Source organism: Moorena sp. (assembly GCF_982860115.1).
The window spans coordinates 1-46,508 of record NZ_CEYLVT010000033.1; the positions used below are offsets into that span (position 1 = coordinate 1).

Sequence of the window (46,508 nt, forward strand, 5' to 3'; positions counted from 1 at the left end):
GCAATAGGCAATAGGCAATAGGCAATAGGCAATAGGCAATAGGCAATAGGCAAGATTGAAAAAATCCTGTTTATCTCATGCTTATGAAAAACGCTTTAATTTAAAATTAAATAACTATCAAGTTTATATATGTTTTAAAATCTAATCATATCTGTTTTATAATGTTACCGATTCCCGATTCCCGATTCCCGATTCCCGATTCCCGATTCCCGATTATCTTTTGCTATTAATCCTTGGTTTATAACTCAACTACAAACCCTATCTAACTGTTACTATTAAGTACAGTTTTATACTCAACCAAGTTACTACGCTGTCCTAGCAATCGATTTAGGTGAAATTGAATCTGACCTTGGACTTGAGGAAACTTGCCGATCATGCAAGAGAGACTATAAAGTAAAGCATCTGTTGAGCTCAAACCTGTCTGGGACTTATGACGATAGATCCGGTAACTCATCAGAGGATAACCAAGCAACAGCAATAAGCTCAAGCCATGGGTGAGCCATGCGATCGCAAATACTAACAGAGGTAAGAGTAACCCCCAGAACCAAATGCTCCGGCTTTCTTTCACCCAATGGCGTTCTGGAGTGTGACCGTGTAACGAGGCTCCCTCAGCGTAAGCATGACCTGCTCTTAAGAACCGCTTCCAGCACTGACTAAAACGAGTCATTTGGGCATCATGCCAAGTCATTTCAGCATCTAGGCGAAAAATCTTCCAACCCCTCTGGCGCAGCCGCAAGCAAAGTTCCGGTTCTTCACCAGCAATTAGGGTAGGATTAAACCCTCCGACTTGTTCAAAAGCTTCTGTGCGCATCATTGCATCACCACCACAAGCGGAAGCTTCACCCACTGGTGTATCCCACTCCATGTCGCACAATCGGTTATATATAGATTTTTCAGGGAAGCGCTCTCGTCGGCGACCACAGACTACAGCGACATTAGGGTTGGCTTCCAGTTCCCCTTGAGCATAGTCGAGCCATCCCCCTACTACCTCACAATCCCCATCCACGAATTGGACAAACTTAAGATTTGGCTCTAAATGTTTGAGATAGATATATCCGGCATTCCTAGCACGAGCTGCAGTAAAGGGTTTAGATAGGTCGAGTCCAATCACCTCTACCCCCAAAGAATGAGCGATTTCCACACTGTTATCTGTGGAGCCAGAATCGACATAAACCACACGAGCGACGTTCTTAATCACAGACAGTAGACACTGACGTAGGCGTTCACCTTCATTGCGTCCAATCACAACTAATCCAATTTGCTTCACACCTTGGGGTTTGTATTCTACAGCTGAGAGAGTTTTCATCGTTTAACTGCCTTGAAAATTTAGCTCTTTTCTTGGACGAGGCAAAGAATTGAAACGTAGAAATAGCACTGAAACGCTGTTTCCCTAACGCTATTGTTGTTGGTGAAAGATTTTAGCCAGATTAAACTGTAGCAGATTCACCCTTGTACAGCTTTCTAGGGAAGTTTACAGGATCAGGAATTTTGATCGATAAAGTCTATGAGAGCATCATACTTGGGTGAACTCTTTTGGTATACATGTTCTAAAGCCCCCCAGCTTCCCCATTTAGTAGGCTTCTTGATATCAGAAAAGTGCATAAATAAGCCACCGCCCTGATTCTTCCATTCATTCAGGAGTTGTGTATAAATTTTATACATTTCTGGATGTCTATTAAGCTCAATGAAAAACTCAGTTAGTTTTTGATTATCGGACTTGACAAGATGTTGACCACCTTCGTAAACCACTAACTGTAGTTTTCTCTTAGCTGCTACTTTTTGATGATAGTTAAAAATTTGATCAATATCACTTAAACTCTCATAGTCTTCTTCTGTGGGAAGTAAACCCCCGGATTTGATCTGCTTAAACGCTTTTGACACTCCGCCATCGGGTTCATTCAACCAAGATTCTATGGTGCTTTCGTTTTCGTCCGCGTTTAAGCTGCCATTAAAATATCCCGCGATCGCAAAAGCATCAATACTATGTTGATAACAAGGAGTATTACCCTCTGCTACCCACAAAGGACAATCCAAAGCAGCATTTTCCAAACCAAGCCATACGGTATGGGTAGCCATAACAGACACAACGTTATTGCTGTCACTACCAAATACCTTTTTCCAAATATCAGACATTTGAGCAGTACGCATGCCATACCATTGCATGTATGCATCTCCTTTATCCTTGCCCCACCTAGCTTGACCTTGAGCTAAGGCATAGTTAGCTTGTTGGAATTGCCAATTCCACACTTCATTAGACAGTTCCACATAAACCCTTAGATTTGGATCTAAGGTATCTTTAACTATTTGGGCAAAATTAGTTATATACTCATCTGTAGCTTGATGGGGCATATTAAACCATGGATCAGCACCAATTCGATTGGCCAGTTTAACCATGATTTCTACAGGTACACCTTTACCGTAAGCGTAGGAGGCATCATCTACTTTTGGTCTATTTGCCCATTCCCTTTGCTTAGAATGATTGGTTTCCATCCAGTCCATAAAACGGATGGCTTGAAATTTTTTAATTTTATTGATGAATTCAGGATTAAATAGTTCAGACTCGTAAGTATCTTCATACTTAGCTTGAACAACACGAATGTTGCGAATATAATTCCCTGTTTGATTAGGATCCGTAGAGGTAATTATTAAATAGATATTAGCCCCGGATGGCGTTACATTAATGACATCTCTTCCTGGCCTTGATGCTACGTCATCTTTGGTAGCATCAAACTTGTATTCTATAGTGCCTTCTCCATCGTATAAAACCACATACTTTCCAGCTGGATAATTTTTCATCCCTGTAAAAAGTAGTGTAGCCACACGAGTATATTCAGGAGGAGCTTCTGGAGCAGGTAAAGACTTAACCCAGCCGTGTTCGTCTAAATCCAGTTTATCGTATTCGTCAGTATCCCACGAACCACTACAGCCTGTTTCTCCAGAAACACATTGAGTAATCCATGGTCTCGACGATTTGAAGGCATCTAAGAAAGGAAGTTCAGTGGACCAATCAGCAATTCCATTAAGGTTAGTTCCTAAGTTACTAGTTTTAGCCGGATGGCTGTGAAGCGCGATTTTACTTAACGAATTAGTAATTTTATGATAAATAAAATCAGAATAGCTTGGATGAAATGCAATGACTAAACTGAGACCAAAACTAAAAAAAAATACTATCAATTTTGGTGTGTTTTTAGAAACTATACTGTACACAGTTTTATCAACATGTCAGGGCTAGCAAAACTGACGTGATAATTAGATAGTTATTGGTAAGCTGACTGCACCTCAAGTAGCGTGCGTGGCACAGGCTAGAAGTCTGTGTTCTAGCGCATTAGCTGACGGCTTACATCCCTGGTAATTATCAACACTAATATATACGGGAAAACGTCCAGTCATCCGGATTGTTTCTAAAAAATTTTTTCTCAAAAGTTTATCATATATAACTTTAAGTAAATCTTGTTGATAAATTTATATAACCATCAGGATTTTGGTGAATCCATAGGTAAAGATAAAAGTAGGGGTATACCGGTAAACCTTAGCTGTTGTATAAGATAGACCAAATCGAATTTAATGCCACTCTAGGACTTGCCAAGATTCACAAATGCCCCTGGTTAAGTTGCAGGTTGTATCTCCAGTATTAACATTTAGTTTCAGAGAAATGAAAAAGCCTGTTATTGCCATTGGACTAGATGCAGCTGAGCCGTCTGTGATTGAGAAATGGATGTCTCAGGGACATCTCCAGACTATGCGTCGTCTGCGGGACCAGGGAACCTATGGACGCCTGAAAAACTTTGAAGCGTTTAGTGCAGAAACGCCTTGGACAACATTTTTGACTGGCTGCTCACCTGAAAAAACTGGGTTCTGGTCTTTCTTGGGATTTCGAGAAGGTACCTATGACTTCTACACCAAGGCAGCTTATGACTATAATGAGTATTCTCCATTTTATGCCCTAGGTGAAGATTATCGAGTGGCAGTCTTTGACATGCCTCAAGCTCGGCTCTGTGACAAGGTAAATGGTCTGCAGGTTTTAGCTTGGGGAGCCCATTCTCCTCAAGTAGATAGCGGGTCTTTACCGACTTCACTGTTCCAAGAACTGGTTGACAAACATGGAGAACATCCAGGGCTCCATAACGACTATTCAGTGTGTCTCGATTTAAAGGCAACACTTCGACTTCAGAAAATTCTCGAGACAGGGATTGCCCGTCGCGCTACTATTTGTCAAGATCTCTTGCAACGAGAGTCTTGGGACTTGTTTTTAACAGTGTTTGGCGAAGCCCATTCAATGGGTCATAATTTCTGGCAGTTGAGTCAACCGGAGCATCCTCTCTATGAGGATTTGAGTCCCCGTGTTTCAGGTGATCCCATGCTCGAAGGCTTTCAAGCCATTGATCGGGCAATCGGCAAGATTTTAGCCAAAGCACCAAAGGATGCTCATGTCGTCATTTTCTCCGCTCATGGCATGGGTCCTAACACCATGGATGTGCCCAGCACCACCTTCCTGGCTGAGTTTTTATATCGCCATAGTTTTCCAGGCAAATTTGCCCTGGCGAATGGGGGTGAGTTGGGAACACCCCTGGAACCAATCATGAGCAAAATGAAATGGAACTATTGGGAGCGACATCTGTGGGGTACTAAGTATGACCCTAATCCAATTAGAAGGTTTTTGAGACGAGAAACTCCCACCAAGCTTTTCGAACTAATCGAGCCATGGTTAGATTCTTCTAAAGAAACAGATCTGATCTCCCCATTCAGGCTCACTAAGGAAACCGATGTAGTACCTTACCAACCCGCTTCTTGGTATATGCCGCTCTGGCCCAAGATGAAAGCGTTCGCCCTACCAAGCTTTGCAGAAGGATATATCCGTATCAATCTTCAGGGACGAGAACCACAAGGATTGGTACCCCCATCGGAGTATGATGCCTTGTGTGATGAACTGATCCAAAAGCTTTACGCTCTTAAAGATGCCCGAAAAGGTGTACCGATGATCAAGGACATCATCAAGACACGGAAGTCGGCCAGTGATCGAAATCCTAAGCTGTCTGATCCCGACTTAGTAGTTGTCTGGCAAGATGAGTATGCCACAGATGTGGTTGAAAGTCCTGATGTCGGACGTATTGGTCCTGTACCCCATTATCGTGCTGGCAGCCATCGCTCTGAGGGATTTATCATCGCTAATGGTCCAGGTATTGCGTCCGGTGTTAATTTCGGAAGAGGTCATGCTCTTGATCTTGCCCCCACAATTTTGCAATTGATGGGTGCACCAATTCCTGAATACTTTGACGGTAAGCCATTACCATTGCTAGCAAAAGAGCTTATCAATAGTTAATATGCCTACCGGCTTAGAGCATGGTCACAAAGGTTGGCCTCATAGTTAAGTCAAATAAATTAGGCATAAGAGAAAGAGGGGATGAGTATATTTTTCCCCTCTTTCCCCTCTTCACTTTCTTCCAAATCTCACAACTGCGACACGGATTGCTATATATAATCCGATTGACCAGGGGTTGATCTCAATTCAACATGCTGATCATCACACCATGTATAGCTTCTGCCCATTTATCCCAATTGAGATACTGATCGTATTGTTCTCGAGAAGACTTGACTAACTGTTCATAGACTGTCCGATCACCAAATTTATTTGCTATCACACTAGCATACTGATCACTTGAGGCAGATAACGGTAACATATAACCATTTTTACCCTCTTTAATAATTGTCGAGATTCCTCCGACATCAGTTGTGATTACAGGGAGACCAAATGCATTAGCCTCACAAATCACAATTGGTGAACAATCAGCACGAGTGGGAAATATAAAAAAATGGGATTGCAGAAATAATTGATTAAGTTCCTCTCGTTCCTCAGGAATATTTTTATTCAAAAAAGGAATGACCTTTAGCCGCTCATGCTTAATTTCCTCCGGTGGTATACAACCAACCATAACTAGCTCAGCGTCAATTCCCATGCTGAGCAGAGATTTCAAAGTGTTAAAGGCAATATTTCCACCTTTTCTCTGCCAATCTTTACCAATAAACAATAAACGGCAACGGGAAGCCTTAGATTTATAAAATAGTTGATCTATTGAGGGGATATTATCTAAATTAGCTCCAAAGGGAATTACTTTAATTTTTTCTGGCTCTGCCTGATAGTCATTAATGGCAGATTTGGCAGCCCATTCTGAAGAATAAACTACTTTATTTGATTTTGATAGTGCAGAAATTTCATGTTTTTCAGCTAGATAAAACTCTTCTAAATTTTCGTAACTTTTATAGTACTCATTGTTGATCAATTTCGGAGTAGCATCGGAGAAAAAAAGAATAGGAATCTTAGTTTCAATAAAACTTACTTCTCCTGAAGCAACCGGGCAAAATAGTAGATCACATGGAGTTTCGGTTAACTGTTTTTGAACTGTAACTATGAATCGTTTGAGCTGTTTATTTTGACCGTGATACTTGAAACCTAAAAGTGAATCCATTAATTGGATAGGCTTTCTTAGCTTATTCCAATAGGATTTTTTATTCGATATTTCTTTGGGATTGCCGAGATTAATCAACTCAATGTCTCTTGATGCCAGAGACTTATGCATATAATAAAGGATGCCAGAAAAAGTATTTTTATCTAAATAGTTCTGAAAAGAGAAAAACCCAACTCTCAACTGCTGCTTCATCGATTTCACAAAGGTTGAATCTTGCCATCAAATGTACCGCTTCAATTATAGCTCACGGTTAGGTAATGATTTGAGGTTGAACCATCACTATTATTAAAATAATTTATAATTTATTGATTTACCAGGATTTGGCTGGTTAATGTCATGGTTTTTAGATATAAAAACTAAACCATTTGGCCTAGTTAGCTTTAGGGTAATACGGCATTAGGATTTTCTTTAAAGGTTTTAGGGGTTTCACCATACGCCTCAACTTATTATCAACATAGATCATATAACAGTCAAGAGGCTCGGCTCCAAAACTTTTCTTAAATGCTATAACTCCTGCCAATCCACCACTAGGATTAAAATCAAACCAAGAATATCCTTGTTCACAAGAATCTTTTACAATTTCATGCATAACTAAGTTAACTGGTCTTAGATTCAAGTATTTTTCTAAGGATGAGCCATGCCAATACACCACATGTTTTTTGGCGTAGAAGCATAGTGCTCCGCTGATAATTTGGTCTTGAGAGTGGGCTAGCCAAAGCTTAACGTTAGGTGAATTACGTTGAAAAATTGTTTTAAAAAGTTCCCAACTATAGCTACCAAGACTATTATCTCCCCATCGTCGTAATGAATCTTGATAAACTTGATAATATTCCCACCATTGATCTAGGGTAGATGCTGTAGTTACTGAAACTCCTTCCTTGATGGCTTTTCGGACTTTTCGAGCCATAGAATTACCGCCCTTTTTCCAAGTTTTGGAAATTGTCTCAAAACCCACGTCTAAGTTAATGGCGTGAGTTGTATCTTCCTCTTGTTCACTGACACAACTTAGGGCTACAGCTTTACTAGCTAGTTCATTGTAAGGATTTACTCGCCAACTTAATTTACCCCAAAAATTTGTATCTAGAAATTTAACGATTAAAATGGCATGGTCAATGGTAAGTTCGTCTGCAGAAATCCATCCTCCAAAGGTTCCGTCTGGTGAGGATGAGTATTTCTTGATAAATTTCTGATTTCCAAGTTTATAGGAAAGGGGAATTAAAGCTTTTTTTTGATCTGAGAATACGATTATTATAGGATTTGGGCGAATTTCTCCTTGAGTATAGGTATTCCAGATTTCCGCCCATTCTCTTGAATGAAAATAAGTTGAATAATTGCATTGTTGCCAAATTTCATCCCATTCTTCAGAATTAGCGAGATAGGTTTTAGTAATTGATAGGCTCATTGACTACTCCTATAATTAATTTTTGTGACCCTAAGTATTAGAAATTTCCTAGTGAATTGCTTAGTTAATATTGACCAAAGGTAAGACAAAGTAAGCGTTCGCGTAGCGTGACCTACGGTCAATCGCTTACCTGGAAACATCAAAAAAGGTAAAAATGCGAACGCTTGAGTATTGGATTTATGGATTTAGATAGCTGCCTTGATATTCGCCTATCTATTTATTTCAGGACTTAGGCAGGAAATATACTTGTAGGGTCTCACTCTGGACCCTACTATTTATAGTGTTTGTTACCGAGTTTTACCTCAGTTATGTATGTCTTAGAGTTCTGCTAGAGTTCAGAAAAATTTCTTGATTGATGCCACAACCCTTGCTTGGTCAGCCTCCGTCATATCGTTGTAAAAGGGCAGACGAAGTAAGCGATCGCTTACATCCTCAGTCACCAAGCAGTCTCCTTCTTTGCCCCCAAACTCTCGTCCCATATCAGACAAGTGCAATGGCAGATAGTGAAAAACGCTGTAGATGCCTTGAGCTTTCAAGTGAGCAATCAAGGCTTGGCGCTTCTCTAGGGACGGTAAGAGTATGTAGAACATATGGTATGCCTGGTCACAGTACTCTGGCACAATTGGCAAGCGGATACCGTACTCCGGTGCCCAATCCTTGAGATTTTCGTAGTAGTACTCCCAAATTTGCTGTCGCTTGCTCTGAATCTGTTGGCGACTTTTTAGTTGAGCATACAAGAACGCTGCGAGTATGCCTGAGGGGAGATAACTTGAACCAATATCTACCCAGGTGTATTTATCAATTTGACCGCGATAGAAGCGAGTGCGATTAGTTCCTTTCTCGCGGATAATCTCAGCACGTTCGATATACTGCGGGTCGTTGATCAGCAGTGCGCCACCTTCTCCACAAGTAAAGTTCTTAGTCTCGTGAAAACTCTGGGTAGCTAGACAACCAAATGTACCTAGATACTTGCCTTTGTACTTAGCAAATAGCCCATGAGCATTGTCCTCAACAACTGGTATACCGTAACGCCCAGCAATCTCCAAAATAGTATCCATCTCGCACGCGACACCGGCGTAATGTACAGGAACAATAGCTTTGGTGCGGGGGGTAATTAGTGATTCTAATTTCTCTTCGTTTAAATTGAGGGTATCCGGGCGGATGTCGATAAAAACAGGTTGAGCACCTCGTAAGACGAAGGCATTAATAGTAGAGACAAAGGTGAAGGAGGGAACAATGACTTCATCCCCTGGTTGGATATTTAATAGTACTGCCGCCATTTCCAGAGCATGGGTGCAGGAAGTGGTTAGCAGAACCTTCGGAACTGACAATATTTCTTCGAGTAGAGCATGACATTGTTTAGTAATAGCACCATCACCGGAAAGATCCATGTTCTTGATGGTCTGTTGGATATACTCAAATTCCGTTCCAACAGTAACAGGGCGGTTAAACGGTATTTTTGACAAAGTAACTTCCATTGTTAGTTAGTAATTATTATTTTCTACTTGGTATTAATCGAAAAAAATTTTACAATGCACCTGAAATCCTATAGATTAGGACTTCTTGATTTTGGTTATTAGTGATATTAATCATAATAATTATGGATTTTAATTAGGGAGATTTTGAGTTGTAGCGCCCTGAACTTAACCGATGATCAATTAACCACTGTTCATTTTCTGGTGAGTCATGTAGCCATCGCTGAATTAGGTCAGCAAATTTTACTGGAAGCTGCAAATTCTTCCAGGTTTCGTAAGAGGCTATCGACAGATTCTGGTAAAGATCTGAATCTGAAAGCAGCTTTTGAATAGATTCTGCTAAAGCAACAGAGTTGCCAGCTTCGAAAATTTTCGCACTGATGCCATCTTTTAGTTTATTGATAAACATTGGGTGATCTGAAGCAATGATTGGAGTTCGAGCGCAAAGGGCATGAGTAATTGCCAGTGGGAAACCCTCTGGAAATTCGTGGCGACTAGGAACTAATACCAGATCAGATTCTCTCATCAGAGGAACTACGGTCTTATTTGGTACTATTCCGAGAAACTCTACACAATCTTCGATGTGTAGCTGCTTAGCTTTATTGACAAAGAAACCTGTTTTATCGTTACCAGCTATCTTCAATTTGATTGGAAACTTATTAGCTTTTAATTTAGCGATAGCTTCTAATATATCGCCAACCCCTTTAGCTTCAATCATTGACCCAATGTAAAACAGTTGCCAAGACTTGGCCTGTGCTAGTATAGTTTTTGGCGACAAGGATTCTGGGGTTTCAGTAACAATAAAGTTCCAAGGAATTATCTTGTCAGATTGGACTCCTATCTCCTGGAGTACTCGGGAAGAATCAATCCCATAACTACCAATCCATTGGATTCGATCATTATTTAATAATTGGCTTAGTAAATAATTACGAAACTTGTTACGCACCTTTCTGGTGGGAATAGATTCAGCAAATAGGGCTAGAGTTGGAACATTATTGTTAATTGCCCAACGAAAAACGTCCCGAATGGGTGTGCGAACAACTAAATGAGTGGGATGGTAATCTTCAATCAATTGGATTAACTTTTTAACGTTAATCTTTCCATCAAACCCTGCACCAATAGCACGAACTCCTTTTTCCAGTAGCTGATTGTAGGGTTTTTCGGTCATACAACAGAGAGTTGCAACTTCCCCAATTTGTTTGCCAATTTCAGCTACCGCATCTACAGAATATTTCTGAGCATAGTATGTTTCAGGTCCACCGTTAGCTAAGCGTTCAAAGGCTTCACGGTAATCTCCAGCATACTGAATAATCAATAAACGCATGAAATTAATTATGTTGTCTTAACTCAGTTTTTATTGAAAATAGTTGATATTATTTTTTTCAAAAGCACCGATTAATTATGGAATAAGTAGCTTATAAAACATCTATATTTTTTTAATCAATAAAAAAATATAGATGTTTACTATTATCAAGGATTAATTTTAATTAAAAAGATATAATAAATGCCACTAATCGAGCCCCGAAAAAATAAACTTTTAACTAAAAATTATTAAGATTATTTAAAGCTAAAATAATCGATTAATTACCTAGAAAAAGATAATTGAAAAATCTAGATAGCCTCAGGTATAATTATCAATACAATATTAATTAAATCTATCCGGATTATTGATCCTATTTTGAAAAAGAAATAAAGTCACACTGACTCTGATGGTCTAGACAGTAAATTTTGTTAAAGGTAGTTATAGCGTTTCTATCTGGATTTTAAACACTTTCTTGCAGGAATTTGCTTGCATAGAAGAGGCAAAAATAAATATAGGAAAGAGCTACGAAGTTTTATTTGAAAATAAAAAAAGACGTGATAGCTTTACATTTAATTTGCAAAACCTATATTGATTAGTGGTTAGTTTATTTTTTTTTAATAACTATTAAATCCTAAAGTAATAACCACCCTCCAAGGAGGTAATTCATCCGATGTTACTAGACGTGAGCAGCACAGAATACTGCCTATATTTGGTAAGTAAAGGCAGCTTTGGTGAAAAAAAAATAATGCACCATAGACGATGGACAATTACCAGCTTCCCTGAAGCGTAAGGAGCATGCCATTGACCTTAAAGAGGTTTGAGAGTTTTAGCCAAAAGTGCAATGGCATCTTTAACGTCTCCCTGAGCTGATTCTGTGGCGCAAATTAGCATCACCACGACATTTTTACCCAGCTGACGCGCCAAGATCACTCCACTGACTGGCTGAGTCTGACCACCTAGGGTTAAGCTACCTCTCCAAGGAAGAGACACCCCTCCTGGTACTGGCTGAAAATTACCGGTTTGAAATCCTTCACCCCGCCTAAACTGTTCAATAGCAATCTGTGCTAGGGAAGCGTCGTTTAATGGACGATCTGTCGCTCTTTGTTCTACAAGCACCGTGTAGGCTAAGTTACCATCGGGTGCTTCAATTAAGGGGAAACCACCCATGGTACTAACCTTATATCCTTCCAGTATACCCACCTGAAAGCGCTTTGTGAGATCTTTATAAGGTTCTTGATTAAGTCTTAAAGTATGGCCTGAGGTATCAGCAGTAGTGGGCGCTGCTAGGGCAGACAATTGAGCTTGAGCTGGTAATGATTGTATTGGTATAGTCAATTGCTCAGGTCTAGACCAAGAGGTACGCCCCCCAATTATCAGTAATAGGGTAGTTAGCAGAGTTAGACCAATCAGCCAAAGTTGGTTACGTTTCATGGAATTATGCAGGAGTAATTATGAAATATCAATTACAATTTTTCCCATTTCAGAATGCGCGAATTTAGACTTTAGACTTTAGACTTTAGACTTTAGACTTCACATTTGCTCACTATTTTCCCAAAATCGCTGGGTTGCCGAAATCAAACACACCAGCAATACAGCCAGTCATGTATGTAGCTAAAGTTGCTGCCCAGAGAGCTTTCCAGCCAATGGCGCTAATGTCAGCACGACGTTCGGGAACTAGACTAGCTAAACCACCAACAAAAATGCCAAAGGATGCAATATGAGCAAAGCCACAGAGGACATAGCTGATAATCAAAATAGCGCGATCGCTAATTAATCCCTGGGCTGATAGCTGGGCTAACTTAAGATAGGAAGGAATCTCGGTTTGTAATAACCGTTGACCAATGAGCACAGAGGCTTGCCACAGTTCTTGCCAATCTAGGGAAACACCAGTGAGAAAGGTCAAGGGCAAAAATAGTACCCCAAAGATATTATCTAAGGTAATCACACTAAAGATGTTACCGATTAGCTGTATAAGGGGATTGTCACTAGCAGCAAAATTAGCCAAATAAGCAAAAAAAGTATTGACGAGTGCCACTAAGCCTAGGATAGCAATGACTACAGCGGCAATTCCCACAGCCATCCTCACTCCATCCCATGCTCCCACAATTAAACTATCGATGAGGCTAGGTTTTTTCTGATTCGGGTCTTCTTCCTCTGTTGGTACCTTCCCTAAGGTTTTGGGCACATCGGTTTCTGGCACAATCAGTTTCGCCATCACGAAGCAGGCGGGAATAGTTAGCACAGAAGCGGACATCAAGTGACCAGTAATGGTGGGGAAAGTCGGTCGCAAGAAACTGGTATAGAGAGCCAATACTGTTGAAGCAATCGAACCAAAGCAGCAAGTAAGGATAGCACACAGTTCGCTGCGGGTCATATCGGCTAAGAATGGCTTGACTGCGATCGCTGATTCAATCCCTACAAAAATATTCGCTGCTCCTGATAGGGATTCAGCACCACTAATACTCATAGTTGCCCGGAATAGTCTGGCAAAGACCTGAACCACTGGCTGGATCACACCCAGTCGATACAACAGAGCAATCAAGGCGGAAAAGAAAACCACCTGGGGTAGGGAGCGGAAGGCAAAAATAAAGCCGAAATTCAGATTATCTGGAGTGAGGCGATCCCCTGGGACAGAAACGTAAGGAGTTCCCACTGCTCGGTAAATCCAGCGGGACGCTGGACCAGGACCAACCATCAATTCTGGATCAGGAACAAAGGCAGAATTACCACCACCGAGCATAAACCTAGCTCCTGCTTCTGAAGCATCCAAGATAGCATTGAGAGCGTCATTCAAGCCGAGGATGAATTGGCGGGTGGGGGCAAACAGGAATATTAGCAGTCCCATGACCAGTTGTAAACCAATGCCGAAAATGATCACTTTCCAAGGAATTAGGCGGCGATGCTCTGAACTGAGCCAAGCAATGAAACATAGGGCAAAAATACCACAGAAGGAAATAACATTGAGATATAACGGATGAGACATGGGCCCTTGTGTTTTCAATTAGGCAATATCCTCAGCCATGAACTAGCACGACCAGATCCTATGCCAGAGGTACTGCCTCAAGCTAACTAAAACAATATCCGATTCAGGGGAATTTCTCGATGGTACAATCCCTAAAATAGTTTCAGGGAAATAAAGAATCCCAAATTAACGTAACTATTGCCAACTATTACCCCCCGAGACCCCCAGAGGATTGCTATATATATGGATGCTTTTGCCCCCTTACCGCCTGAGTGGACCAAATCAGCCACCCATGCCTTGGAATTCTGCTGTCCTAGCTGTCGAGCATCTGTTCTAGAAGCTGAGAAGGTTTGGATTAATCGCTCCTCACCAGTGATGTGTGAAGACCACCGCCGGAAGTGGCAAGAGTTTTATCAATGTAAGTGTGGCTATGTATGGTGGGCTTGGAGTAGCGATCGCCCACCCTCAGAATTGAGCAATCGAGAGAATCCTCCTATCGTTTAACCCCCGAGTCCTTACCGTTCTTTGGGTCTTCGTGGTTAACTAAAACCAGTCTCAATTTTATTTGTTCTACTAAATTGTTCAGCAAATTAACACCCCTAGGGTTAGATGACCAGCAGATCACCAGGTAAACAGGCAGCTCCAAAAATGCGAACACAAGAGAACGACTGGAGACTTTTCCTACGCCTAGTCCCCTACGCCCGTCGCAGCAAAGGCCCGCTATTTATTGCAATTACTTTATTGATACCCCTGTCCGTAGCAAGTGCCATTCAACCCTTAATTGTCGGTCAGGTAATCTCTTTAATTCGTCAAGAAGAGCGAACTTGGTCTTTCCTATTAGAGCGCTCTCTCTCACAGAGCATCAATATTCTGATCACTATACTACTATTAACCATAGTAATCCGGTTAGTGTTCGTTGGGATTCAGGGATTCGTGGTGGTGAAGATAGGTCAGAAAATCACTGCTGCTATCCGGGAAGACCTATTTGAGCACGTCACCTCCCTAGCGGTGCGATTTTTTGACCGCACACCAGTGGGGAAATTGATTACCAGGCTCACTAGCGATGTGGAAGCCCTAGGCGATGTCTTTTCCACCGGTGCCATTGGCATCGTGGGTGATTTACTATCCATGATAGTCATTGCTGTTACCATGTTTTTGGTGCAATGGCAACTGGCATCGATCTTAGTGCTAATGCTCCTGCCAGTGACTGCTCTAATTATTTACTTCCAGAAAGAATATCGCAACGCTAACTACAAATCTAGGGAAGAACTATCCTCCCTAAACGCTATGCTGCAAGAAAACATCTCTGGCATTAATATTGTGCAACTGTTTCGCCGTGAACAATACAATGCTGAGATGTTTCGCACGGTTAACCAAAAATACGTCACTGAAGTAGACAAAACCATCTTTCACGATTCAGCGATTTCAGCAACCCTAGAGTGGATTTCCCTGGTAGCGATCGCAGCAGTGTTGTGGAGCGGTGGTCATTTTCTCCTCCAAGATCACCTTAGTTTTGGTGATTTGTCGGCCTTTATCCTCTATGCTCAGCGGCTATTTGACCCCTTGCGTCGGTTTTCAGAAAAATTCACTATGCTCCAAGCTGGTTTCACTGCCATTGAGCGCATCAGTGACATTATGAATGAAACTATTGAAATTCGTGACCCCGAAGGGTTACAGGTCAGACGGTTGCAGGTGGCAGGTTCTCCAGAGCTTGAGGGAGGTCAACAAGACCGGAAACAATCTGGGGATTTAGCGATAAAGCCTCCAAGCAGCTTGAATGGTGATCTAGCCCATCACTCTTCTAACTTATCCTTGAGCAATGGTTATACTGAACAACTCTCTAACCTTAAAGCTTTGACCAAAGGTCACGCTACGCGAACAACCCTAAACGGAGAGATTTGCTTTGAACACGTTTGGTTTGCTTACAAGGAAGATGAATATGTTCTCAAAGACTTGCACTTTACCATTCATCCAGGGGAAAAAGTTGCTTTAGTTGGTCCGACCGGTGCAGGTAAAAGTTCCATTATTCGGTTGCTGTGCCGCCTCTATGAACCAAGCCAAGGCAGAATTCTCGTAGATGGGATTGATATTCGGGATTTACCCCAAGCAGAACTACGACGCCACATCGGGGTCATCCTTCAGGAGGGATTTCTTTTTACTGGTGATGTTAAGAGTAATATTTCCTTAGGAGAAACCTACTCCATTGAGGCAATTAAAACCTCAGCGGAGGTGACGAACGTGGCTAGCTTTATCGAAAAACTGCCCCAAAGCTACGATACCCAGCTCAGAGAGCGAGGCACTAATCTGTCTGCTGGCCAAAAACAATTGTTAGCCTTTGCTCGTGCTGCAATTCGTAACCCCCAAATCTTGGTGCTGGATGAGGCAACAGCTAGTTTAGATGTGGCTACCGAGGCTCTGATTCAAGAAGCGTTGGAACGGCTATTAGAACAGCGGACTGCAATTATTATTGCCCACCGACTCTCCACTATCCGTAATGTAGACCGGATTCTGGTACTAAAGCGAGGAGAGTTAGTAGAGTCGGGAAGCCATGAGGAATTGTTAGAGCAAAACGGATTATACGCTAGTTTATATAAATTGCAGATGCTAGGAGATTGATGGCTAATCTAGCATTTTCCTTTAATGTGAAACTACCATTGATGGTAATAGGGAACAGGGAATAGGGAATAGGGAACAGGTAACAGTAGGAAAGAGCGATGCAGCGCTATAAGACCACGCTCAATCATTCCCTGTTGCCTTGTCCGAAGTTCCCTACTCCAGCTCAAGTAGCGCTATAGATTAAGATGCGTTCGCGTAGCGTGACCGTTCGCGTAGCGTGGCCTTTTGGCCAAGGTCAATCGCTAACTCAGGAAGAGTGACAGGTTCTGCAATCTGTCGTCCCACTGCTGCTGCCACCGGCTTTAAGCTATGAACTAAATCCACCATTGCTTCGATAGAAAGCGCCTGTCTAGCATCAGAAACAGATTTTTCTGGTTCCGGGTGACATTCAATAATCAGTCCATCGGCACCAGCGGCCACTGCAGCTTTTGCCAGAGGTGCCACTAATTCCCGCTTACCCACAGCATGGGAAGGGTCTACAATCACTGGCAAGTGAGTCAACTGCTTGAGTGCTACTACTGCTCCTAAATCTAAGATATTGCGGGTATAGTTATCGAAACTGCGAATACCTCGTTCACACAACACCACCTGAGAGTTTCCGTGACTGAGGATATATTCCGCTGCCATGACGAATTCCTCAACAGTAGCAGCTAATCCCCGCTTTAGCAGTATCGGCAAGTCTTGCTTACCCAAGGCTTTGAGTAGGTCAAAGTTTTGCATATTGCGACTACCTACCTGAAGCAGATCAGCGTGGGTAGCAATAGATTCAATTTGCCCAATCGACATCACCTCGGTCACTACTGGGATTTGATGACGCCTGCGGATATCAGACAAAATTTCTAGTCCTGCTAGTCCTAGCCCTTGGAAAGAGTACGGGGAGGTGCGCGGTTTGAAGGCACCTCCCCGCAACGCTTGTACCGGGGCAGCTTTGAGTTGTGTAGCCACTGTTTCCATCTGGGCGTGACTTTCGACGGTACATGGACCACCAATAATCACCAGTTCTGAGCCACCGAAGACAACTTGTTCTGAGAGTCTAACGATGGTTTGGTGATTGGGGTTAGTAGCTAGTGCTAATTTAGCGTTCAACATGGTTATGGACTCCTTAGTTAGAGATTTAGTTAGAGATTTAGTTACAGATATGGACATAAAAAAAACCCGGTTCCTTGAGGGTTCCGGGTTGCTGTGAAAGGTTGGCACGACCTAACTACCCGGAACGATTTCTGGGCCAAAAAAAGTAAAAGCCGTAAATGTTGTAAAGGTAGATGGTCATGTCTTGCTCCTGTCGCTGCTTTGCCTAAAAAAACAAAGGACCGCAGATTATATTTCTGCGGTCCACCGGGGGGTTCCATATGGAACTATCCTCACCTCCGGTGAACCTCTCTAAACCAAAAATAAAAGTAATAGCTGGGGCTGAACATGTCTCTTTGCGGCTAAGCCATGAAAAATTTAGCAATTTCTTTTTACTGGTACTACCCTAGCAAGGGTAATAGCCTGATGTCAATAGTAAATGGGAAATCAGAAAAAGTCTGAGCTACTACCTCTGGCTTCGATGCAGCCTAATCCCATCTATGGTCGTCTAGTCTTTCACGATTTTTGCCCAAGACATGATTTAAGATCACAGTATAAGTGCTCATTGCTCAGTTTAACGAGGCAAAGCCGTTGAATGCTAGTTTGATTGAAGTCAAAGTTCATTCCTCGTTACGAGATTTTCTGCGATCGCAGGGTCAACCCAATTGGCCTCACCAATTGACTATGGCGAGGCTAGTGGCACGAGCCTTGCGGTTAGGGCGTTCTGCTTTGATTCAGACCGGTTTAGAACCCTTGCAGGAAACCTCTCTACAGTCTTCCTATCGCCTGAGTTACCTGGCACCAGCCCTGGTTTGGTCTGGACCTGTGATCGTAGTGGCACCCTTATGGATACAAGAATGGTTGCTGCAAAAGGAAATTCCCCTTTTACAACAGTGGTTTGGTAGCGATAAGGTAATTCATACCAGTGATAGGTTTCCCGATCAACCGTTCCAAGGACTGTTGATTACCTCACCAGAATCGTGGCTAACAGACCGCTTGAAGCACAAGGGCTGGTTTCCTAATCACATCCCTACTGTGATTGATGGTGTGGATGACCTAGAATCTTGGACCAGCAACCAGCTTAAAGGCTGCATCCAGCCCCAAGACTGGGATGCACTGATGCAAGCCCATCCACAACAGTCTGATTTGATTCGGGATGTGCGGGTCAGGCTAACCAAAGCCTTATTTCAGCGCCCTGCTAACCCCTATGAGTGCTACTTGATTGAAGCAGATCAGCAAGATGGCTTGGAACAACTATTTGCTCGACTGAGTTCCCTCAGCAGTGAACCAGAATCTCTCTATTTGCTGAAACCCTGGGAAAAGTTTTGCCACTTCTGGCAGCAGTCAGGTCAGCTAATGTGGGCAACCGTTGCGCGATCGCAAGGTCAGTTTTCCTTATATAGCGCACCAGTAGAAGTGGCTACAGCCTTAAATCCCATTTGGTCGAGACAGCCAGTAGTGCTAATCGGTGGAGCCTTAGATTTAGATAAAAGTGCCTCTGTGTACCGTCAGCAGCTCGGATTAGGGGAGTTAACCTGTTTGAAGTTTTCCCCTCACCGACAGATTCAACTGTATTTGCCCGATCGTCTACCCATGCCCAATACAGAGCGATTTCAAAACGCTCTGACTCAAGAAATTCGCACCCTACTAAACCTAAGTCCTGACATCACCAGACCAGTAGTTATTTTAGTCGGAGATGTCCCCCTCAAAGCCCAGTTAGGGGCAGTCTTAGCAGCAGAATTTGGTTCCCGGGTGCAGGTAGAAACCACCAGTCTCAGTCACAGAGGTATTTTGATTTGTGGCTGGGAATTTTGGCATACCTATCAAGCTCAAATCCCCCCTCCCCAACTGTTGATGATTGCTACCTTACCAATTCCCTCTTTGGAAAATCCATTAGTTGCTGGTCGAGTCGCTTACTACAAGCAGCAACGTCAGGATTGGTTTCGTTTATATTTATTACCAACAGCATTAAGAGAATTACAACGAGCAGTGGCACCAGTAAGAGCTACTCAAGGCTGTGTTGCCATCTTAGATAATCGTGTAAACCGCCGCAGTTATGGACGTCATGTGCTATCAGCCTTGAGTCCTTTTGCTCGAATTAATTATTTAGATGCTAGTTGGTTGAATTCAGATGCCCCAGAAGGACAAGATAGTTGGCTTTAGAAAGTCAGTAGGTTGCTCAAATTAAAGTCAATCACATTAAAGGCAAAATGTTGAGGAGCGCAAGTCCTAATTACAATCCAAGTTTTCATTAACTGTTATCACCCCTACCTAATTATCAAATTGCCGTATAGATAGCACATATTCTCCTTGATTTGCACTATAATTTGTTGAAACATCAAACACTAAACCATCTGTCTCGGCCTTGATATCAATTACATTCGGGAGATTTCCTTCTTTATTAAAGCTTAGTAGCTGATAAAGTCTATCTCCTACGTTGACAAAACTCCCTAACTCAACTCTCGATTGAATCATTCCTCCAGCCGGAGCATAGTATCTATCGATGTTATCTTTAGACGCTAATTTCATTTGGTAGGAGTCTGGATCAGTTATCGGTAAATCCGGTAATTTTAACATTCCTTTTTTCGACAAATAGTTTTTGATACCGTATACTCCTCTTTTAACCGACTCTGGATTCATTTTCATCCCAGAACCCAATTCTAGGGTCCATGATTCAATATCAAACTGAAGCGTTCTGCCTAATTTAGCCAAGGCTTTCTCTAACCCTTGCCAAGGCTTAATAAATGCCTCATCGAAAGCATCCCCATCATACTCATCCTCATGCATCACAATTCCATAATCGAGAAGAAAGTCTTTGGCGCTTTCTTCCCGAGAGTAGAAGCCATACAAAAAATCAAGTCCTTGATTAGTAGAACTATGGATATCAATCACATAGTTAGCATCTACACATAAAGATTGCAGTTGATAGCGGTAAATGTGACGAAACGGTAATCCCCTCGGAGAGTAGCAGTCTTCTAAGTGTTGTTTCAAGCTAGACTGGATCCGTGCTAAATAGTTATTTCTGATTTTATCAGCGTCAAAATTAAGTTGAGATTGGGCGAAATCCTCTAAATCATCACACTCTTTTTCATAGTCCCAAAAAATCCGATTCCAGTCTTGACCATCGTAAGGATTAAATCCTCCTGTGGCAAAGAAATGACTACGCTGATTAGTGCTAGCTGGATTACAAACAGGAACCAGCCAGATTTCCCCAATCAGCTGAGTGTCATCCAGAGTGCTCAAAAAGTCAATCAACTGGTGAATCACCGCATTACCAACAATTTCACAACCATGGAGATTGCCTTGTAAATATGCCTTCTTTCCCGGTTGGGAGCCAACGAATTTATAGACTTGGAGGGAAATGCGATCGCCTGAGGTTAGTTGCTGAATTGGAATAGTAGAAATAGTTGGATTCATATAGCAGTTTTAAATTGGGTTAGGTAAAACGTCCTAGTTTTTATGGAGTAGGAAGTAGGGCTAATAAAATTGACTGTACCTCATAAGTATGATCAATAAGTATGATCAACGGTATAGTTAAGCTTAATCCCTATGGTGTTAATGGGGTTAAAGATTTTGTACCATACCCCGGTATCAATCTAGTCAATCGGTAGGTGTTACCATTGAGGCAAAAGTTAGGAGGAGGCACGATGAGCGTTACAATTCCCAACGATATCTTCCAATCCACAGGCATGACAGAAGCCGAGCTAGAGCTGGAGATAGCCGTGATGCTGTATCAAAAGGAAAAACTTACCCTCGGCAATGCTAGTCGTCTTGCTGGCATGAATCAAATTAATTTTCAACAACTCCTTGCCAGTCGCAATATTTGTCTGCATTATGATGTACAGGATTTTCGAGAAGACCTGCAGACTCTCGAACAATTAAAGAGCCTGTGAAAATTGTCAGCAATACCGATGTTAAGCCCATTATTGATGATCTGATCGCGATCGCTGGTTTCCGAATCAGCCCTCGCCTCTACACGGATATTCTACAAGTGGCGGGAGAGTAACTGGCAACCCGAAACAGACCTCTGTCAGCTTCCATATTTGGCTAGCCAATCCGATGTCCACATAAACGGAATTCCAGCTGCAACGGCTGCCTCAGCATCTTCGTTGCGGTCGCCAACCATCAAAGCTGAAGAGCCGTTTGTTTTAAACTGCAAAATCATTCCCGGCTTTGGTTTTCGGTATTCTCCAGCGTATGCTTTACTGGTTACTTCAGAAAAGTAGTGTCGCTCGCAATAATAACAGGTTGTCCCATAGTCAGGACAAAAAATAATTCCTTTGAGCTGGGGAAGCAATTTAAGAGTTTTCTGTTGTTCTTTAATACAATTCTTCAGGGTTTTATGTCGGGCTGCAACTCCAGCCTGATTGGTCACCCCAAGAATGATATAACCCTTATTTTTGAAACATTGCAGAGCTTTATCAGCTCCTTCAATAACTTTTTGCTGGTCAGGGTAGTCAATAAATCTACCTTGACCACTTGGCTGGCGAATGGTCCAGTCGCAATCTACAAATAGCTCAAGTTTTGAATTCATGAAGTTTGCTGGGTGGTACACCAATGACGGAATAGAGTTATTAGCCGATGATGGAAATGTAACTTATCAAGATCATAAGACGCTAGATCGTCAGCAGCAATGGATTCATCCTTGCTAACTCCATCCATGAGCTGTTTAGTTTCATCAAGGTCAATCCACTCCCAGGCAAAGTAATCAATTGGTTCTAACTTGGTGTTAATTGCGTCTTATCCAAATCTTTTTTATCAAAGCTTAATCTAGTTACTGGTTTAGTTGCTGAATTTAGATCTATTATAATCGCTTTTAAAATAAAATTCAGCGATCCAATTCAACTAGTTCATTGAACTCCTGAGTACTTACGTCCATGCTTACGAAATTTGGCTTGGATGTTTTACTTGATAGTACTCGCTGATTAAGATGCTCGCTTATTGTCTAACTAATTGGCTAAAACCACTTATTTTTTAAGTTAATTAATTTGTTAATTAATAACTATATAATAGAGATAATATTAAGCACATAGTGTGAGAATAGAGTGTGAATATTTTTATGATTGGTTATTACGGCTATGGTAAGACACTGTTTATAAAAAAAAATATAAAAAAACTTAAATTAATTGCTAATGTAGGATTAATTTACTATTATCAAATTATGCATAAATGAAGCGAAAACCTTATCCCTCCGACTTAAGTGATACTGAATGGGAAATAATTGAACCTTTATTGCCTAAACCATTACCAAGAGGACCAAAAGCCAACGTAGATTTAAGAGAAGTAGTCAATGGTATTTTATACTTGTTACGAGAAGGATGTCGCTGGCGAGCTATACCTCACGATTTACCCCCTTGGCAGACAGTTTCGAGTTATTTTCGTAAATGGCAGCGATGCAGCGCCGCCAAAGGGGGTTTCCACGGGGCTTACAAGGTGCGGACGCAGGTTCCGCACACAGAACCCAAACCACTCGCTATTGCATCAAGACAAAGAAAGGGAATTTGGTCGCAAATCAATGAAACTTTAAGAAAGAAAGTCAGAATAGCGGCAGGAAGAAACCCAGAATCTACTGCAGGTTCAGGCGCGACCCAAGGCCGGGTTCCCCGGCCATTGGAAAGCGCGCCTTAATTGATTCTCAATCGGTAAAAACTACCGATAAAAGGGGGAAACCTATGGTATGAAGTGAATAAAAAGGTGAAAGGCCGCAAGAGACATATATTAGTTGATACCCAAGGACTACTGATAGAAATTTTTGTGTCAGAAGCGAATATGTCTGTGCATGTTAGGTGGAGTAGTCTTAGTTCATGATGCAGTAGATAAAATCCCTAATTTAAAAGCGATGCAGCGCCGCCAAAGGGGGTTTCCACGGGGCTGGAGAGCGATGCAGCGCCGCCAAAGGGGGTTTCCCCCATGAGCGAATGCATCAAGACAGGTGCGGACGCAGGTTCCGCACACAGAACCCAAACCACTCGCTATTGCATCAAGACATTGATTTGGGTAGATTCAGGATATAGTGGACCTCGTTTTTCCAACTCCATCAAACAACTTTTACAAGCTTTAGTTGAAGTAATCAAACGTAAAAAAAAAGAATTTGAAGTTTTACCGAGGCGTTGGGTAGTAGAAATAACATTTGCTTGGAAAGTCTATGAATAGACGATTAGTTATTGATTATGAACTTAACCCATAGATGTGTGAGGCCATGATTTATGCAGCAATGGTTCGTTTGATGCTGCGACGTTTAGAGCAAACCTTTTATCTTTAATATTTGTTTTATAAACAGTCTCTCAATACCACTGCCAGCATCAATAGTAAACTCAATATCCTGCAAATCATGTCTAATGAGCGGTAGTAGGCTAGTTGATTGTACACGCAAGGTTTGACTAAATCTTCTAGTTGTTGAGCTATGACAATGTTCATCTATATTGGGCTGGTTTCGCGGTCTGGTGTGGTCTCTAATACTTTTTTGGCGGGGGAGCCATTCTCTTTTTACCTTTGTAACCACCGATACTTCAGTTAGTCTACGGTTCGCGAGCCGCATATGCTGGTGCTCGAAGCGTACGCACAGTTTGGGGTTAGCGTAGCCACAGTTTGGGGTTAGCGTACGCACAGTTTGGGGTTAGCGTACGCACTGAATAATTTACCTAGTAAAGGATACAGCAATTTCTGGAAAGTACTTGACAAATTACTCTTTTGCTTAACTTGTCACCAATGCCCATTACCCATTACCCATTACCCATTACCCATTACCCATTACCCATTACCCAGATTTAGTACAAATGTTCGGCAAAAGTGACATGCTCCCGATATGAGGTTTGATATGAGGTTTATGAGGTTTGATATGAGGTTTATGAGGTTTATGAGGTTTGATATGAGGTTTGATATGAGGTTTGATATGAGGTTTATGAGGTTTGATATGAGGTTTATGAGGTTTTATATGAGGTTTATGAGGTTTGATATGAGGTTTATGAGGTTTTATATGAGGTTTTATATGAGGTTTATAAGTTTACAAACACTTGTGATTAGAGTTAATCTTTATATTAAAGGAAGTAAACTTTCCTTTATTGAATACAATTACGAGTTGTAAAACAAAAAGACCATTGTAGGAGATAACCTAAGATATTTATGGGGAAGACATCTTGTCAATAAAACTGGCTTAGTTCTTAATAAACTAGACTTAGTATGCTTATTGATAATGCACTTTGTAAATATAGTATTTGCATAGTAAAAAAACACTATATTTACAAAATAAAAAGATGTTAAAAATAAAAAAAAATGCGTTTTACCTACTAAAATTATATTTTTTTAATTGGCAACCCGTAACTTAGGTTACATAACAGATAAGCATCTCGATTCTAATCTTGTAATGTTACAAAACGAGGTTTCATTATGCGTAAACCCCCTAGTTATGACAGTGTCAAAACTGCACCGATGTGCGATTGCGATTCCGATCCAATTAACTGCCTCAAAGTCATGTTTGTTGACATGGTGCAAATGGGACGGATTGAACAGGGCCAATGTCCCGCCCGTCGCCCCGTTTTTCTGCGCTTGCATGGTGTTGCCCACGGACGCTTAGAGGTTGTTTCCGAGCTACCCGCACACTTGCAGGTTGGTCTATTTAGCGAACCCGGAAAATGCTATCCAGTTTGGGTTCGTTATGCCAGCGATATAGCCGATGGATATCTAGACTATAAAACTACAGTGGGAATTGGGATTAAAGTTTTTGACGTTGAGGGAGAAAAAATCCTCCATCCTGACGAATATGCTCCTACCATGGACTTGCTTTTGCAAAACATAGATGTCTTTTTTGTAGATAATGCTAAAGACATGTGTGAGTTTACAAAAGCCTCTTTTACAAGTGGTGATGCTTACACTCAATGGTTGGAACAGCACTGCACAACAGCAAGAATTCTTGAAGAAATGGCCAAGGAAGTGCCTTCTGTCCTCGAAACTGATCTGTGGAGCGCGATGCCTTTTCATTTTGGAGAGAGTAATTTTTGCAAGTACAAATTAGTACCAGAGATTATTCCACCAGGGCCCGATCCAGATTACCAATACCTCAATTATTTGCATACTGACTTAGTGCAACGACTTCAAAAAGGTGAAGCACGCCTGAAGTTTTGCGTTCAGCTGCAAACTAATGAGGAAGAGATGCCCACTGATCGCGCAACTGTTCCCTGGGACGAGGCTAAGTCCCCACCCATTCACGTTGCTACACTGATTCTTCCCCAGCAAGATATCACCGCCCGAGGACAAGCAGAATATGGTGAAACACTATCCTTTCACCCGTGGCGTACCCTGGAAGCACATAAACCTGTTGGTTCTATTGCAGAGGCTCGGAAGGTTGTCTACCAAGCTTCAGCAGAGCTTCGACGCAATGTCAATGGCGAACCGATTGGAGAACCACAAGTAGTGCGCCCTGACACAGTTTGGCCGCCAGCGTCACAAGGGTGTCAACATAATCAGTGAAACAAACAATACTAAAACTAAAGGAGTAACTAAGTATGGTAACAGATCAAACAATCGTTCGCGCTGCCATTCATCCAGGAATTGGAATTGCCCGTGTGGGAAACAGTACTGCTGAAGGTGAAGAAGGCTATTATATTGGACCGGAAGTTACCGATCCCGATCTAAACGGTGTAAATAACCGTGATGACAGCGGAGCTATTAAACGTCAAGCTGCTCGATTCCGAATTTATGGTTACAATGCTGCGGGTGAAGTTGTTAAAGAACTCAACAGTAGCAATACAGATGAGATCCAGTGGACTGTACATCTGGCGAATCGCAAAGCCCAATGGTATAAATTTGTCGTTGCCCTCGATATTGAGGAAGCAAAAGATCTCGAAATTTCCCATCGTAACCAGAAAATAGAAGGAGAAAAACGAAAAGGACTAGCTATAGATCCCGGAGCTCGCGATATTGAGGGCAAACCTGGATCAGACCCACAATACTTTGAAGGACATATTACATTTTACAAGGAAAATTGTGAACAACCACCACAAACAACTCCGGCACCCTTAGGGGAATTACGAACAGATGATTCTGGCCGTCTATCACCACAAACAACTCCGGTACGCTTAGGGGAATTACGAACAGATGGTTCTGGCCGTCTATTGGTCTTAGGGGGTTTTGGTAATTCCGATTCGCCAACAGAGGCACCTATCTACAATCCGAATGATCCTGCTGGCTTTCTCAATCCTAGTGGATGGTACGATGATATTTCAGATGGGCCTGTTACAGCCACGGTAAAAATTGGTGACCAAAATATCCCAGTTGAGTCCAGTTGGGTGGCTGTTGCTCCGCCTAACTACGCCCCTGGTATAGTTAGCTGGCGTACCCTCTACGATTTACTTGTCGATACCTATGTAGAAAGTGGTTGGATGCCCATGCCGACAACGGCATCTTTTGCCAAGGATATCTTGCCCGTGTTGTCCCGCCTGTCAAATTTACAGTGGGTCAATAAAGGGTTTGCTACCTTGTTTGGTAAAGGGTGTCCTATGGATTTTAGCGATCCTGAATTGATTCAGAAATTGGCTCGGAAGCCGGTATCAGAAGAAGACGATATATATCACGAGCTACGGCAGATTGTATTTAACATGTTTCGTCCAAGTGAGACTACGAGTACTACTCGCAGTTCCTGGCCATGGATTTACGGTGATGCCTTTGGTAGTGCTCCTGACAGCTCACCCCTGAACAATCTGGCTTTATCAAAAGTGCGGATGGAGTTGATGAGGTTGTGGGTTGAGGGCAAGTTTGATAATGACTTGAATAGCTATACACCACAGATCTGCCTAGATCATGTTGAACTCCAAGAACAGCCAGCAATGTTGGACAAAGCGGCTCTCCATTTCTGCTTAGCAGATGCTTTTCATCCGGGCTGCGAGCTGACATGGCCTATGCGTCACAGTACCATTTACTCAGCACCGTTCCGAATTCGTCATGCTGCAAATCCTACCAAACAAGATTACGGTACGGTACTGACTCAGGATATTGTTCTGCGACCTGGAGGACCACTCTACGCTCAAGGACCGGGAGACTTAACTCGATGGATGGGTATTCCTTGGCAAGCGGATACAGGTTTCTGTCGCTCGGGCTACGAGCTAGAATACGACCCTTACCTGCCTACATTCTGGCCAGCTAATGTCCCCAACCAGGTTCTCACAGAAGAAAATTATGAAATTGTCCGTAACTGCCCAGAGGAAGACGAAAAGCTCAAAGCTTTTTACACCCGAGAGCCCTGGCTGCGTGGGTTGCCATCAGACACGGTGGAGGCGATGGAATATATGGTTAACAATTTTGCCGAACTGGGGATTATCGAACTCCGCGACGGCTTGAATAGTGATCCTAATATCCCATCAAAAATCTTTGTAGAGTCTCTGACTGAGGAACAGTGTCAGAACAGGCAAACTCCGGCAGATTCGGAACGGGCTCGGTTAGCCCTGCCCCTAAATATCCGACGTGCTGGCTGGGCTAGTGTCGAGCAATTGGAGGCATTTCGGCGGGTTAGATTTGGTAACAGATAAAAGCTTGTAGCAGTTTCTGTGGGAGCATCTTGCTCCCTGTAATTAAGGAAAGCGAGCAAGATGCTCCCACTACTTTCTTTGCCAAAATGGTATGCTCCCGGTTCTGTCGTCATCAATGGGGAAAGTTATAAGACCCTACTAATCTCCAAAATAACGTCGATCCCTCGACGCTGTTGGCGACAGAAACCCCTCAGATCAAATCGGATTCATCGCCCTAAAAAACTTTCCCGTAGAATCGGCTACCGAAAAGTTCCAACTCGTGAAAATGAAACATTCTATGGAATATGATGTTGCTATTGTCGGTGGAGGACCTGCGGGTTGCGCCACGGCTTTGGCTCTCAAACAGCAAGGAATTCCTAAAATCCTGGTAGTAGAGTCTGGTCGTTATGAAACTATCCGCATCGGCGAGAGCATTCCACCAGATACCCGTCTCCTTTTAGGTAAACTGGGAATATTGGAGGATTTTCTCAAGGAAAAGCACGAGACTTGTTTTGGTAGTTGCTCTTCCTGGGGAAGTGACACGCTGGGCTACAATGATTTTTTGCGTAATCCCTATGGTAACGGCTGGCATTTAGACCGGAGGCGCTTCAATGCTTTTCTGGCGCAGAAAGCGGTGGAAAGGGGGGTGGAACTGCATTGCGGGACGAGAGTTCGGAATTGCGATCGCATCCCTTCCCAAGGCTTCCAGTTGCAACTTGTGGGAGAGGACAAACAAACACGAGTGATCACTGCGAGTTTTCTTGTAGATGCCACCGGAACACGAGCCAGTCTGGTACGAGGTTTGGGAGCGAGAAAGCTTTTTCTCGACAAACTGATTTGTGCGATCGCTTTTTTCGAGCTTCCCCCTTCCTCAGATTTTTCCAAACTAACTCTGTTAGAGGCGGTAGAATATGGCTGGTGGTATGTAGCCAAGCTCCCCAACCATAGGTTAGCAACGGTGGTAGCTAGCGAACCGTCAATTATCAAAGAAGCTCGATTGCACCGGATGGAGAACTGGTTGACCTACCTGAAAGAAACTAAGCATATATCAAAAGAATTGGTTGATTGTTGTGCGATCGACAACCTTTCAGTCTCTTCGGCATCCCAGGCAAAAACACAGGAGCCAATCGTTTGCGCTGCGCCTTCATTCCGGTTAGACCGAACTGCTGGAAATGGCTGGCTAGCTGTAGGAGATGCGGCTTCAGCTTTCGATCCGATTTCCTCCCAGGGTATTTATAAGGCTCTGTGGGACGGTTTGAAGGCGGCGAAGGCCATTACTTCCTATTTGCATGGAGATAGTAGGGGTCTGGAAGAGTACGAATCTCTCATTACCTCTCGATTTAATAATTATTTAACTCAGCGCAATTACTTCTACAAAATGGAACGACGATGGCCTGCTTCTCCTTTTTGGCAGCGACGCCAACAAAGAACTGGTTTGGAACAGGGTAATTTACTTGCTGGAGTTTAGATTAGTTACCGGTGCGCAACTGTTGAACTTCCTCTTTTTAGCCTACATTCCGCAGGTTTGTCAGACCAGTAGATAATATTGATGATGCTGTTGAATTTTTTGTTCAAGGTGTTTGAGGTCAGCTTCTTTTCTGGCTTCACTTTCGACCACCAGCCATAGCTGTTTGATCTCACCATAGGTAGTACAAACACAAGCTATAGGATATCCTGTTAATTGAGCCTGATTGAAAGCCTATTCAGACAACTGCTCCATTAACTGTTGAGCTGCTTTGATAGTTGCCGGGACTCGGCTGAGCCATTGGAGATCTCTCAACGATTGAAGGTTCTCCTCACTGTAAACCGCAGCATCGGCAACAAACAAAGCTTCACACTGCCATTGCTCCGGGAACTGTCTGATCAGTTGGGCAAAAATGGCTTGGTCTGGTTCATTGCCATCAGAATCTCGTAGGTATAATGGTAGATCAGCAATCCCCACTGCACATCAAATCCACCATGAATTGTTTGAGGTGAGGTCGATGGTCATAAGGAGTAACCATGAGTAATCGTGATTGCTGCTGGTTGTTTCGATAAAGAAGATCTCTTGGTCTGATCGCCTCGATCAACGTGAAAGGAACTTGAATCAAGGTGTAGACTCTGCCGATTTACCCCAAACTTAGAAGCCGCTTCTAGAGCTACTTTGACAAATAATTGAGTGAGTCGAAGTTCATAGAGTTGCTCTAAGACTCTTCCAAGACGGTCATCAAAGATAAGCTTTGCTTCAATCCCCTCTCCCAAAATATGTTCGGTGGCTTTCCCTACAAAAAATCTTTCAAACAGGTTTTGGGGGGCACTAACTAAGCCCTTACCATTGATAATCATGGCTTTTAGGGCTACTTATGCACTTAACTTTTCTTGAGGGTGGGAACAAGCTCTTGGTTAATTTGTTCTACTAGTCCCATCTGGTCAATGATACCTGCCACTAGGCCACAGTGGTCAAGATCTTGTACTCTTATTGAAGATGCTACTGATTTCATCCTTCAAAAATACCATAGTGTTCCTCTCCTACCTGCGGAATGTGGGTTATATAGTAAGCTTTTTAGGTCTCATGTCACCCCCTCAGTGCGCAACAGCTTAAGTATTCAGCTGAATGCTGAATGCTGAATGCTGAATGCTAACTAACCCCCTGATAAAAACTGGGGATTCGGCCAATGATATTGGTTCTTAACAGGTAGCGGAGCTGGCTTACTTACCTTTTCTCTTCTAGCATTTTCAATCACACTCCCTTGGCAAAGCATCTGAGCCATCAAAATCATTACAGTTTCAAATACTGAGGTCTTATTATTGGGATTAACAGCTACAATCGGGGGTTGATTAGGATCGCCGATGTATGCCATGCGCATCATAATTTCCTCTGGAGTCCATGCCCCTGCAACATCAGTATGAGTCAGACCAATAATCATTGGAATAGTGACCCGCTCCTGCATAAACGATAAAATCTGACGAGCACTAGCAAAATCACTGCTTCGATTAGCTGCCATCAATAAAATATAGGCATGAGCTCGGCGAATCAAAATATCCCACATAAAATCAAAGCGAGCTTGACCAGGAGTTCCATACAGGTGCAAATCCAAGTTCCGATTTAAGGGACGCAAACCAAAGTCTAAGGCAACGGTCGTTTTTTTCTTAAACAATGATGTGGCATCCGTAGCCGTTCGTTCTGTTTCAATAACCGCACCTTCGCTGAATGTTCTGACAAAAGTAGATTTGCCAGCCCCTATTGTTCCCGTTACTACAATCCGTATACTGTCCATTGGGTTATGCTTCCCTAGCAAATACTACAGGTTATCAACTGTGCGAGTAGGTTGGGGTGAATCAAAGTAATTTGTTGACGATGGATAGTTGATGGTTGACGGTTGATGCTTGACTGTTAGTGGTCAACCTTAAACAAACAATAGCTTACATTGAATTTCACACACCCACTGATGTTATACCAATAATCCAGAATGCGAACAACAATTTAACAAAAAAATTTACCATTTGTAATGGGTAATGAATAATTACTACTAGTCTTTTAATTACCCATTACCCATTATCTGTCAGCCATTACCAATGACTATCAATTACTATAATTTATTCCTTTTATCAACCAAAGGTATTAGTAGAGTAATTTCCACAAATTTACTATAGCAACATTGGTTTTAATTCAGCCAGAGTTCGTTTAATTTCTAACATCAATACTCCCTGCTTAGCTGCTTTACTAGCTAGAACCAGAAATACCGCTTCTTCACCACAACTGGTCAAAACGCTAAATCCCTCTTTACCCTCAACATAGATTCGGTCGATGTCTCCTCTAGCCAGTTCTGAGCCAATTCGCTCACCTAAGGAGAGCATAGCTGCAGACATCGCTGAAACCCGTTCTTCATCCATTTCTCCAGGCAGACTAGATGCTAACGGTAAACCATCGGTTGTGACTACAGCTGCTCCCTGAATATCAGCAGTGGATGTAACAAAATTATGCAGGATATACCCCAATTTTTGAGAATTGATCGCCATGGTTCCCTTACTCCAATTGCAGAATGTGTAATTCGGTTAGTTTGTGTTCCTCGAAACTGATAGCTGATAGTTAAGTAGGAGTAGTGCCAATTTGCCAGAACTTATAGACTATTGATTTAGTTTCCAACAAAATCGACACCTAATCTAGCAATCCTATCGGAAACGTGAACAGTCACAGGTCTTACTCAGGACTCATAACTTTCCGAGTCAGAACTATTTTATTGACAGGTATTGTTCACAAATGATTTAGGATTGCTCTAGTTACATAGAGCCAGCCCCAGTACTAATCAGACGTCTAAATAGACCCTCTGTCCAGCCAGTTTCTCTGAGAACCGCTGCTGAACTAACTTCTACATAGGCTTGCTCAATGAAGGCTAAATCAATCATGCAGATCCGACTGAGAGCATCCCGCAAGTCTTCATCTTTACTATCAATTTTTATCCGGTTAGTAAATGCCTGTACCACAATTGCCATGGCTGGGACGACATGTTGAGGACCGATACCAATTTTCACATGTACCAAACCTATACGCCAACGACGTTCAGCATAGGCTTGTCCCCAGTCATCCATACCAGTGAACATTTCGTAAAACCATTGCACAAAGGTTGCCCGTAGGCGCTCCATACGACCTTCTTTCTCTTTCATAATGGCATCCATTTCTTCATCGTTACCTAAGTAAGTATAGAAATGGTCTGCCATTTCAGAAGCAATTTCTTTTCCCCAATCTGCGTGTGATTTCAGAAGCGCTTTGTCTTCACTAGTCAACTTGACACGCTTTTCCATCTTGGTCATAAATTCTTGGGGATCTAAGCTCATAATTACTCCGATATAGCTGAATCTAACTCTAAGTTATTACTTGACTATTTAGCAAAGCACCCCGATTTAATTTTCTAGTCTTTAAACACTATAGCAATGTTTTTATGAATTATTATCTGAATAGATAATTTTCTGCTAAGAGGTAATCCTGCAACTTAGTTATATTTTAGCTTTTTGAATTTCTAAAATAAAAGATTTACAAGTATTCTTTTGTATAATTTTAGTGAAGTTTATAGTTTAGGTTTACTATAATTTTAAACTATTTACTTCATCTATCGTTGAATGTACCTATAACCTAAACTACTGGATGTTTAGTAGTGAAGACTACATTTATAGGTCAACTGTATAACCTTTACTTACTAAGCTTTTCACCAAGGGATCCGTTCAATCCGGATTACTTTTTTTAGTGACGCTAATTAATGATTTGTGTAGTTTTATAAACACAAATTACAGAAGATGGCAATTCTTATAAACGATAATCCTTGGGGCGAAGTATTCGGCTAGCAAATTTGGGAGCGAACCAAGAATTTATGTGCGAATGCTTCGCCCTGACAAACGTCCTTTGTTTTATGGGTTTCGACCTGACACGGGCTGGTCAGTTATTTGAGCTGAACGGCACTAGCTACTGACTTGTCTAGCAATCTAGGAGATCGATCAAAAGCACCAAAGCCTCAACTACTGAGGTTCGGTGATTGGGATTAACTATTACAGTTGGAGGTTGATTGTGAGGGTTGCTATAACCGAGAGTTCTGATAATCTGCTCTGAGGTCATTGCCCCTGGACAATCCATATGGGTTAAACCAATAATCATGGGAACATTTACTCGCTCCTTCATAAACAGCAGAAGCTCACGAGAGTGGTTTAAACTGCTCGGTCGATGAACTGGCACCAGTGCAATATAGGCGTGAGCTTCACGAATTAAAATATCCCACATAAAGTCAAAACGAGATTGACCAGGAGTACCGTAGATGTGAAGATTTAGATTGTTACCAAAGGTAAGGCTACCAAAGTCAAAGGCAACGGTAGTTTTTTTCTTTAGCAGAAGTATTTCGTCGGTGGCTTTACCTTCTATTTCCACAGCTTCAACATTACTCGCTGTTCTCACAAAAGTAGATTTGCCAGCTCCTACAGTTCCGGTTACTACCACACGGACACTTTTCATGGGATTTACTCCACTAAGACTAATAAAGAATGAGTAGATTTCAGTCTTAGCAGATCAGAAACGTAAATTTTGCGGCGTAAGTCCTGTCCCTTTGAGTTAAACTCAGATCTTGCACCAAGTTTAAAATTAACCTGTAAAGCTAGTAAACAGCGGATCACCGGAACAGGGAACAGTGATAAGATTTGACTATTTGAGGACTTAAATTGATTGTTATCACTGCCATTATTAAGTTTTTTGTACTGGTGCAAGAGCTCAGTTAAAGGAGGATTATCAAAGGGGATTTGGTATCAACACTCAAGCTTCAACAGTATTAATCTCAAGTCCTCGACTTTTTATAATTTGCTCAAATAAGGGCGTAGATAGGGCTTGTTCCACCGGCCAAACTCCTGGTTTATTGAGTTGACCAGTAAGCATCAGTTCAGCAATACTACCAGTACCCATCCCAGCAGCGACAGCAGTATTCTCATGGACTAAGGTTGAGCTAGCACGGGCTGATTTACCATCTTTGTAACCACTAACCTCTGAGCGAATGGCAACACCAACGCCACTAACGCGATCGCTTACATCGGTCATGATGTGGCTGACATGGGACAAAAACTCAATTCCAGCGGGATTTTTCAGCCAAGATGAGGGGAAGATGTGGGCAGCTATCCAGGTAAGATGATTATAAAAATCGGGAACTGAGCCAAATTTAGTGATGACGGTGTTAACGGGGAATGAGTCCACTAAGGTCAAGGCTTCTGGCATATCAAACCAGTAGACACCAGCTTTACCATAGGGAGTAGGGAATTGGATGGTTTCCCGTAGGCTATAAGGTTTAACGGTTTGCCACTGATTATTAATCCAAGCTTGAAAGGGTTCTTGCAATCCCAGGAAAGTAGTACGCATTACCGTCACTCCAGCACCACCAGAACCGGCAACTACATAGCTCAGGTGAATCCGTTCTGCAACATCTAACTGTTCCACATCGTGACGCACCATGCTATTGGAGATACCAGGAAAAATGCCAGAATTCACAATAGCGGTGACACCAGCAGCAGTAGCTTGTTCACGGAAGGCTAAGGCTTTACGGGTAAAAGCACGGTTGTCACTGACATCGAGATAGTTAACCCCTTGTTCGATGCAAGTGTTTAGGACAGTAGCGTCTCGGTAGAGAAACGGACCAGCACAATGGATAACTAGGTTGTGAGATGCGATCGCATTTTTTAACCCCTCCTGATCAGCTAAGTCTAGAGGAAGAAACTGCACGTGGGGCTGTAACTGTTGTGGCAATGCTAGGTCAAGTTTACCCTGACGTCCGGTAATCGTAATTTTCGCCTGAGTATGGGCAAGTAAGTCTTGGGCTACACTGTTCCCGATTCGTCCTTTGCCTCCTAGGATTAAAACCTGGTTTGTCATTAGATTATGTCTGCTTGAATACTTATCGCAGTTCTATCTTACGGTTGCTAGTTTCAGTTAATTTCATCATTGGATTCACGTCTAATTTAATTGTTTCCATTGGATTTTACTAATAGTAATTTTTTTAATTCTAGGGATTACTGTAGGAATTGTGATAATTTTTGATGCCATATTCCCTACTCCCTACTCCCTACTCCCTACTCCCTACTCTCTTTAACACTATAGCAATTTTAAGGGATTGAAACCTAAGAGAAGTCAGTCCGACTTTGGGTATATTTTTTCCCATCTTGCCCATCTGTCTCATCTTCCCCATCTCCATCTTTATAAATTATCCCGATGTTGTGCAAACCCCTTCAGGGTATAGGCTTTACTTGCGCCATCTGGTTAAGTTTTGTTACAAAAATGCGACATTCTGCATAAACGGTAAGGCTTAATCCTGATAAGTATTAAGACCCTTAACACTAGCAACTAACTACACTTTACCGCACATGACCTAGCTCCTCCAAACTGAGCAGTGCGAAATCGCCTTGTCACAGACTATCCAACTTTTTTTAGAATAGGTCTACAAGATGAATACTATCACTAACTCTTTAGAAAGAGCCAATACTAAAGCACAACAGTTAGATCAGGTTTTTTTACAAGGGATACTGGAAGGATTTATTGATGGCATTTTGATTCTGAGTAAAAAAGGAAAGATACTTCATGCCAATGAATCTGCTCGCCTTTTGTTGGATCAACTCACACCAGACAGTAAACCATCTAATTTGGTGCCTAAACAAATCTGGCGTATCTGCCAAGCTTTGAAATACAGTTTTAAGTCCTATCATTCTCAGGCAGTTATTATAGATTCTCATCTTACTACGAGTCAGTCAACTCCTGTTCGGATTCGAGTTCGATGGCTCAAATTAGAGTTATGTAAAGAGCCTTGTATTTTAGTTACTCTTGAAGACCAACATCAATCCATTCAAAATCTAGTGCTTGCAGAAGTTTACCACTATGGTTTAACTCCTCGTGAAGCAGAAGTCTGGTTATTGCGTCGAGTCAATTACTCCTATAAAGACATAGCCGCTAAGTTATTCATTACCCTCAGCACAGTGAAGAAGCACATGAAAAATATTCATGCTAAACGTAAGCTGACAGCTGTCAGCTGTCAGCTGTCAGCTTAAAATAAACCTCTAAGGGTGAGAATTTAATACTTCGAGATTAATCATAATTGAAAGTCTGGGGAAAAGGCCATCAGTAGAAGTAAGTCACATTAAACGAATCCTTGCCACTTTTCTTAAAAAACTGTTCCCGTAGCGCATTAGCTGAATGCTTACAGCTAAAAGCTTATGCCAGTGCTTTGCAGCTAGACCAATGATTTGAAGCGAGCAGTTCTGGACTAGCTGCTGCATCTGGCTTACCAATTAGAGGAGTTGCACTCGGAGGGTTTGTTGTAGTCTGTAGCAACACCCGCGACTCAGGCAAACTCTTGTCAGGCTTACCTCAAGCAATATTAGGTATTGAACCATCAGACTAGACGAGGGCAAAATTCCCCTAACCGATCACCCCTTATTCATTTAGGGTTTCCATTGTTAATGATAAGTCAGTTTTAAACGTTATGAAAACTACTTTATGCAAAAAATAATTTTAATTAATGCAAAATCAACATCAAGAAAATTTGGATGTGAAAACAGGGCAAACCCATGTAAATTCTAGAAGCCTTACTCAGACAAAAAGGCAAAAATAATAAGCAAAATTACTTATCCTATGAGTCTCATATCGAGTAAGCATTTCAAAATAAGATGCGAAGACTGCTGAATGTAAAAATAAATTTATTTTTATGTACTATATACATAGTGACTCTATCTATTTATGTTATTTTTGTTCATGATCAAAAAAGTAACCAATTTTCCTAAAAGACAACTGGGTCATGAGGACAATGACATCAGAGACAGCTGAAGTATTATCGGTAAATCAAAGGACTAATCAGACGGAAAAATCAGATAGCGACAATAAACCAGTCAAGCTAGCCTATATCCAACTAATCCTTTGCGCTACAGGGATTGGCATTGCTGGCGGATTAGTAGCAACTAGTTACTATTTTGTCCTAGAACAGTGTTTGCATTTGGTTTGGCATCGGTTACCGGAATTTCTAGAACCCTATTTTCCGACTTGGCTACCCTCTTGGAATTATGTGTGGATTGCCACTACCATTGGTGGGTTTTTCGTGGGCTTATCCCTCTACTTTTTGGGGTTACCCGGTGAAATGGCGTTGGTGATCGAAAAAGTTCACGATCCAGGTAGGATGGAGCCTCGTCAAACTCCTGGCATGATTGTGACCTCTCTAATTTCCATCACCGCTGGGGGGAGTGCTGGACCAGAAGCACCATTGGTACAGATTAATGGTAGCTTAGGTAGCTGGCTAGGAGTAAAGCTTAAACTAGCAATCAGCCATATCCGGATATTGACCTTCTGCGGGATGAGTGCTGCTCTTGGTGCCTTTTTTGGTGCGCCGATCGGGGGGGCATTGTTTGCCCTAGAAATTCCCCACCGCCGGAGTCTGGAATACTATGAAGCCATCGTACCAGCCATTGTCGCGTCAATTTTTAGCTTCTCTGTTTTCCGCTTTGGTACTGGGTTAGATGTGGGAGGAATTTACCGCTTTAACCTTTTTGATACGTTACCTACTCTGTCCTGGCTAAATTTAATTGATGGTGCATTACTCGGAGTTGCTGGTGGATTAGCTGCTATCGTGTTTATCTATATCTTTCGCTTTACCAAGTCTTGGATTAAATCGATTGAACATCGGCACATTTTGCTAGCTACACTAGGCGGATTATCGATCGGGTTGATTGCTGTATTCTTTCCCCAAACCCTATTTTTTAGTGAGGAGCAAATTGAAACAGTGATTGAACAAGGTCCCACTTTGGGGGTAACCATGTTACTGGGGATTGCCTTGGCAAAAATGTTTGCGATCAGTTTTACCCTCCACGGTGGGTTTAGAGGCGGATTTATCTTTCCTCTATTTTTCATCGGTGCCAATCTCGGTTTAGCTATCTCCATCGCCTTACCCGGAATTCACCCCACCATTGCTATGCTTTGCCTGATGGCAGCGGTGAATGTGGCTGTCACCAAAACACCGGTCAGTACTACCGTTATTCTTAGCGTTCTGTCTGATACCTCGATTCTTCCAATTATTGCTATTGCTAGCTTTGCCAGTTTCTTGTTAACTACTAATATTTCTTTGCTGAAAACTCAGCGATCGCGTAGTCAGGAGGGTATCCCAGTAAGAGCTTAAGAAGACTTAAGTCTAACTTAGTCAAGGATTGAGTCAGTCAACAAAATTCGTTTTTTTGTTGAGATGTTAGCTAATTGGGTAATTAAGAGTCAACTGCCAAAAAAAACCATCAGTTAGGTAAAATTGTATCGTTAACAGCTTCCTAGATAGGTACAGCGTGAAACCTCTAAAAGAGTTCTGTCTAAGTGTTGTTGATCGCCAATTGATGCCAACTGCGCTGAAGGTGGCTTTGGTGGTTGGCTCAGTTTTATTTGTGATCAATCATGGTTCTGCTCTCCTACAAGGACAGATGAATCGACAGCGATGGATTTCAGCTGGTTTAACCTATATAGTTCCATACTTGGTTAACATTCATGGTCAGTACACCATCCGTTCTCTGGCATTGGGCTCGAAGAGGAAAAGCCGATTATAATCGCAATTCTGGTTAATCACGATAAGAGCGATGTCAAAACCTTGCTTCTGGTACAATGCCCAGCTAATTGAGGGCAACTCCCTGAGCCTGACCATTGATGATCCAGGATTTATCTATGGCGCTACAGTTTTTACAACCCTACGAGTTTACCATCAGTCATTAGATCACCCACTAACCCATTGGACTAATCATTGCCATCGCCTCCAATCGAGTTTACAAGCATTTGGTTGGCAACAGCCGGATTGGGAGCAATTGCGCCAAGGAGCACAATCACTGATCACCCTTTACCCAGTGCTGAGAATTACCCTATTCCCCGATGGACGAGAATTGATTATGGGTCGTCCTCTGCCAGCCAATTTAGCCCAGTGGCAAGAACAGGGTATCACTGCTTGGGTAGCCCAGTCCCCCTCCGTAAAATTTCATCGCTGCTTACCTACTCACAAGACCGGGAATTACCTATCTCCATGGCGGGCGAAGCAAATGGCGCAAAATATGGGAGCACTCGAAGCGATTCTGGTAGATAATCACGGGAATTGGCTGGAAACTAGCACAGGTAACTTATGGGGATGGGGAGATGATCAGTGGTGGACACCACCAGTGGAAGCTGGAATTTTACCAGGTGTGATGCGATCGCATTTAATTGAGTGGCTGACTTGCCAAAATCAGAGAGTTCGTCAGGAACCTTGGTCACCCGAGTTGGTAAGACAGTTGGATGCGATCGCTTACACTAACTGCGTGGTGGAGGTTGTTCCCATTCACCGGGTGATTCAAGGAAATTCTGAACGAGTGTATGACCCACTACATCCAGTTTTACAAGACTTACGTCAGCTTAACTATTAACTTTTAAGTATTAACTATTAACTGTTAATTTACGAAAAACTTCCTACTCTGTTTATTGATCAGGGCTTGCCTTACATTAGCTGACAGCTCAATGCACCTCAAGTAGCACCATCTGTAGCCCATTAGCTGACTGCTTACCTTTAGTCTAAGCTTGAGACGTTCAAAGTAGGTAAGTATTCAGCTATCAGCGTGTCGCGTATCAGCTATTAGCTTAAGCGCTACGCGCACGCTACTTGAGGTGCTATTAGCTATCAGTTATCAGTCATTGGCCGTAGGCCACGCTACTTGAGGTGCTATCAGCTTTTGAATCAAACAGGTAAGTATTGGAATAATGCTGAGTTACATCTTTTGAATCAAACAGGTAAGCATTGGAATAATGCTGAGTTAGGTCAGCATTAGGCTAACGTCTGACGGCTGATGGCTGACGGCTGACGGCTGACGGCTGACTGCTTACCAAAGTAGTTGTTTGTACGGTATAGACCCAATGATGATTATCAAAAATTTAATTAGGTATGGATAAATCTACTTATCTTTCCCTCTGTTGATAATTATTTGGTAGCTAAAAAAATCTATGCAATTACAATTACCAAGTTTTAAATTTGGTGCTTTCTGATTCAACTAATAGATTAGATTCGGTAAATTTAAGGATATAGCTATACTAAAAATCCGTATTTATACGGTAAATTAATTCATCAAAATTGTGTAAAGTCAAGACATCTATTCAGAATGACAAGACAATTTTCGCGTCTAAATATATCAACAAGACCCCTATAAGGTCTGGGAGATAAGATCTCGGTATGCCCTACTCAATGGTTTTTGTCTGGCTCAATTTTCTCATAGAAACTGTCCCAATTAGCGATACAGATATAGCAATGAGTGGTATCTATGACTTACCGTTAGTTGTTCTATCCATTGCTATCGCCTCGATTGTGACCTATACGGTGCTGATTCTAGCTGGACAAGTAAAAACCTCACAAAAGACTAACCGTAAAGGTTGGCTGATTGGTGGGGCAATGATCATGGGAATTGGGATCTGGTCAATACACTTTTTGGGAATGCTAGCATTCCGCTTCCCCACACCTATCACTTATGATACGCCAATGGTACTGCTTTCTTACTGGGTAGCAGTGCTAATCTCTGGTGCCGTACTCTATAGTGTCAGCCGCATCAACAACCTCAGACAGTTAATGGTGGGCAGTGTGGTAATGGGATTAGCGATCGCATCCATACCCTACCTGCTGATCGCTGCCATGAGAATACCAGGGCTGATTCACTACAACCTCTTTTTTGTTGCCCTATCCGTTGTTATAGCCAGCTTGACATCGTTTTTCATCTTGTGGCTATCCTTTGATGTGGGGGTAGGAACCGGAAAAGTCCTTCATGGGTGGAAGGTTTGCTGGGCAGTGATCCTGGGATTAGCCATTACCTCTGTACACTATACAACCATGATGGCAGCCAAGTTTCCCGTTACTCCACCATTAGACACTGGGTTTTCTCCGACATTAAATACTTCGGTAGTAACAAGCACCATAGGGATAACTAACCTAATCATCTTCAGCCTAACCTTACTTGCCTCAAATTACGAGCAGAAAACGAGTAAAGCACTGCAAGCTCTTAGACAAGAAGCATTGCAAGAAAGCGAAAGGCTATTCCGGACAGTGATTCGAGAAATGCAGGTAGGGGTGTTGCTATTCGAGGCAAACACCGAATTCATGCTCTTTAATCAGGCGGCTCTGGATATACTGGGCTTCACCGAAAGTGAATTGTTGGATAAAAGTCCTTTTGGTTCAGATTGGACTATCATTCACGAAGACACCACTCCATTCCCCACTGAAAGTCGTCCTATCCAACAGGCAATTAGCACTCGTAAACTGGTAAGAAATGTGGTTATGGGTGTCCACAATCAAGCGACTAAAGATTGGGTATGGTTACTAGTGAATGCCGATCCCCAGGTGGGGGTGAATGGGTCAGTAGAGCAAGTCATTTGTACCTTTAGTGATATCACCAATCGTAAGCGAGCCGAGGAAGCACTGCAGCAAGCTGAAGCGAATTACCGCAGCATCTTTGAGAATTCAGTAGAGGGCATCTATCAGATTACACCCGATGGGCGCTTTATTAGTGCCAATCCAGCCTTAGCGAGAATCTATGGCTATTCTTCCCCAGAAGAACTAGTAGAGTCGATCACGAACGTTTCAAAACAAATTTATGTGGACACTGAGGCTCGTAACGAGTTTACTCACACAATCGCGGAAAATGGCGCTGTATCATCCATTGAGGCTCAGGCTTATCGCAAAGATGGTAGTGTAATCTCGATTTTGGAAAATGTGCGCCCTGTCCGAGACACTAATGGAAATTTGCTCTACTACGAAGGCTCTGTGGAAGACATTACCGAACGCAAGCGAGTTGAACTGGCCTTGCTGGAGAGAGAGGAGCAGTATCGGTCAGTGGTGGAAAATGTGCAAGAGGTTATTTTCCAAACCGATGGGGTTGGGGTGTTGACTTTTCTCAATCCAACTTGGACAGAAATGACGGGCTTTTCTATAGCAGATAGTATTGGTACTAACTTTATTGATTATCTCCATGCTGATGACCGTCAAACTAATATTGAATTGTTTCAATCCCTAATTACCCACAAACAGGAGTATTATCAGCAGGAACTAAGGTATCTTACCAAGGATGGCGGCTCGGGCTGGCTGGAAATTCATGCACAATTAACCCTAGATCCTGACAGTACTATCACAGGGACTTCTGGCACTATCCGAGATATTACAAATCGTAAATTAAGCGAGTCACATCTGAAAGAAAGTGAGAAACAACTGCGTCAAGTTATTGATTTAGTGCCTCATTTCATTTACGCCAAGAATCGAGATGGAGAGTTTCTTTTAGCTAACAAAGCAGTTGCGGAAGCTTATGGTACGACAGTAGATGAGTTACTATACCATCGGGATGAAGATTTTGCTCAGTCTTTCTTAAAATCCTTCGAGTTTAGAGAGGCGGATTTGCAGGTATTGGAGAGTGGAGAACCGACACACCTTCCAGAAGAGACGATCATCTATCCCGATGGAGAAAAGCGTATCATCCAAACTACCAAAATTCCCTTCTCCTTAGCAATTTCCCACATGCCAGCGGTATTAAGTGTATCGATTGATATATCTGAGCAAAAGCAAGCCGAGGAGGCATTACACCAGCAACTGACTCGTGTGATGCTACTCAAACAGGTGACCCAAGAAATCCGCCAAAGTTTAAACACTAAACAAATTTTTCAGACCACCGCCACACAAATTGGTCAAGTGTTTCAGGTCAATCGTTGCACCATTCATACCTATGTTTCCCAACCCTATCCTCGCATTCCTACAGTGGCTGAGTATTTAGAAAAGGGTTATCTATCGATACTGGATTTAGAAATTCCGATTCTGGGGAATCCTTATTTAGAGCAGTTGTTAGTCCAAGACCGAGCCATCAGTTCCCCTAATGTTTACGAAGACCCCCTTCTTAAACCGATGATCCCAATATGTTGGCAAATTGAAGTCAAATCCATGTTGCTAATTCGTACTTCTTATCAGGGGGAACCGAATGGTGTGATTGGAATACATCAGTGTGATGAATTTCGTCAGTGGAGTCTGGATGAAATTGAGTTACTCGAAGCTGTCGCTGACCAAGTAGGGATTGCTATTGCTCAGGCTCACCTGCTTGAGCAAGAAACCCGCCAACGAGAGCAATTGACTGAGCAAAATTTCGCCCTAGAGCAAGCTAGAAGAACTGCCGAAGCGGCCACTCAGGCAAAAAGCGAATTTCTGGCAACTATGAGCCATGAAATCCGCACTCCTATGAATGCTGTGATTGGCATGACAGGTTTGCTACTGGATACAGAGCTAACGTCCCAGCAACGAAACTTTGTGGAAACGATCCGCAATAGTGGGGATAGTTTACTCACCATCATTAATGATATTTTGGATTTTTCCAAAATTGAGTCTGGAAAGCTGGAGTTAGAAGAACAACCGTTTAATTTGATCACTTGCGTTGAGGAATCCCTAGACTTGTTGGCGGCAAAAGCAGCTGAGAAAAAATTGGAGTTAGCTTATCTATTCCATCCCAACACTCCACCTATGATTGTGGGAGATGTGACTCGGCTGCGCCAAATTATAGTCAATTTGTTGGGGAATGCGATTAAATTTACCCATACCGGGGAAGTGTTAGTTTCTGTAACCGCCCGAGAAGTGAGCACAGAGCAATGGGTTGATGGCAAAGAAAAAGAACAAAGCAATACTGCTAACTACTCCTACCCGTTGGCGTCTGCTTCTGACTACGGAAAACATTACTCTTTGAGTTTCCCTACTCTAGCCAATGGAAAAGACTACACTTTACAAGGAGGATTTGACCAGACGGAGTATATCAACGGGGTCAGGGGAACTAACGGAATACAGAACAACACCAGAGACAACACGAGAGTATTTTCACAGCCTCACCCCCAGATTTCCTCCCGCAACCCTAACACCACCAGATTTTCTCCTGCTTCGACCCAATCTTCAATCTACGAAATCCAATTTGTGGTGAAGGATACTGGCATCGGCATTCCTGAAGATCGGATCGACCGCCTGTTCCAGTCTTTTTCTCAGGTGGATTCCTCCACATCTCGCCAATATGGAGGCACAGGTCTTGGTTTGGCCATTTGTCAACGGCTCACCACCATGATGGGTGGCAAGATTTGGGTAGAGAGTCAAGTTGGTCAAGGCTCTAAATTCTATTTCACTGTATTGGCTAAACAGCCTGATCCGATCGAGGAACCTAACCTGCCAGTATCTCAGCCATTGTTAGAAGGAAAGCGGCTGCTGATTGTGGATGATAGTGCGACCAACCGCACGATTATCTCCGAGCAAGCCAAGTCTTGGGGTATGCTTACCCAGACAGCAGCATCAGGTAGAGAAGCTCTCGATTGGCTCAGTCAGGGGGATAAATTTGACATTGCCATTCTTGATGGGTACATGCCTGAGATGGATGGTTTTACCCTAGCAACGAAAATCCGCCAGGAGTCTGAAGGTCAAGCCTTGCCCTTGGTAATGCTCAGCTCAATGAGTCAATCAGATACAAAGCATCATCAGAGTCAGCTAGATATTGCAGCTGTCTTAAACAAGCCTATTAAGCAATCTCAGCTTTACGATGTTTTGACCCAGGTGATGAGCGGACAGCCGATCAAGATTAAGCGCACACCTGCTCAACACCTAAAACTTGACACTGAAATGGCGCAAAAGCATCCTTTGCGCATTTTGTTGGCTGAAGATAATATCGTTAACCAGCAGTTAGCCCTGCAACTGTTGAAACGGATGGGGTACCGGGCTGATGTCGCAGGGAATGGATTAGAAGTACTCCAAGCTCTTAGTCGTCAGCCCTATGACCTGGTTTTGATGGATGTCCAGATGCCGGAAATGGATGGCTTAATTGCGACCCAACACATTTGTGAACAATGGCCAGCTCATGAACGCCCCTGGATTATTGCCATGACTGCTAATGCGATGGAAGGGGATCGAGAAATGTGCCTGAGTGCAGGAATGGATGATTACATTAGCAAGCCGATCCAGGTACCAGAGTTAGTCCGTGCCTTGAGTCAATGTCCGCACCATCGTGAACCTCCCAACCCAGTACTAGCTGATCCAGCTGTTGACTTTTCGGTTGTGCAATCCTTAATCGACAGTATCGGAGAAGGGGGGGCGGAATGCTTGGTTAGTTTGATTGAAATTTACTTAAAAGATACTCCGAGGTTAGTAAAAAACATGGCTCAAGCAATTATTGAAGAAGATCCAAAAGCCATGGAAATTGCGGCTCACACATTAAAGTCTAGTAGCGCTACCCTAGGGGGGATAAATCTCTCCAAACTGTGTCAGGACTTGGAAAGTCTGGGGAGGTCGAAAAGCATCACTGGAGCAGCGGAAATTTTTGCGCTGCTTGAGTCTGAATACCAACAAGTCAGAGCAGGACTGACCGAGAGTGCTAAGAAAATTGAACAACAATGCTTGAGCCCAGTCCTCACCCATAATGTGTGATTTTTCGTAAACTATTGCCTCTAAAAAGGGCAATACAAACGACCTTCGCGCAGCTGTACTACTGGCTGATTCGAGATTCTGACTAAGTTTTCATTATGAGTTGTCACAATAACTGTAGTGCCTAGGTGATTGAGTTTCCTGAGAATGTTTAATACCTGCCACGAATTGTCGGGATCGAGGTTACCTGTTGGCTCATCAGCTAATATCAACGGCGGTGTACTAACAATGGCACGAGCTAGACTTACCCGTTGTTGTTCCCCTCCTGAAAGTTCCTCTGGAAAACAGTTGGCTTTGTCTTGCAAACCCACTAATTTAAGGGTTGGTGTTAGGCGTCGCTTAATTTCTTTGCGAGTAAAACTCTGTGCCCACAGCACAAAAGCGATATTCTCTGAAACAGTGCGCTTGGGAATTAGTTTGTAGTCCTGAAAAACAATCCCCAGGCGACGGCGTAGGAATGACAAGCGATCGCCTCGTAATTGCCCAACATTGAATTGATCGACAAATACTTTACCTTGGGTGGGACGCTGTTCACCATAGAGTAATTTTAGCAATGTGGATTTACCAGCACCAGAAGGCCCTGTGATAAATAAAAAGTCCCCTGACTTGACTTCTAGATTGACGTTAAACAAACCTCGGTTGTTGGGATAGGTTGTTGTGACTCCTTGTAATTGGATTATCGCTTTCTGGGTCATTGGGAATTAGGGAAAGAGAGGGAAGTGTGGGGAGATGGGGAGATGGGAACCCACCCCTAACCCCTCCCAGGAGGGGAATATG

31 protein-coding genes and 2 pseudogenes are annotated in these 46,508 nt (G+C 42.6%); 15 read left to right on the forward strand and 18 right to left on the reverse strand.

The genetic code is table 11. From position 1 onward, the window contains the following. Positions 1-262: 262 nt before the first annotated feature. Together AC4II3_RS08250 and AC4II3_RS08255 are read right to left on the reverse strand one after the other, a co-directional pair. The gene (locus AC4II3_RS08250; RefSeq protein ID WP_488029482.1) at positions 263-1,306 is read right to left on the reverse strand and encodes a glycosyltransferase family 2 protein; all 1,044 of its coding nucleotides are present in this window, start codon (positions 1,304-1,306) and stop codon (positions 263-265) included. A 173-nt stretch (positions 1,307-1,479) separates the two neighbouring features. Beyond that, entirely contained in the window at positions 1,480-3,174 is a 1,695-nt protein-coding gene (locus AC4II3_RS08255) for a cellulose-binding protein (RefSeq protein ID WP_488009710.1), read from the reverse strand. 478 nt (positions 3,175-3,652) lie between these two features. Between AC4II3_RS08255 and AC4II3_RS08260 the strand changes: the two genes are divergently transcribed. Continuing rightward, positions 3,653-5,320, forward strand: a complete 1,668-nt coding sequence (locus AC4II3_RS08260) for an alkaline phosphatase family protein (protein WP_488009708.1) — start codon at positions 3,653-3,655, stop codon at positions 5,318-5,320. Between the two features lie 181 nt (positions 5,321-5,501). Here AC4II3_RS08260 and AC4II3_RS08265 read toward each other — a convergent pair whose 3' ends face one another. The 6 genes from AC4II3_RS08265 to AC4II3_RS08290 form a co-directional block, all read right to left on the reverse strand. Continuing rightward, positions 5,502-6,656, reverse strand: a complete 1,155-nt coding sequence (locus AC4II3_RS08265) for a glycosyltransferase family 4 protein (RefSeq protein WP_488009706.1) — start codon at positions 6,654-6,656, stop codon at positions 5,502-5,504. Between the two features lie 178 nt (positions 6,657-6,834). Further along, positions 6,835-7,866, reverse strand: a complete 1,032-nt coding sequence (locus AC4II3_RS08270; RefSeq protein WP_488009704.1) for a GNAT family N-acetyltransferase — start codon at positions 7,864-7,866, stop codon at positions 6,835-6,837. 335 nt (positions 7,867-8,201) lie between these two features. After that, the gene (rffA, locus tag AC4II3_RS08275) at positions 8,202-9,344 is read right to left on the reverse strand and encodes a dTDP-4-amino-4,6-dideoxygalactose transaminase (protein ID WP_075901536.1); all 1,143 of its coding nucleotides are present in this window, start codon (positions 9,342-9,344) and stop codon (positions 8,202-8,204) included. A 133-nt stretch (positions 9,345-9,477) separates the two neighbouring features. Beyond that, the gene (locus AC4II3_RS08280) at positions 9,478-10,665 is read right to left on the reverse strand and encodes a glycosyltransferase (protein ID WP_488009702.1); all 1,188 of its coding nucleotides are present in this window, start codon (positions 10,663-10,665) and stop codon (positions 9,478-9,480) included. A gap of 786 nt (positions 10,666-11,451) precedes the next feature. Then, positions 11,452-12,075 carry a hypothetical protein gene (locus tag AC4II3_RS08285; RefSeq protein ID WP_488009700.1) on the reverse strand — a complete coding sequence of 208 codons (624 nt, stop codon included), beginning with the start codon at positions 12,073-12,075 and terminating at the stop codon, positions 11,452-11,454. 112 nt (positions 12,076-12,187) lie between these two features. Continuing rightward, positions 12,188-13,627: a NupC/NupG family nucleoside CNT transporter gene (locus tag AC4II3_RS08290; RefSeq protein WP_488009698.1), complete on the reverse strand. Its 1,440-nt coding sequence runs from the start codon at positions 13,625-13,627 to the stop codon at positions 12,188-12,190. A gap of 222 nt (positions 13,628-13,849) precedes the next feature. On the opposite strand from AC4II3_RS08290, the gene AC4II3_RS08295 reads away from it, so the two are divergent. Together AC4II3_RS08295 and AC4II3_RS08300 are read left to right on the forward strand one after the other, a co-directional pair. Beyond that, positions 13,850-14,110: a hypothetical protein gene (locus AC4II3_RS08295; RefSeq protein WP_488009714.1), complete on the forward strand. Its 261-nt coding sequence runs from the start codon at positions 13,850-13,852 to the stop codon at positions 14,108-14,110. A gap of 105 nt (positions 14,111-14,215) precedes the next feature. Next, the gene (locus tag AC4II3_RS08300) at positions 14,216-16,222 is read left to right on the forward strand and encodes an ABC transporter ATP-binding protein (protein ID WP_488009696.1); all 2,007 of its coding nucleotides are present in this window, start codon (positions 14,216-14,218) and stop codon (positions 16,220-16,222) included. A gap of 180 nt (positions 16,223-16,402) precedes the next feature. Here the strand turns inward: AC4II3_RS08300 and aroF are convergent, their stop codons facing one another. Beyond that, complete coding sequence (gene aroF, locus AC4II3_RS08305) at positions 16,403-17,311, reverse strand: 3-deoxy-7-phosphoheptulonate synthase (RefSeq protein ID WP_488009694.1); 909 nt, start codon at positions 17,309-17,311, stop codon at positions 16,403-16,405. Positions 17,312-17,848: 537 nt separating this feature from the next. Between aroF and AC4II3_RS08310 the strand changes: the two genes are divergently transcribed. Next, positions 17,849-19,453, forward strand: a complete 1,605-nt coding sequence (locus AC4II3_RS08310) for a helicase C-terminal domain-containing protein (protein WP_488009692.1) — start codon at positions 17,849-17,851, stop codon at positions 19,451-19,453. A 108-nt stretch (positions 19,454-19,561) separates the two neighbouring features. On the opposite strand, the gene AC4II3_RS08315 is transcribed toward AC4II3_RS08310, so the two are convergent. Next, the gene (locus tag AC4II3_RS08315; RefSeq protein WP_488009690.1) at positions 19,562-20,707 is read right to left on the reverse strand and encodes a succinylglutamate desuccinylase/aspartoacylase family protein; all 1,146 of its coding nucleotides are present in this window, start codon (positions 20,705-20,707) and stop codon (positions 19,562-19,564) included. Positions 20,708-20,937: 230 nt separating this feature from the next. On the opposite strand from AC4II3_RS08315, the gene AC4II3_RS08320 reads away from it, so the two are divergent. Then, positions 20,938-21,183: a UPF0175 family protein gene (locus AC4II3_RS08320; protein ID WP_488009688.1), complete on the forward strand. Its 246-nt coding sequence runs from the start codon at positions 20,938-20,940 to the stop codon at positions 21,181-21,183. 137 nt (positions 21,184-21,320) lie between these two features. On the opposite strand, the gene AC4II3_RS08325 is transcribed toward AC4II3_RS08320, so the two are convergent. Further along, on the reverse strand, positions 21,321-21,824 hold the full coding sequence (locus tag AC4II3_RS08325; protein ID WP_488009686.1) for an HAD-IIIA family hydrolase: 504 nt from the start codon (positions 21,822-21,824) through the stop codon (positions 21,321-21,323). 635 nt (positions 21,825-22,459) lie between these two features. Between AC4II3_RS08325 and AC4II3_RS08330 the strand changes: the two genes are divergently transcribed. The 5 genes and pseudogenes from AC4II3_RS08330 to AC4II3_RS08350 all read left to right on the forward strand — a co-directional run bounded on the left by AC4II3_RS08330 (position 22,460) and on the right by AC4II3_RS08350 (position 29,257). Next, positions 22,460-22,918, forward strand: coding sequence for a transposase (locus AC4II3_RS08330; protein WP_488009684.1), 459 nt, complete (start codon positions 22,460-22,462; stop codon positions 22,916-22,918). 282 nt (positions 22,919-23,200) lie between these two features. Continuing rightward, a pseudogene (locus AC4II3_RS08335) lies at positions 23,201-23,474 on the forward strand (transposase); the annotation flags it as partial. Between the two features lie 1,202 nt (positions 23,475-24,676). Then, entirely contained in the window at positions 24,677-25,756 is a 1,080-nt protein-coding gene (locus tag AC4II3_RS08340) for a catalase family protein (RefSeq protein WP_488009592.1), read from the forward strand. A gap of 35 nt (positions 25,757-25,791) precedes the next feature. After that, positions 25,792-27,810, forward strand: coding sequence for a LodA/GoxA family CTQ-dependent oxidase (locus AC4II3_RS08345; protein WP_488009594.1), 2,019 nt, complete (start codon positions 25,792-25,794; stop codon positions 27,808-27,810). A gap of 265 nt (positions 27,811-28,075) precedes the next feature. Further along, positions 28,076-29,257 (forward strand): FAD-dependent oxidoreductase, encoded by a 1,182-nt coding sequence (locus AC4II3_RS08350; RefSeq protein WP_488009596.1) that lies wholly within the window; start codon positions 28,076-28,078, stop codon positions 29,255-29,257. Between the two features lie 93 nt (positions 29,258-29,350). Here AC4II3_RS08350 and AC4II3_RS08355 read toward each other — a convergent pair. From AC4II3_RS08355 to AC4II3_RS08380, 6 genes and pseudogenes are all read right to left on the reverse strand, one after another. Further along, a pseudogene (locus AC4II3_RS08355) lies at positions 29,351-30,269 on the reverse strand (IS1634 family transposase); the annotation flags it as partial. 141 nt (positions 30,270-30,410) lie between these two features. Further along, positions 30,411-31,046: a GTP-binding protein gene (locus AC4II3_RS08360; protein ID WP_488009598.1), complete on the reverse strand. Its 636-nt coding sequence runs from the start codon at positions 31,044-31,046 to the stop codon at positions 30,411-30,413. Positions 31,047-31,416: 370 nt separating this feature from the next. After that, the gene (locus AC4II3_RS08365; protein ID WP_009149020.1) at positions 31,417-31,788 is read right to left on the reverse strand and encodes a roadblock/LC7 domain-containing protein; all 372 of its coding nucleotides are present in this window, start codon (positions 31,786-31,788) and stop codon (positions 31,417-31,419) included. 261 nt (positions 31,789-32,049) lie between these two features. Then, on the reverse strand, positions 32,050-32,604 hold the full coding sequence (locus AC4II3_RS08370) for a protoglobin domain-containing protein (RefSeq protein WP_488009600.1): 555 nt from the start codon (positions 32,602-32,604) through the stop codon (positions 32,050-32,052). A 634-nt stretch (positions 32,605-33,238) separates the two neighbouring features. After that, a complete protein-coding gene (locus AC4II3_RS08375; RefSeq protein ID WP_488009602.1) occupies positions 33,239-33,766 on the reverse strand; it encodes a GTP-binding protein in 528 nt (175 codons plus the stop codon). Between the two features lie 294 nt (positions 33,767-34,060). Next, the gene (locus AC4II3_RS08380) at positions 34,061-35,164 is read right to left on the reverse strand and encodes a saccharopine dehydrogenase family protein (protein WP_488009604.1); all 1,104 of its coding nucleotides are present in this window, start codon (positions 35,162-35,164) and stop codon (positions 34,061-34,063) included. A 569-nt stretch (positions 35,165-35,733) separates the two neighbouring features. On the opposite strand from AC4II3_RS08380, the gene AC4II3_RS08385 reads away from it, so the two are divergent. The 5 genes from AC4II3_RS08385 (at position 35,734) to AC4II3_RS08405 (ending at position 45,734) form a co-directional block, all read left to right on the forward strand. Beyond that, on the forward strand, positions 35,734-36,330 hold the full coding sequence (locus tag AC4II3_RS08385; protein WP_488009606.1) for a LuxR C-terminal-related transcriptional regulator: 597 nt from the start codon (positions 35,734-35,736) through the stop codon (positions 36,328-36,330). 755 nt (positions 36,331-37,085) lie between these two features. After that, positions 37,086-38,444 (forward strand): chloride channel protein, encoded by a 1,359-nt coding sequence (locus tag AC4II3_RS08390; RefSeq protein ID WP_488009608.1) that lies wholly within the window; start codon positions 37,086-37,088, stop codon positions 38,442-38,444. Between the two features lie 205 nt (positions 38,445-38,649). Further along, positions 38,650-38,856 (forward strand): nitrate/nitrite transporter NrtS, encoded by a 207-nt coding sequence (gene nrtS / locus AC4II3_RS08395; RefSeq protein WP_488009618.1) that lies wholly within the window; start codon positions 38,650-38,652, stop codon positions 38,854-38,856. 30 nt (positions 38,857-38,886) lie between these two features. Next, the gene (locus AC4II3_RS08400; protein ID WP_488009610.1) at positions 38,887-39,696 is read left to right on the forward strand and encodes an aminotransferase class IV; all 810 of its coding nucleotides are present in this window, start codon (positions 38,887-38,889) and stop codon (positions 39,694-39,696) included. A gap of 797 nt (positions 39,697-40,493) precedes the next feature. Continuing rightward, the gene (locus AC4II3_RS08405; RefSeq protein ID WP_488009612.1) at positions 40,494-45,734 is read left to right on the forward strand and encodes a PAS domain S-box protein; all 5,241 of its coding nucleotides are present in this window, start codon (positions 40,494-40,496) and stop codon (positions 45,732-45,734) included. Positions 45,735-45,754: 20 nt separating this feature from the next. Here the strand turns inward: AC4II3_RS08405 and ftsE are convergent, their stop codons facing one another. Then, complete coding sequence (gene ftsE, locus AC4II3_RS08410; protein ID WP_488009614.1) at positions 45,755-46,426, reverse strand: cell division ATP-binding protein FtsE; 672 nt, start codon at positions 46,424-46,426, stop codon at positions 45,755-45,757. Positions 46,427-46,508 lie beyond the last annotated feature (82 nt).

Excerpts from the sequence above, each read along its gene's own strand:
- AC4II3_RS08250 (WP_488029482.1), bottom strand. The coding sequence starts at position 1,306 with ATGAAAACTCTCTCAGCTGTAGAATACAAACCCCAAGGTGTGAAGCAA.
- AC4II3_RS08260 (WP_488009708.1), top strand. The coding sequence starts at position 3,653 with ATGAAAAAGCCTGTTATTGCCATTGGACTAGATGCAGCTGAGCCGTCT.
- AC4II3_RS08265 (WP_488009706.1), bottom strand. The coding sequence starts at position 6,656 with ATGAAGCAGCAGTTGAGAGTTGGGTTTTTCTCTTTTCAGAACTATTTA.
- AC4II3_RS08270 (WP_488009704.1), bottom strand. The coding sequence starts at position 7,866 with ATGAGCCTATCAATTACTAAAACCTATCTCGCTAATTCTGAAGAATGG.
- rffA (WP_075901536.1), bottom strand. The coding sequence starts at position 9,344 with ATGGAAGTTACTTTGTCAAAAATACCGTTTAACCGCCCTGTTACTGTT.
- AC4II3_RS08280 (WP_488009702.1), bottom strand. The coding sequence starts at position 10,665 with ATGCGTTTATTGATTATTCAGTATGCTGGAGATTACCGTGAAGCCTTT.
- AC4II3_RS08285 (WP_488009700.1), bottom strand. The coding sequence starts at position 12,075 with ATGAAACGTAACCAACTTTGGCTGATTGGTCTAACTCTGCTAACTACC.
- AC4II3_RS08290 (WP_488009698.1), bottom strand. The coding sequence starts at position 13,627 with ATGTCTCATCCGTTATATCTCAATGTTATTTCCTTCTGTGGTATTTTT.
- AC4II3_RS08295 (WP_488009714.1), top strand. The coding sequence starts at position 13,850 with ATGGATGCTTTTGCCCCCTTACCGCCTGAGTGGACCAAATCAGCCACC.
- AC4II3_RS08300 (WP_488009696.1), top strand. The coding sequence starts at position 14,216 with ATGACCAGCAGATCACCAGGTAAACAGGCAGCTCCAAAAATGCGAACA.
- aroF (WP_488009694.1), bottom strand. The coding sequence starts at position 17,311 with ATGTTGAACGCTAAATTAGCACTAGCTACTAACCCCAATCACCAAACC.
- AC4II3_RS08315 (WP_488009690.1), bottom strand. The coding sequence starts at position 20,707 with ATGAATCCAACTATTTCTACTATTCCAATTCAGCAACTAACCTCAGGC.
- AC4II3_RS08320 (WP_488009688.1), top strand. The coding sequence starts at position 20,938 with ATGAGCGTTACAATTCCCAACGATATCTTCCAATCCACAGGCATGACA.
- AC4II3_RS08325 (WP_488009686.1), bottom strand. The coding sequence starts at position 21,824 with ATGAATTCAAAACTTGAGCTATTTGTAGATTGCGACTGGACCATTCGC.
- AC4II3_RS08330 (WP_488009684.1), top strand. The coding sequence starts at position 22,460 with ATGAAGCGAAAACCTTATCCCTCCGACTTAAGTGATACTGAATGGGAA.
- AC4II3_RS08340 (WP_488009592.1), top strand. The coding sequence starts at position 24,677 with ATGCGTAAACCCCCTAGTTATGACAGTGTCAAAACTGCACCGATGTGC.
- AC4II3_RS08345 (WP_488009594.1), top strand. The coding sequence starts at position 25,792 with ATGGTAACAGATCAAACAATCGTTCGCGCTGCCATTCATCCAGGAATT.
- AC4II3_RS08350 (WP_488009596.1), top strand. The coding sequence starts at position 28,076 with ATGAAACATTCTATGGAATATGATGTTGCTATTGTCGGTGGAGGACCT.
- AC4II3_RS08360 (WP_488009598.1), bottom strand. The coding sequence starts at position 31,046 with ATGGACAGTATACGGATTGTAGTAACGGGAACAATAGGGGCTGGCAAA.
- AC4II3_RS08365 (WP_009149020.1), bottom strand. The coding sequence starts at position 31,788 with ATGGCGATCAATTCTCAAAAATTGGGGTATATCCTGCATAATTTTGTT.
- AC4II3_RS08370 (WP_488009600.1), bottom strand. The coding sequence starts at position 32,604 with ATGAGCTTAGATCCCCAAGAATTTATGACCAAGATGGAAAAGCGTGTC.
- AC4II3_RS08375 (WP_488009602.1), bottom strand. The coding sequence starts at position 33,766 with ATGAAAAGTGTCCGTGTGGTAGTAACCGGAACTGTAGGAGCTGGCAAA.
- AC4II3_RS08380 (WP_488009604.1), bottom strand. The coding sequence starts at position 35,164 with ATGACAAACCAGGTTTTAATCCTAGGAGGCAAAGGACGAATCGGGAAC.
- AC4II3_RS08385 (WP_488009606.1), top strand. The coding sequence starts at position 35,734 with ATGAATACTATCACTAACTCTTTAGAAAGAGCCAATACTAAAGCACAA.
- AC4II3_RS08390 (WP_488009608.1), top strand. The coding sequence starts at position 37,086 with ATGACATCAGAGACAGCTGAAGTATTATCGGTAAATCAAAGGACTAAT.
- nrtS (WP_488009618.1), top strand. The coding sequence starts at position 38,650 with ATGCCAACTGCGCTGAAGGTGGCTTTGGTGGTTGGCTCAGTTTTATTT.
- AC4II3_RS08400 (WP_488009610.1), top strand. The coding sequence starts at position 38,887 with ATGTCAAAACCTTGCTTCTGGTACAATGCCCAGCTAATTGAGGGCAAC.
- AC4II3_RS08405 (WP_488009612.1), top strand. The coding sequence starts at position 40,494 with ATGCCCTACTCAATGGTTTTTGTCTGGCTCAATTTTCTCATAGAAACT.
- ftsE (WP_488009614.1), bottom strand. The coding sequence starts at position 46,426 with ATGACCCAGAAAGCGATAATCCAATTACAAGGAGTCACAACAACCTAT.